A 57,671-nucleotide genomic window follows, 5' to 3' on the forward strand; every position below is an offset into this window, starting at 1 on the left:
GAATACTGACGAAGACAAGATAGAAATATTGTAATCCTGTGATTTTAAAATCATGGGATATGATAATTCGATAATCCTAAAAGGTTGAAATCCCCGGATGCAAACTTTATAGTAGTCATCTAATCCTGTGATTCATGGATTTAAAAATCTCATAATCCTATGATTACATCATTATAAGATTACAAAATCTTAGGGTTTCAGAATCTTATAATCTTCATTGAACGCTTCATCAGAGGTTGTCATGGCAGCGAAAATTATTTCTTTCCTGAACGGGAAGGGCGGAGTAGGGAAAACCACAACGTCTATAAACATAGCGACCTGTCTTGCCCGGCAAGGACATAAAGTCGTAATGGTAGATACCGACCCGCAGGGAAGTATCAGTAACTGGTATGACGAAAGCAAATGCCAGTTCGACCTTGCAGAGGCGGCTTCAGAAAAAGAAGTCTATACCGTTCGCAAACAATTAAAAGAATACGATTACGTGGTAATAGATGGCGCTGCTGCCATATCAGCAATTTCTTCCGCTGCTGTGATGGTGAGTGATCTGGTGTTGATTCCTGTGACACCGTCACCTTTAGATTTTGCTGCCTGTGGCGCTATTCTGGCCGTCGTGGAAGCTCGCGAAAATTTGCAGCCGGTGATTGCCCGTTTTCTAATCACCAAAAAAGTCGCTTCAGCTAAAATGCTTGAAGTGCTGAAAGAATCCATTGCCGATACCGGTGTTCCCGCATTGCGTACTGGTACGACGCAGCGCCAGGTTTACATCCGCACAATGATGGATGGCGGTACTGTTTTCGATACGACAGACGGAAACGCGAAAGGGGAAATTGAAATTATGACTAAAGAAATCACGGAGTTGCTGAAATGAAAATGAAACTTGGCCAGCACAGACAACTGACGACAGCACTGGAAGCAGTCTCTAAACCACCTGCATCAGTAAAAAAATTGCAGACCAACATCGATGAAGAGCTGCATCGTCGTTTTAAAACCAGCTGCTTCCTGCAAGATCGCGAAATGAAAGACGTCCTGACCGAGTTGATCGAGGCCTGGCTTATCACCAACGAACGCACGTAATGCACTGAACACTGGCTGGACCGGGTCTTTCAGGGCCCGTTTCCGACGACCACCTGCTTACATTCCTGACTCTGTCTGCTTTCAGTGCGAACTTATCCCTTCGTCAACTCTCTTCTTCTGTGTGATCAGATCTTAAGATCAAATAATGTTTTGTTTATTTTCTAAGTTTAGATCTTTCTCTTTAGAGAGGTATTTTACTTTTTATTATCAGCAGCTTATGAAGGGTATTGTGGAGATATTTCCTGCGTCAGGTGGAGATCCTTCCTGTTGGATGTGGATCCTTTTCATGGCGAATGTAGACGTTTTTTCTGTGGATAATTTCTTTATGGATCAAACCATTACCTATGTGGAGTAATTTTCTGTGGATATCTCATTTACAGGTCATTCAGTAATCGCCCTAAGCTTAGCATCTCTCTAACAGGCTGTCACAACAGGCATTTTTAATAAGTGGAAGAATTTCCTGATCCATCGATAACACCAATACGTGGAACAATTTCCTGTTACAGCGTCACGTTATGTCACATAGTCAGTTAACGGATCCCTGCCATCCACAGGTAGAGCAGTTTGACCTTCTTTGGGCCGCTGATAGAGGTATATGTGGAAACTTTTCCTGATCCTGAAACAGCCTATGTGGAAACATTATCTGATCCCTGAAAGTCATCTTTCCACAATCCTGCCTAAATAATAACTATAAATCAGTTGGTTGCAATTTATGTGACGCTGTCACAACTTTATATGTGGAATGTTTTCCTGTTCTAAAACGATGATATTCATGAAGCCTGCCGTTTGAATACACATATGGAGCGAATTAAAGTGGAGATATTTCCTGATCCTGTTGGTGCCGTTATGTGGAAAGATTTTCTGTGCATACGGCTGTACCGATTATGTGGAGTAATTTCCTGTCAATACGGCCAATGTGTTCTTAATGTGGAAACATTTTCTGATCCCATGCTTCGCAATACGTGGAGAGTTTTCCTGTGGGTCGTCTCTGAGCGATAAACCACGGCCCGGAACGAAGTGAGAAGGGGATCACAAAGCTGATTCTGGTATTTTAGTTTGCGGTAGCGCCTCATATGTGGAGTGATTTTCTGATCGAGAAGAGATTCTGGTTATGAATGGCTGATAGTGTTTTGCGAAGATCCTCTTCTGCATATGTGGAATAATTTCCTGTAAAAGTTCAGACGATCCAAGGTGTTAAAAAAAGGATCCCTGGTGCTGCCGAAAATCATATGTGGAGGTTTTTCCTGATCAGACTTTTTCGATCCTTTTCTAACATGCTGATTATAAAAGGATAAATAACCCTTATTTTTGCTTTACGCCGGCATTTTTTATGTGGAATAATTTAGCTACTTTCCACTTATGGATCCTGCTACATGGAACTGAATAAACTCACCGTAGTTCAGGGGAATGATCTTCTTGAAGGCGCTTACAGCGTCACTCTGGATGAAATGCGCTTGCTAAACCTGGCACTGGCACAAATTGATAGCAGGAAACCTCAGCCAGATACGCTTTATCGACTTTTCCCTCAGGATTATCAGCGGATCTACGGGGTAAACCCGACAAGCAGCCACCGCCAGTTGCGCGAAGCAGCTGAAAGCCTGATGAAAAAGCCGGTCACCATTTACAAGCCGGATGTTAAAACCGGCAAGGTCCGTACTGTGCAACTCTCCTGGTTTTCACGTCTCGAATATGTGAGCAGCGACGATCACAGCGCGGTGGTTCTGCGTTTCGGGCAGGATGTCGCCCCGTATCTTTATGAACTTAAAGAATCTTTTACCAAATTGAATTTTGCCAACATTGCAAAACTTGATACGCCTTTTTCCGTACGACTCTATGGCTGGCTCATCAAAGCTAAGAACCTTTACGGGCGCCGCAGCGGCAAAGCCATAGAAGTAACGTTGGATCTCAACTGGATGCGTGAGAAGGCCGGTTTGGCGGGCAAATACGAGGATTATCGTGACTTCCGCCAGAAACTTCTTGAGCCGACGATCAACCGGATTAATGCCAATACCGATATTTCAGTGGTCTGGGAGCCGGTAAAGCAGGGGAGAACTGTCGTCTCCATCAAGTTTGCCTATGTGGATGAATCCGCGCCAGAAGCCAGCAAACCGCTGCGCCCGCGCTTACCGCGCCGTCCGCGTGCTGTCGCCGGATCGGCGCTGGAAGGCGAATGGGCACGCCGTTGCATCGCGATCTTCGAAGAGTATCGTGAAAAGCTAAGCGCTTACGATGCGGATGAAAAGGCCACATTGCCGGATCTGCGCAAGCTGTCAGGCTGGTATAAGCTGATCGGTGAGAAGAATAAACAAAAAGAGATCCTTGCGGAAGTCAGTTCCCGCAGCAAAAAAACCGCTGCCTGAGGGCTATGATCCGAAAATAAAAGTAAACGGCGTATCTTGTGAAAGATACGCCGTTTTTCTTAGGGTAAAGACCCAACTGTTAACGTCTTTACGCCTCTGAATAAGCGTTAATGGGTTAGTAAGTACTTACTGGGTTGTATCAGAAAATCTTTCCACATTAGCCGTTTTGGCGGCTTTTCCAGCGTACTGTTTAAAAGCTATAAGCCATATTTTTTCGTTGTTAGACAAGGCCTAATGGCATCCTTACTCTTTGTCATGTTTTGTAAATCGTTTGCACACTTTTGATGAGGATGTCTTTTGGCTACGTTATTACGCTCTGCATTCGCGCCAGTCGCACAACGCGCGCGACGTACTGCTTCTTTCAAAATTGCATTACTGGCCAGTGCCGTGATGCTGTCTTCTTTTGCATTCGCTGATGATGTTTTAAGAGAAGGCATTACACCGGCCACTGATGCCAGCCAGATCCCTGCTGCTGCGAAACTGCGCACTGATACTGTGATTGCCGGGATCTCCGAACCACAGGGGATCTTTAACCCATACTTCTTCGTCAACGGCTGGGATGAAAACGTCACTAACGTGATTTTCGCGCGCCTGATTGACTGGGACAGCCAGGGAAAACTGGTTCCCGGTCTGGCCCAAAGCTGGACAGTCAGCCCTGACGGCAAAACCTATACCATCACATTACGCCCTGACCTGAAGTTCAGCGACGGCTCACCCCTGACCGCCGAAGACGTCGCATTTACGCTGACAGTGCTCTATGACCCAAAATATGACGGGGATACCGATATTACGCTGGCGCATATTGCAGGTGGTGATGAATACAAGCAAGGCAAAGCAGAAAGCATCAGCGGTCTGAAGGTGATTGACCCGCTGACATTGCAGGTCACCACCACACAACCGGGAGCCACAACGCTGCAAAAAATCGGCGGACCTGTACTGTCGAAAGCTTATTACGGTAAAGGTTACCAACGCGGAAATCTCGATTATCTGCGCACGCTTCATGGTAAACCGCTGGGGAATGGCCCTTATGTATACGATAAGTACATCCCGGGGCAGGAGATCCGTTTTCACGCCAATGCAAACTACTACCGCGGTGTCCCTCCGACACCGCGCTTCATTTATCGGGTGACCAATCCGTCGACTAACTTCCAGTTATTCCAGACGGGCGATACAGATTACGATGCCTTCACTTCCCGCCCGGATGACATTGAGCAGTTGAAAATGCTCGGCTTTGCCAACATTAACCTGTACGGATCCAGTGATTACAGCAAAATTGAATTTAACGTTCATCGTCCGGCGTTGCAGGATGTGAAAGTGCGTCAGGCGCTGATCTACGGGCTGGATCGCCAGAAGCTGATTGACGTGGTGTACCAGGGGTACGGCACCGTGGCGATTGAGCCGATCGCGCCTATTTCCTGGGCGTACAACACTGACGGCGTGAATCCGTACAAATTTGATCCGGCGCAGGCCAATAAATTACTGGATGAAGCCGGGTGGAAAGTGGGCGGTGACGGTATTCGTGTGAAAGACGGTAAACGTCTCGAACTGACGCTGCTGGTCAGCAAAAAAGTGCTCAACGATGCACTGATCCCGATTGCAAAAGAAGATTATCAGAAAATCGGCGTACTGCTGAAACCACAGGTTGTGGACTTCAACGCCCTGATGTCACAACGTAAAGCGGGCAATTACGATCTGGCCTCCTTCAGCACCAGCACGCTTAACGATCCGCACGATGGCGTGTGGGATTATTACAGCACCGAAGCTACTGAATCCGGCTACAACAATCCTGAAGTCGATAAGCTGATCAACGAAGGGAACGCTACGCTGGACATCGAAAAGCGTAAGCCGATTTACCATGAGCTGTATAAAGTGCTGGCTAACGATCCGCCGGTGATCCTGCTCGGTAACCGCAAAATCCTTTCGGCCAGCAGTGCCCGAGTGACCGGTTTTAAACCGGATATCTATAACGGCCTGACCGGCAGCCTGCCGGACGTCAAAATTGTAAAATAATCAGAAATAACGCAGCTGCCGGACGCTTCCGGCAGCTTCAATGAGAAAGTCATGAGAAATTTCATTCTGCGTCGTTTGCTTCAAACCATTCCGATGTTGTTCCTCGCTTCGCTGCTCATCTTTATGCTGTTTGCCAAAACGCCGGGCGACTTTATCGATGGCAATATTACACTGACCGCACAACGCGCTGCTGAACTGAAAGCTTTATACGGCCTGGATCAACCGCTGCTCAGCCGTTATCTGCACTGGCTGGGTAATCTGTTGCGGGGGGATCTGGGTTTCTCGCTGCAATATCAGATCCCGGTCAGCCAGTTGCTGAATCAGTACATCTGGAATTCCTTCCTGCTCGCGACTATTGCGATGGTGCTGTACTGGGGGATCGCGCTGGCGGTTGGCATTGTCTCCGCGATGAAGCCTTATTCCCTGTTTGATCACGCAGTCAGTGTGGTCATCTTCGCCGCAATGTCCTTCCCGACGTTTTTCCTTTGTTTGCTGTTGATTAAATGGTTTGCCGTTGATTTGCACTGGCTGCCCGTGGGGGGCATGACCAACACCGGCAGTGACGCCACAGGATGGGCATGGGTGATGCAGGTCGCCGCACATCTGGTATTGCCGGTGGTGGCGCTGGTGATGCTACAGGCAGGCAGCCTGACACGTTATTTCCGCGCCAGTATGCTCGACGTCGTGCGTATGGATTTCATTCGTACCGCGCGTGCCAAAGGGTTACGTGAACGTACAGTTATCCTGAAACATGCGTTGCGAAATGCACTGCTGCCCATTATCACGCTGCTGGGTTTTGAGTTGCCTGGGCTGTTTTCCGGGGCGCTGATCACCGAAAAGGTCTTCAACTGGCCAGGTGCCGGGCATATACATATTGATTCGCTGGCAGCGCGTGATTACCCGGTTCTGATGGGATTCACGTTGTTCCTGGCGGTATTGACCATTCTTGGCAATCTGATTGCCGACGTGCTGTATGCGTGGGCTGACCCGCGTATTCGTGTGAGGTCATAATGTTTGGCTCTTTATTTTCGACTAACCGCCGTCTGCGCGAAGCACAAATTCCGGCGCTTGCTCAGGTGACACCGTCACCCTGGCGGCAGGCGTGGCGGGCGCTACGTCAGAACAGACTGGCGATGTTTTGCTTAGTCTTGCTGCTGGTAATGGCCGTCTGGTGCATAGCAGGTCCTTACTTTTCTCCCTGGCGCGATGATGCCACCGATGCGCTGATGATCAACAAAGCGCCAAATGCGGAACATTGGCTGGGCACCGATTTTCTCGGGCGTGATGTGTATACGCGGCTGCTGCTGGCGGGACGCATCTCGCTGATTATCGGCATGCTGACCATGTTGTTATCTGTGACGTTCGGATATCTCATGGGTGCGGTGTCCGGCTATCTGGGCGGCGTAACCGATAAAATCATCATGCGTTTTGCCGATCTGGTGATGACTATTCCGAGCCTGCCGCTGCTGATCGTTATGGGTGCGATGCTTTCGGAACTGGATTTTTCGCCGGATTCCCGTGTGTATATGGTGATCGTAATGCTCAGCTTGCTGGAATGGCCGAAGCTGGCGCGTCTGGTTCGCGGGCAAATCCTCTCCCTGCGTGAGCGTGATTTTATGCTGGCGACGCAGGTGCTCGGCTTGTCTTCGCGTCGTCGGCTGTTTGGCCATTTACTGCCCAATACCGTGCCAATTCTGGTGGTGATGGCAACAATGGCTGTGGCGAATGCCATTCTCAGCGAATCCGCGCTCAGTTATCTCGGGCTCGGGGTTGTGCCACCGACACCGTCATGGGGAAATATGATGGATGCGGCGAACAGTCTCATCGATTTCCAGCGTCGCCCGTGGTTGTGGATGCCGCCCGGCGTGGCGATCTTTATTACGGTGATTGCAATTAACGTACTGGGCGATGGCCTGCGTGATGCGCTTGATCCCAAACTGAAACGGAGCAAAAAATGACGCAACCGTTGATCCGTTTTAATCAGCTTTCTCTGTCGTTCTCCAGTGAGCAGGGCCGTGTGCGTGCCGTACAAGATGTCACCTTTGACGTTCAGGCCGGTCAAACCGTGGGTATTGTCGGTGAATCCGGCTGCGGGAAAAGTGTCACGGCGATGTCGCTGATGGGGTTGTTACCGCCACAGGCTGCGCGTATTGATAGCGGTGAAATCCTGTTTCAGGGAAGGGATTTACTCAGGCTGCGGTCCTCTCAGATGGCGGACTTGCGCGGCAACCAGCTGGCGATGATCTTTCAGGAGCCGATGACCGCGCTGAACCCGGTGCTGACTCTGGGGGAACAGCTGGTCGAGCCGCTGATCCGCCATCTCGGTGAATCACCGAAACTGGCGTGGTCACATGCGACGAATATGATCACCGAAGTCGGTCTGGCGCGGGCGGAAAGCCTGATGAGCAGTTATCCGCACCAACTTTCGGGCGGCATGTTGCAGCGCATCATGATTGCGATGGCACTGAGTTGTAAGCCGCAGTTACTGATTGCTGACGAACCCACCACCGCGCTGGATGTCACCGTACAGGCGCAAATCCTGCGTTTGCTGCGTGAACAGGCTCAGCAGAATCACATGGCGCTGATGCTGATCACCCACGATTTAGGTGTGATCGCACAAATGGCCGATCACGTTGTGGTGATGTACGCCGGTAAAATTGTGGAGCAGGGCGCGACAGCTGAAGTGCTGCGCAATCCGCTGCACCCTTATACACAGGGGCTGATTGCCTCCAGACCCACGCCGGGCGAACGCCGCCGCCGCTTGTATTCTATTCCCGGCCAGGTGCCGGATCTGGCCGCACTGCCCCCTTACTGTGCATTCACCGAACGCTGCGCCCGCGCAACTGACAGATGTCGCCAGGGCATTCCTGCGCTGGAAGGCCGGCACCGGCAGGTGGCGTGTTTTTACGGCGGACTGAGCACCGTAAGTGACATCGAAAACAGGGAATTACAGCCATGAATGCTGAATATCTGATTGAAGTGGATGGCCTGAAAAAGTATTTCCCGATCCGTGACGGCGTATTCGGGCAGGAAACCGGCCAGTTGCGCGCCGTGGATGGCGTCAGTTTTAACATTCGTAAAGGCACGATTTTCGGGCTGGTGGGTGAATCCGGCAGCGGCAAAACCACCGTGGGCCGTACGCTGCTTGGGTTGTATGACAAAACAGCGGGCAGCGTGAAGTTCCGTGGTGAAGACCTGCACGGCCTGAAGCCCAAACAACTGAAAGCACTGCGCCCGAAAATCCAGCTGGTTTTTCAGGATCCGTACAGTTCGCTTAACCCGCGGATCCGCATTGGTGATGCCATCGGTGAAGCGATGCTGGAACATAAACGGTGTTCACGGGCGCAACTGCATGAAAAGGTGCTGGATGTGATGAAGATCTGCGGTCTGTCACCGCTGCATTACAACCGCTTCCCGCATGAGTTCTCCGGTGGACAGCGCCAGCGTATCGGCATTGCCCGCGCGCTTATCCTGCAACCGGACTTTATTATCGCCGATGAACCCATTTCCGCGCTGGACGTGTCGATTCAGGCGCAAATCATCAATCTGTTCGCTGATTTACGTGACGATCATGGCGTGACGTTTCTGTTTATCTCCCACGATCTGGGGGTGGTGGAGCACCTTTGTGATGACGTGGCGGTGATGTATCTCGGCCAGTTAGTGGAAACGGCCAGCCGCGATGCGTTGTTCCAGCAGCCCCTGCATCCCTATACACAGGCGCTGCTGGCAGCAGTGCCGACGCTTGACCCGGACAGTGAGCCGGTGGCGATGGTCAGTGGGGAAATTCCGGATCCGTCAAAACCGCCTGCCGGCTGTCGTTTCCATACCCGCTGCCCGCGTGCAACCGACCACTGTCGTAAAGAAATCCCGTTACTGCGTGAAATAGAAAGGGGCCATCGCGTGGCCTGCCATCTGGTGTAAAAAAGCTTGCCGGATTTCAGTCTTCTAAAATCCGGCGGGCTTCCGTCTGCATTTTTTGCCCGACACTTTTGGTGACGTCGATCACTTTCTGTGTGGCCGGTGAGAGAAATGCGCCTTCCAGCCAGGTGATCCCGACGCGACGCTCCATCACTAACTGATCGTTATCAATACGGATCAGTCGCGAAAGAAATTCTTCTTCCACCAAAATATTCTCCGACAAAAAACTCAGTAATCCGCTTTTCGCAATCAGCCCCGGCACCGAGGCCAGCGAGCTGATTTCCACTTTCACATCCGGTGGCGGACAGTGGTTTTCATAGAACATTTTATCCAGCCACTGGCGCATCGACACGGTTTTCGCTGGCAAAATCCACCCGTAACGGCTGAGTTCGCGCAGGCTGGCGGGTTTACCGGCCAACGGATGATCACGGGACGCGGCGACGATCACCCGGTCGGCAGTCACGGGCAACTGCACCACCGGACTGTCGTAATTGACCAGCGGGCCGATGATGACATCGATCGCATGACGTTCCAGCAGGGTAAAAAGCACGTCATTCATGCCTATCTGGATTTCCAGTTTCATATTCGGTACCTGAGATTGCAGCATTTTGCAGATCTCAGGTAACAGGAATTGCGTGGCTGAACCGGACACGCCCACGCGAACGATCCCGCCCGCGCCGCTGCTCAGTTCATTCATGATTTCGCCAATCTCAAGATACGCACTTTGCAGCGCGATACCACGTTGATAAAGAATGCGTCCTGCTTCGGTCAGTTCAAGCCCGCGACCTGCCCGTTTGAACAGTTTGATGTTCAGTTCGCGCTCAAGACGGGTGATCGATTTTGAAAGAGCAGGCTGAGTTATATTTAAATTTTGTGACGCAAGTCTCAAATTCATCATCTGCGCAGCAGTGACGAAATAATCTAAGTCTCTGTTATTTAACATTGATTCCTGAAATTCATCGATTAGGTAATAAAATATAGTAGAAGGCATGAAACGCAGGGTCAATAATCTCGCGATCTTCACAGTGGCGCGGACGTCATCACGAAGACAACACCAGCAAATCCACCTGTTTTAAGTAAAATAAGACTCTAAGTGCATCTATGAAAATTGTTAATTTCATCATCAGTAAAGACCACACCAAAAGCTTCGGCATCTTCCAGGCAGAGGGGATTGTCGATGTCGGTGCCCGCTCGGGATGCCGGGACATTAACGAATTCATGGCACATTATCAGCTGGAAGACTTGCAGCGTTACGTGCAGTTGCCTGCGGATCTTGATCTAAACGCCATCAGTTTCCTGCCGGTTATCGACAGGCCAGGAAAAATTTTTGGTGTGGGCATGAACTACGCAGAAAAACGCAAAGAATTCAATGAAACCAGCGACGCGCCAACATTGTTTGTCCGCTTTGCGGATTCGCAGATCGGTCATAATGGTGTGATCATCAAACCGGCTTCTTCCGAGCAGTTTGATTATGAAGGTGAGCTGGCGATTATTATCGGACGTACCGGTCGCAATATTTCCGCTGATGATGCGCTGGACTATATTGCCGGTTACAGTTGCTATATGGATGGTTCGGTGCGTGACTGGCAGCATAAGTGGTATACGGCAGGTAAAAACTGGCCGTCGACAGGCGCGTTTGGCCCGTGGATGGTGACGCCGGATGAAGTGGGTGACCCGCAAAATCTGAGCATCAAAACCTGGCTGAATGACCGGCTGGTGCAGGATGACACCACCGCCAATATGGTGCACACCATCCCACAAATTATCGCGTATATCAGTACCTTTACCCGGCTCTCTCCCGGCGATGTGATCATGACCGGTTCCCCGGGTGGCGTTGGAAAAACCCGCGTGCCGCCGTTGTTCCTGCATGAGAATGATAAGATTGAAGTTGAAATTGAAAATATCGGCCGGCTGACCAATCTTATCCAGAATGCACCGCTGTCTGAGATGACAAATTCAAAAACAGCGGCCTGATAAACCTCAGCGCGTTTGATTAACCAAAGGCACCGTTTGTCCGGTGCTTTTGTGTTTGACGACCATCAGATAAGTCAGCGTAAATGACAGCCCCAGCGAAAGCGCTACGCCCATCAGGATGTAAATAAAATACGGACCGATGTAAGCGGGCAGACTGAAAATGCTCGACAGAATATAGCCGTACAGCCGCACGCCGAAGAAAGCGATAAAGGCCGACGCCACGGAGCTGCTGATGGTGGTAGCGATAAACGCTTTTTTGTAGCGCGTCAGCACGCCAAACAATGCCGGTTCGGTGATCCCCAGTAAGCCGGAAATCGCGGCTGACAGCACGACGGATTTTTGTTCGCGGGTTTTGACGTGGAAATAAATGGCAAACGTCGATCCTGCAATTGCCATGTTGGCCATGAACATCATCGGCATCAGCATATCCCAGCCCTGATCGGTGAAGTTCTGCAAGGCAACCGGTGTCATCGCATGGTGCATGCCTGTGAGGATCGCCACAGGACGGATCGCGCCGACAATAAAGCCTGCAAACACCGCTGATACTCCGAACAACCCCTGAATGCCAAATGCCAGCAATTTACCGAGATAAATCCCCGCCGGGCCAATCAGTGTCAGCGACACCAGCGCAGCAATAAACAGTGTGAGCGTCGGGGTAAAGACGGTTTTCAACACGTCCGGCATGATTTTATCAACCCAGCGATGGATATAACTCAGCGCCAGCACGGAGAAAATCACCGGAATGACACTGGCCGAATAATTGAAAATGGACACCGGCAGTATATCCATAAAATACAGCGCAGTTGGAGCACCGGCTGTATGACTGGCGAGCGATTTCGCAGCATCTGTCAGCGTCGGGTACATCAGGCAGGCGGCCACGGCAGCAGCCAGATATTCATTGGTTTTAAAGATCTTCGCCGCAGAAACGGCGAGGAAAAACGGCAGGAAGTAAAACACGCCGCTGGCGATCAAATCGATAATCATCACCGTTTCGCTTTTGGCTGAAATCACTTTTAAAGCAATCAGTCCGGCCAGCAAACCCTTAATCATCCCTGCGCCCGCAATGGCCGGAACGATCGGGCCGAAGACGCCGGAGACGGTATCCATGAACATCGACACCAGGCTTTTCCGCCCTTTTGTGGAAACATTTCCTGTTGTTTTTTCGGCGTTGCCGGTCACAGGATCCAGTTGTGACACGATGGCGTCGTACCAGACATTCACTTTCGGCCCGATGATGATCTGCACCTGATCACTCTGGCTTTGTGCGCCGAGCACGCCGGGCAGATTTTTAATCTCATCCCAGGCCACTTTATTTTCGTCGTGTAAATCAAAGCGCAAACGGGTCATGCAATGCCAGACTTTATTGATATTTCCCGCTCCGCCTACCAGCTTAATAACCGAATGCATTATTTCTGTATTCACCCTGAACCCCGCGACGAAAAATTAATTATTCATTGTCAGATGGAAGGGGAGTGTAATGACGGCCTTTTTATAAAACAAACCAATAAAACAGGATCTTCATCACAAAACTTCACGCAGATGGGGCTTGTTCGCACATAATGAATGAATTGGTCCGTTTTCTATCGATATTCAGGTGTACTTTTAAACCAAAATAAAAGCCTGAATTTAAGGTTTACAAGCAGGATAAAAATACGTTGAAATAACGGTAATACAAATATCACCGCCGATTTTTTAATTAAAAAATAACGGCTTTTATGAAGGATTAATCATGCAGCCTGTGCTGATGACGAATATCGAATGTCAGATAACGCGCCCCGATCGTCATAATTTAGTGGTGGTCCGTATTGAAACGGATCGTGGCGTTTTCGGCCTTGGCTGCGCGACATTCCAGCAGCGCCCGCTGGCGGTCAAACTGATGGTGGATGAGTATCTCAAACCGTTGCTGATAGGGCGTGATGCGAATCATATCGAAGATTTATGGCAGATGATGATGGTGAACGCGTACTGGCGTAACGGGCCGGTGATCAATAACGCTATTGCGGGTATTGATATGGCACTGTGGGATATCAAAGGTAAGCTGGCAAATATGCCGCTCTACCACTTGTTTGGCGGCAAGTCTAAAGATGCCGTAACGGCGTACAGCCATGCGACCGGTGAAACGCTGGAAGAATTATACGGCGAAGTGGATCGTTTACTGGCTGAAGGCTATCGTCACATCCGCTGTCAGTTGGGTTTTTACGGTGGCAATGCGCGTGAACTCCACAGTACCCGCGAACCGACAGCAGGCGCTTATTACGATCAGGATCAGTACATTGATAACACACTGACGATGTTTAAAGCGTTGCGTGAAAAATACGGCAATCAGTTCCATATCTTGCATGACGTTCACGAAAGGCTGTTCCCGCAACAGGCAGTGCAGTTCGCCAAAGCGGTGGAACAATACCGGCCTTACTTTATCGAAGATATTCTGCCACCGGATCAGAACGAATGGCTGGCGCAGATCCGCAGCCAGACAGCTGTGCCGCTGGCGACCGGCGAGTTATTCAATAATCCGGCGGAATGGAAGGATCTGATCATTAACCGCCGGATCGACTTTATCCGCTGCCACGTTTCTCAAATCGGGGGGATCACACCGGCGCTGAAACTGGCGCATTTCTGCCAGAGCTTTGGCGTGCGGCTGGCGTGGCATTGTCCGCCGGATATGACACCGGTTGGCGCAGCGGTGAATACGCACCTCAATATTCATCTGCATAATGCGGCGATCCAGGAGTTTGTTGCCTATCCCGCCAACACACAACAGGTGTTTCCGGGCGCACAGGCACCGGTGAAGGGGTATTTCTATCCGGGAGAAGGCGCGGGGATCGGCGTGGGCTTTAACCCGCAGGCGGCGGCAGAGTTTCCGGTGGTATATCGTCCGCATGAATGGACGCAAAGCCGCCTGCCGGACGGCGTGATCCACACGCCCTGACACGCTTACTTCTGGCGGAAAGCCAAATTGTCCTGATTAAACGGGATAACGTAGGTGCAGGAATAATCGATGTCGATAATGTCGCTGAATGCGTAAACCTTGCCGCCCTGCAAAATGCCTCTGTTGGTAATGTGCATGGCGGCCATGCCTTTTTTACATCCCAGAATATATGCCTGTTCTTTACTCACCGTCACCGCCTGATAGCGGGTGAGGGAATGTGAAATCACATAGCCTTTGCTAAGAACATATTGCTGAATGGAATGCTCAATAGTCTTCTGATTCAGATCGCCAAATTCTCTGGCGGGCATGCGGGAATATTCAATCTGTACGTTGCGCTGACTGACGCGCCGCAAGCGGGTGAACGCCCAGATAAAATCATCGGTATTCAGATCGAATACCTGTTGTTCTTCTTTATCCGGACGCCGCTTATGCAGGTCCAGCATTTTAAAGCTGATTTCGGTGAATTTCTTTTCAGTGATCGAGTTGTATACCAGCGGATTACTGCTCACGCCGGGGTTAATGTAAATTCCTGAGCCCTGCACAATGTGTACCGCCCCGATACTTACCAGTTTTTCTAATGCCTTACGCACCGTAAAGCGCGACACCCCATATTCTTCCGCCAGCTGGCGCTCGGGCGGTAACTTGTCCGGTAACGAACCACTGTTCTGATAAATCTTGCTCAATAAATCCTGAGCGATAAATTCACTTTTTTTCATGGAGCTTTATCTGTGCGGAAAACAGGTATTTGAGCATGAGGTGGCCCCGGGGGGCAAATTACAGCTTATAAGGTGTATTTATTTTTAACAGTTTACAGGCTGTATTTTACTTTTACAGATACCTCATCTCTTGGGTAAGCGCTCCAGTTTATCCTCCCTGAAGGATATTTTAGATTCATCTGCCACAGCGGATAAAAATTGATTTATCCCTTATGGCGGATATAATGAAAAAATCCGCTTGGGAGGATAAAATGAACATTACCTCAACAAAAATGCTGGCAAATGCACTGCGTAATGAGCGTAAAAAGCGCAAACTCAGCCAGAGTAAAACGGCTGAGACAATCGGCCTGAAGCAGTCAACGGTTTCAGAGTTTGAAAATTATCCGGATGGTACCCGTCTGGAGACTCTGTTCAAGTTATTGGCGGCGCTGGATTTAGAGCTACAGATCACGCCAAGGGATATCAATCCCCAGGAAAAGAGTTCCTGGGATCAGGAGTGGTAATACATGGATAAGTTAACGCTCGCATTAAATGGCATTACTGTCGGTACGCTGGAAAAAGGCGGCAGTGGTGAAATGTCATTTATTTATCATCAAAGCTGGCTCACTCGCCCCGGAGCCCGTGCCATCTCGTTATCATTACCTCTTCAGGCAGATAAATTCCGTGGCGCGGTGGTATACAACTTTTTCGACAATCTTCTGCCCGATAACGAACAAATACGCAGCCGTATTCAGGCGCGTTTCCAGATCCCGACTAAACAACCTTTCGATTTGCTGTCGCGAATAGGCGGTGATTGCGTCGGTGCGATCCAGCTCTATCCTGAAGGTGCTCCGGTTACGCCTGTCACTGAAATTCATGCCCAACCGCTTGGCGAAAAGGATATCGAGCAGCTTTTGCAGGGATATAAGGATGCGCCCTTGGGCATGGAGGCTGACATTGAAGATTTTCGCATTTCTCTGGCCGGTGCGCAGGAAAAAACGGCACTGCTCTGGTATCGCGACCAGTGGCATCGCCCGCAGGGAAGTACGCCCACCAGCCATATTCTTAAACTCCCCATCGGTTACATTGCCAACAATGGCATCGATTTAAGTGAGAGTGTGGAGAATGAATGGCTGTGTCTGAAAATAGCGGAGCAATTCGGATTTCCGGTCGCACAGTGCGACATTGCCTGCTTCGGTACGCAAAAAGTCCTGGTTGTCGAACGTTTCGATCGTCGCTGGTCGAAGGATGGCTCCTGGCTGATGAGGCTGCCACAGGAGGATTTTTGTCAGGCGTTAGGCGTCGCCCCGGCATTGAAATATGAGGCTGACGGCGGCCCCGGGATTGCGCGCTCAATGAAGCTCTTGTTAGGTTCTCAACGCGCAGGAGGGGATCGGGACATGTTTTTTAAGAGCCAGATCCTCTTCTGGATGCTGGCTGCTATCGACGGTCATGCTAAGAATTTCAGTGTTTATATCGAGCCGGGTAGCGCATACCGTATGACACCGTTTTATGACGTGATGTCAGCATTTCCTCTGATGCATCCAACAGGTATTCCGGCGAAGAAAGCCAAAATGGCGATGGCGGTACTCGGCAATAACCGGCATTTTCACTGGGACAGGATCCTGCCCCGTCATTTTGTCTCAACGGCGCAACGGGTCAGTTACTCGCGAGAAAACGTGTCGAATATGATGATGGAAATGAAGGATAAAACTGAACAAGTGATTACAGAAGTGGAATCCATGTTGCCCGCTGATTTTCCAGCAAAAATCAGTCATGCAATTTTTGAAGGCCTTCGGCGTCAGGCTGCGCGATTACCTTAATCCCCTAACAAAAAAGCCCGCCGGTCTGTGCGGGCCCGGCGGTTTTATTTTGTAAATTCAATTACTTCCTCCCTGAATATGTAAAATGAAACACTCACTTTCTATTTCATCGATAGCAGTTTTCCGTAATTAGGATAAATATACGGAATTTTTTCGGTACTCCCATCAGGATAAATCGCCGAAAAATCCCTATCCTCTGTTTGGTCAGGCGGAATGAGTGTAACAACTTTAGTTAAATGAACATTTGGTTCAATAAATATTTTCTGCGTATCATGGAGCTTATATCGCCTTCTCCATTTTTCATATCCTGTTTCACCGCCAAAAAACTCCAGGCTAATATCATTCTCATCCAGATGAGTTACCATCGGAAAGAAATCCGTTTTTATATGAAGATCACCCCTGGATTCCTTCGCTTTACCGGTACCATAACCATCGCTAAATCCATAATCATCAAAATCGAAGATATAATTAGTAGCGAAAACCTCTTTTCCCTTTACTAGGGGATTGCCATCAGCGATCTTAAAACTGACTTTAATGGAGTTAAGCTGCCACTGGCATTTTCCGCCGCCATCAATGGCAATCCGCTGCTGCCTGATATCGCTGTTTGTAATCAGGCTAAATGCCTGCATGAAACCGTTATATCCGCGAATTTCATAGGCTTCATTACTAGAGTTATAGCTTTTAGTCTTGCACCGTTCTGAACGATAAAGCATTTGCAATGGCAACAGTGTAATGCCCTCAGGAACCCGGACGGCTATGGTCACGCGCCGTGCATTTTCCGGCGGTGACAGCGTCTGATCTGTTTTGCCATAGCATGCGGAAAGCAAAAATACTGTCGGCAGCAACAGGCCTTTTTTATTTAGAGAATTCAATTACTTCCTCCCTGAATATGTAAAATGAAACATTTACTTTCTATTTCATCGATAGCAGTTTTTCGTAATCGGGTTCCATAGGTTGTGTTTTTTCAACGCTTCCATCGGGATAGGTTAACGTAATCATTCCAGGTGGTGGATTTGGACTCTCAAGAATTATAATTTTATTCATATGCATAATAGGTTCGATAAGTATTTTCTCAGTATCCTGGAGTTTGTAACGCCGGCTCCATTTTTCGTAATCGGTATCTCCACCAAAGAATCTCAATGAGGTTTTCTCGAACATGTGATTTATAAAAATCCTCGGAAAGAAATCCGTTTTTATATGAAGATCACCCCTGGATTCCTTCGCTTTACCGGTACCATAACCATCGCTAAATCCATAATCATCAAAATCGAAGATATAATTAGTAGCGAAAACCTCTTTTCCCTTTACCAGGGGATTGCCATCAGCGATCTTAAAACTGACTTTAATGGAATTAAGCTGCCACAAGCATGGCCCACCACCATCAATGGCGATATGTGTCCGCCAGATATTGCTGCTTCCTTGCTGACCGAATGGCTTCTCGAAATCGTTATAACCGGGAATATTATGAGGCTCATTGCTCGAGTTATAGCGCACTGTTTTGCATTTATCTGAACGGTACAGAACTTCCATTGGTAAAAGAACGGTATCTGCCGGAAGCGTGAAGACCACGTCGACCCACTTTGCGTTCTGAGGTGGAGACAAAGTGCGGTCGGGAGTGTTATCACAGCCATAAAGCAGCACGATAAAGGGTAAAAGCGCATAATTATTATTTAGAAAATTCAACTTCTTCCTCCCTGAAGGTAACTTCATAATGACTTCGTTATTTCATGGATAGCAGCTTTTCATAATCAGGTTTTGTATGTATAGCTTTTCCAGTACTGCCATCAGGATAAGTTACGGCCGTGTTTCCTGGCGGTGGGTTTGGAGTTTCGAGAATTACAGGTTCATTCATATGGATTATTGGTTCAATATAAACCCTATTGGTGTGAGATAATTTGTAACGGCGTGTCCATTGCTCGTAATCTGTATCACCACCGAAAAACTGTAATGACGTACTTTTGAATAAATTATTTATAAATATCATCGGAAAAAAGTTGGTTTTTAAATCAAGGTCGCCACTAACCTCTTTTGCTTTTCCTGTTCCATAACCATCGCTAAATCCATAATCATCAAAATCGAAGATATAATTAGTAGCGAAAACCTCTTTTCCCTTTACCAGGGGATTGCCATCAGCGATCTTAAAACTGACTTTAATGGAATTAAGCTGCCACTGGCATTTTCCGCCGCCATCAATGGCGATATGGGTCCGCCAGATATTGCTGCTTCCTTGCTGACCGAATGGCTTCTCGAAATCGTTATAACCGGGAATATTATGAGGCTCATTGCTCGAGTTATAGCGCACTGTTTTGCATTTATCCGAACGGTACAGAACTTCCATTGGTAAAAGCACGGTATCTGCCGGAAGCGTGAAGACCACGTCTACCCACTTTGCATTCTGAGGTGGAGACAGAATGCGGTCGGGAGTGTTATCACAGCCATAAAGCAGCACGATAAAGGGTAAAAACGCATAATTCTTATTTAGAAAATTCAAGTTCTTCCTCCCTGAAGATAACTTAGTAATGACTTCGTTATTTCATGGATAACAGTTTTTCGTAATCGGGTTTTATCTTGCGTACATGCTCAATGCTTCCATTGGGATAAGTGATCATCATCCCGATTCCACGCTCTTCATCACCCTGTAGTAATACTTCTTTCTGAGAGTGTAATATCGGTTCAATGACTATTTTCTGAGTATCTTGAAGTTTGTAACGTCGGCTCCATCTGTCATAATTCGTATCACCACCAAACATCTCAATAGATGTTTGATTGAACATTTGATTTATAATAACCATAGGAAAAAAATCTGTTTTCAATTCAAGATTGCCACTGGCCATGATTGCCCTACCTGTACCGTAGCCATCACTGAATCCATAATCATCAAAATCGAAGATATAATTAGTAGCGAAAACCTCTTTTCCCTTTACCAGGGGATTGCCATCAGCGATCTTAAAACTGACTTTAATGGAATTAAGCTGCCACTGGCATTTTCCGCCGCCATCAATGGCGATATGTGTCCGCCAGATATTGCTGCTTCCTTGCTGACCGAATGGCTTCTCGAAATCGTTATAACCGGGAATATCATGAGGCTCATTACTCGAGTTATAACGCACTGTTTTACACTTGTCTGAACGGTAAAGAACTTCCATTGGTAAAAGAACGGTATCTGCCGGAAGCGTGAAGACCACGTCGACCCACTTTGCGTTCGAGGTGGAGACAAAGTGCGGTCGGGAGTGTTATCACAGCCATAAAGCAGCACGATAAAGGATATAACCGCATAATTCTTATTTAGAAAATTCAACTTCTTCCTCCTTGAGTATGTGAAACGAAAGAATCCCTTTCTATTTCATCGATAGCAGCTTTTCATAATCAGGTTTTGTATACAAAGCTTTTTGCTTACTACTATCAGGATAAGTCACAATTATATTTCCTGGAGATTTATTTGGTCCCTCAAGTATAACTACTCGATTAAAATGTACGACAGGGTTTATAACGATAGTTTTAATATCATGAACCCTGTAACGTTGACTCCATTTTTCATGTCGGGTATCCCCACCAAATAACTCCAGTGTCGTTTTTTTGAATTTGTGGCTAATAAATATTTCTGGGAAAAAATCTGTTCTGATATCTAGATCGCCACTGACTTTTTTCGCTCTTCCTGTTCCATAACCATCACTGAATCCATAATCATCAAAATCAAAGATATAATTAGTAGCGAAAACCTCTTTTCCTTTAACGAGAGGATTTTCATCAGCGATCTTAAAACTGACTTTAATGGAATTAAGCTGCCACTGGCATTTCCCGCCACCATCAATGGCAATCCGTTGCTGCCTGATATCGCTGTTTGCAATCGGGCTAAATGCCTGCATGAAACCGTTATATCCGCGAATTTCATAGGCTTCATTACTCGAGTTATAGCTTTTAGTCTTGCACCGTTCAGAACGATAAAGCATTTGCAATGGCAACAGTGTAATGCCCTCAGGAACCCTGACGGCTATGGTTACGCGCCGTGCATTTTCCGGCGGTGACAGCGTCTGGTCTGTTTTGCCATAACAGGCGGAAAGCAAGAACACAGTCGGCAGCAACAGGGCTGTTTTATTTAGAAAATTCAACTTCTTCCTCCGTAACTGCAGCAAAACGGATCAGGGAATTTTTGCCCACATCTTCTGACCGGGTGCGGGTTAGCGCCACCGGCAACATATCCTGAAGCGCTATAAATTCCCGGTTTCGCTGGATTTCATCCTGGTTGGCACTGCCTTTGGCCGTTGCTTCAATCTCCTGCCTGAACTCAGCCCGCTTCTCCTTCCGGTTCATCTCAAGATCGGGATTTGCCAGCTCAAGCACCTGATTATGGATATAAGGCAGGTAACGGTGTGCCATAGAATGGCTGGAAGGGTTGCTGAAAAGCCCGTCCAGTTCGGGATTGGTATTCCGGGGGAAGGTTTTTCTCAGACTGACAGTATCCAGACACCCGATAAACTTCGCCTGATGCTTGCCCGTTGCATCAAGGCATTCTTCATTCATTGATGGCACCAGAAAGAGTTTAACCGACTGCTTAATACAGTTGCTCACCACGCCGGGTACCGGATTATTGCTGCCTCCGCCGCCTATCCACGGCACATTCTGATGACGGGATTGCATCACGCACTGCTGAGCCTGAAAAAATATCACCGTATTGCCGTGATGCCAGTAAGGATCTTTTTTATCGGAAATTCCTGCCGACTGAAAAGCCAGGTCGCGAACAGCCACCCCCAACCCGGCTACCGTTGTTAACGACCAGTCAAAGCCGAGTTTGTCGCCCAGTGGTCCCCATTTCTCATAGAAAATATTGTCTACATCGGCGTCCGGTGGAATTTGGGTGACTGAATCATTATCATTGATGTGGCGGTAGTGAGTTACAGTGTCCAGTCCAAGCACTGCTGCACGGGTGAAGGTGCGTGGCATGCCGTAGGTATACAGAATAGGGTGGCTGTTCTTCATCTCCACGGCATAGGTTAATGCTAACGCACCACCCAAACTGTGGCCGCAGATGAAGAGTTGTTTAACACGTTCTTCAAGCGATTGATTAACCGCATTCAATTCTTTGTTAAATTTCAGCTTCGCCAAATCATAAGCCTCCAGAAAACCGCCGTGAATATTACCCACGCCACCAAGCTCTGGTAGACATTTTTTGGGCGCAAAGGAGATATCTGTCAAAGCGTTAAGCAGGCTGTCCGTACCGCACCACGCGACGATAATGTGCTTGCCGCATTCCACCGTGAATAACCGGGTATCGCCTTTTGGCTGTTCACCTTCGGTCGTATTTAAATAAACGGCTTTAAGATAACGTTCCCGGAAGGGTACATCCACGGCCAGCGTGTGGTAATAAGACGGGAACTCGGCAAACTGAGGGATTGCAGACAGATCCAGACATTTTTGCCCGAAAAAGTATGCCACGGTTTTATTCTCTTTTTCAGCCGAATAGGCGAGGTCAGCCATAATGCCGAGATTAAGGCTGTTGGCAAGATCATATGCGGGGGTGTCATGCAGTGCCAGTACCCACGCCCGGAACGGGCAGATTTCAATGACGTGCCGCTGCTTCAGCGCCTGACACGCAATCTCTGTGCCTTTCAGCGAACGCCCTTGCTGAAAATGAAACTCCGGTGGCTCCGTCTCCTCCCAGCCTTCAATGTGAGGCAACTGATCGCAAAGTTCTCCGATGGTCACGTAATGATGGGTATATCCTGCGGCCTCGGCTTTTTCCTGTACGTCAGATCGCCAGCTTTTATCTCGCGTTTCCCGACGAAAGGCATTTTTGCTCACCGGCTGGCTGTTCGGATTACGCCGAAGCCCCAGCGGGCGCTGCTCCATTTCGTCGGCCAGTTGTTGCGCGTCTGCTTTTACGTCGACCGTTATCCAGTACAGATCGTCGAAACTGACCAGTCCCTGACTGTCGGTGACGCCGGCAGGGGGATTGGGTGGTGGCGTGGGATCGTAGTGGTAATTGCTATATTTTTTCCACATCGCGACGTCTTGCGCGGATGCCAGCGGATGGTATTCCAGTGTGACCTTCAGCCCGGCAACGGGGAGATTATTCTCATCGACAAATTGCAATTCCAGCCAGTATCTGGGGGTTTCACCACGGCAGTAAACAACCTTACCTTTGGGTGCAACACTGGTGATAACGCTGTTGTCTCCGATGATTTCCATGCCAATTCCTTTTGGTTAATAAGGGTAATGGTTGCATCATACTCGTCACTCTCCTTAACCCAAATTTTTTGTTTAGTATGTTTTAACATTGCTATCGTGGCGACAGAGGCATCAATAAGAATATCAGTGGGTTACGTTGAATAAAAAAAGCCCGCCGGTCTGCACCAGCGGGCTTTGTCATGGACTGCGAAATCTTACTTCTCGTCAGGCAGTGCGTAGGCGATCACGTAGTCGCCGCGTTCTGCGGACTGACGTGCGCCACCGGCGCTGATGATGATGTACTGTTTACCGGTTTTCGGTGAAACGTAGGTCATCGGGCCGGACTGGCTGCCGACCGGCAGACGGGATTTCCAGATCTCTTTACCGTTTGCGGTATCAAACGCGCGCAGATAGAAATCCTGCGTACCGGCGAAGAACAGCAGGCCGGATTGCGTTGACAGGCTCGCGCCCAGTGTTGGCATACCGACTTCCATTGGCATACGCATTTTGATGCCCAGCGGGCCGGTGTCTTTTACGGTACCGACCGGCACCTGCCAGACGATTTTGCCGGTTTTCAGGTTCACCGCAGACATCGTACCGAACGGGGGTTTCTGGCAAGGAATGCCCAGCGGTGACAGGAAACGCTCGCGGACTGCGCCGTAAGGCGTACCGTCCATCGGCACCATCCCCATCTCGATGCCGCTCGCGCCGGTCGGAACCTGTGCACGCGGAACCATGTAGTTCGCCAGACCCAGACGCATATCATTCACGAACATGATGGCGTTGTTCGGGTCAACCGAGACGCTGCCCCAGTTCATGCCGCCCAGTGAACCCGGGAATTGCAGTGATCGATCCAGGCCCGGAGGTGTATAAACGCCTTCGTGACGCATACCTTTAAACTCGATGCGGCACAGCAGCTGATCCATCGGCGTTGCGCCCCACATATCGGATTCTTTCAGCGTCTGGTTGCCGATGTTTGGCATGCCGACAGAGAAAGGCTGCGTTTTGGCGTAGCGTTCGCCAGGGACGTTACCCTGCGGCACTTCGCGGTTTTCCACTTTCGCGACCGGCTGGCCGGTTTCGCGGTTCAGCATGAAGATCATGCCTTGTTTGGAGGTCTGCACCAGCACCGGCGTGCTGCCACCTTTACCGTCCGGCAGGTCATACAGCAGCGGCTGCGACGGCAGATCGAAGTCCCACAGATCATGATGAGTGGTCTGGAAGGTCCAGCGGACTTTACCGGTGGCCACGTCTACCGCGACGACGGAGGAACTGTATTTGTCATCCTGCTCAGTACGCGTGCCGCCGAAGAAGTCTGGCGTCGCGTTGCCGGTTGGCATGTAAATCAGACCCAGTTTGGGATCGTATGACATCGCCGACCAGACGTTTGGCGTACCCCGGGTATAAGTCTGACCCGCCGGTGGCAGTTTGGTAATGTTCGGATTACCCGGATCCCAGGCCCATACCAGTGCGCCGGTATGTACGTCGAAAGCACGGACCACGCCCGGAGGTTCGCCGGTGGAGAAATTATCCGCGACGCGACCGCCGACAACCACCACATTGCCCGCGACCAGCGGGGTAGAAGTTTGCTGGTAGTAGCCCGGTTTGACTTCACCCATGCCGACTTTCAGGTCAACCACACCGTTGTCACCGAAATCAGCACAGGGTTTGCCGTTATCGGCGTTAATGGCAATCAGACGCGCATCAATGGTTGGCAGGAACAGACGACGCTCGCAGGTTCCGCTGACAGTGCCACCGGTCGCCGCTGGCGCTTGCGGCGCATTCGTAGCAGGCGTAGCCGCTTCAGAAGCCGCAACCGGACTTGCCGGTTCAGCCGCAGGAACCGCAGCGGGTTGGGCTGCCGGGGCTTGTGGCGCCGCGCTGTTTTCAAAATAACCCAGGCCACGACAACGCTGCCAGTTAGGCGCGGTGGAGTTGGAATCGTAGGACCAGAGCTTTTTACCGTCATCAACAGACAAGGCGATCACTTTGCTGTAGGCCGTACAGACAAACAGTTTGTCGCCGATTTGCAACGGGGTGTTCTGGTCTTCAGCGCCGGAGCCATTGCTCTGCGGGATATCACCGGTATGAGCAATCCATGCAACCTGAAGTTTATCCACGTTGGTTTTGTTAATCTGATCCAGGGCTGCGAAACGGTCACCCGCAGTGGTGTTACCCCAGCTTTCCCAGTTCTTTTGCTCTGCACCTTTTTCTACCGGTTTCACCGGCACCTGATCGTCGGCGGTACTGATGATAGGTGTTGGCACAAAGGTATTAGCGAAAGCGGCAATCAGCGCGACAGCCAAAACCGCCGCCACTGAAAAGGCTGGCGCTTTACGCGTCACCAGACCCGTGCGTGCTTTAAGCAGCGGATAGATCAGCGCGACCAGAAATGCCAGAACGCCAAACGTGAACAGACGGGAGAACAATGGCCAGAATGTGAAACCTGCGTCCCGGACAGCCCAGATAACAGAAAGCACAAAGGCCAGGGCGTAAAGCCATGCGCCCGATGGCTTACCTTTGAAAATCAAAACGGCGGAAACGATGAGCGCCAGACCCATCAGCAGAAAGTAAATACTTCCCCCCAATGTGGCCAGATACGCGCCACCGATACCGAGTATCAGACCGATGACGAGCATCAGTGCACTCAGCAGCCAGAGGAGCCAGGTCCACTTGCTATTTGTTGTTGGCATGATTTATCTCACTGCATAGTTGTAGATAACTGTTGATAGAAAACAGGTAACACTTAATGACCACTCGTTATTAAATGAACCAAATAGAACAATTTCGCGCAAATAATAATACTTCTCATCGAGGTTGTGAATGTGTAACGAAGAGTTTGAAATTAGGTAAAATTTTATTGAAAGGATGATTATTTATGCGAATGGGGTTTGTAATTGATTTTAAAGAATAAAATAAAAACACTTATTCATAATTTTGATTGATAAGTGATTTTATATGCATTATTCATCTAGTTGGCCGCACATATTATCAGCGAATTGCTTATCGCTATGGGGGGATACCACTTTGGACTGACGGGTACGATTTTAGCGAACCTGTCGGGTCGTTTTACAAATAGCCCTCGATTAAGGTCTTCATTTCCTGAGTGATGTGTTCCACCAGGCGACTTTTTGGGATCTGCGGCGGGAAAACGGCGAGATAGGCAATACTGATATCGGGCGTAAACGGTTTGAGAACGATATCGCTTTTGTGGCTGCGTGCGGTGATGAAATCGACCACACCTATGCCCAGGTTATTCCCCGCCATCACACAACAATTGTTCAGCGACGTTTCAATCGGGTTATTCATATATAAATCGAGGCGGCTCATCACCTGATCCAGCTGTTCACGCAGCGGCGTTTTTCGCCCCGGAATAATAGGGCGGTAACGCGTCAGGTCCATCGCGGTGACCACGTCCTGTTGGGCCAGCGGATGACGCGGCGACATCACGGCGACCGCATTCGCCCGTGCCAGCATCTCCGCTTCCAGTCCTTTCACGTCAGGCTTACCAAAAATGAACCCGACGTCGTACTGATTACTGGTCACCACATCAGTGATGTGCGTAGTACTTTCGATATCCAGAAACAGCGAGATGTCGTCAATACTCTCAATCAGTGGCGGCAGAATGTGTTCGGCGCAAAGCGCAGAAAGCGCCGCAACCGTACCGATGCGTAAAACACTGCCTTTTGAATGACGGATTTCATCAGCAATACGTGAAATATGTTCAAGCCCGAGGTACAAACGCTCGACTTCACGATACAACTTGATGGCATCGTCCCGTGGGATCAAGCCGCGTCCGTCCCGGTCAAACAGCTTCAGATCAACCGCATATTCGAAGTCGCGGATCAGGCGGCTCACCGCTGGCTGGGTGATGTTCATCATATTTGCGGCAGCGGTAATGCCGCCGGTAAGGATCACCTTGTGAAAAGCTTCAACCTGTCTGGGATTAATTTTCATAATACATCCTCAAGATCCATAACATTTGTTTATGGATGTAACACAAAATACAATTTTCAATTCAGAAGTCCACCCCCTAGACTCGGATTTAGGATCTGACACACATTGCCTGAAAATCTAAAATAATTAAGGGTTAAATGCATGAGAACGTCCGTTTTGGCAGGAGTGCTTTTCCCGGCACTGGCCACGCTTTTTGTTTCACAGACCGTACACGCGGCTGATCTTACTCTCGGTCTGGCTGCTTCTACCACTTCCATGGATCCACAATTTTACGTCGGCGGTGCCAACAGCGCGATGGCGCGTAATATTTTTGATGGTTTGGTGAATCAGGACGAAAAACAACAGATTACCCCTGCGCTTGCGGTGTCATGGAAAGTGATTAATGACACCACCTGGGAATTTGCCCTGCGTCCCGGCGTGAAATTCCACGATGGCAGTGAGTTCACGGCTAAAGATGTGATTGCCAGCGTGAAACGCGTGGCGCTGGCGTCAAAGAACAGCCCGAGCGCCTATACGCCGTACGTTAACGATATCGCTGAGGTCACCGAGATCAATCCTTTAACGGTGAGAATTACCACTAAAGCGCCGACACCGTTATTACTGAACAACTTAAGCCGTGTCGCCATCTTACCGGCGCGTCTGGAAACGGTCGGGTCACAAACCCTCAACGAAGGGAAAGACGTCACCGGTACCGGTCCGTTCAAATTTGTCAGCTGGACGCCGGACGATAACGTGGTGCTGGTGCGTAATGACCAGTACTGGGGCGGAAAAGCTCAGTGGGATAAAGTGACGTTACGCGTATTCAAAAACCCGAGCGCCCGCGTGGCTGCGTTGCGTTCCGGTGATGTTGACATGATCGAAAGTGTACCGACGGCAGACGGACGAAATCTGGGCAAACAAGCCAGCCTGCAGCTGGAATCCGTGGCCGGTAACCGTATTTTGTATTTACACCCGGATCAGGATCGTGATGTGTCGCCGTTTGCTAAAGGGCCGGACGGCAGCAATCCGCTGAAAAAGCGGGAAGTGCGCGAGGCGATGTCGCTGGCGATAAACCGTCAGGCGATAGTTGACCGTATCATGGACGGGCAGGGCGTACCCGCATCGCAGCTGGTGCCCAAAGGCTACTTAGGTTACACCCCGGCGATTGCCGCACCGGTCTATGACCCGGCGAAAGCGAAGCAATTGCTGACGCAGGCCGGTTATCCGGATGGCTTCACCCTGACCTTCCATGCGTCGAACGACCGTTATCCGAACGATTCTAAAATCGCGCAGGCGCTCGGCCAGATGTTCAGCCGTATCGGTATTAAAACTGACGTTGTCACTATGCCGGGCAGCGTATATTTCTCCCGCGCATCCAAACGCGATTTCAGCCTGATCATGGGCGGTGCAGCGATTGAAACCGGTGAAGCCTCCGGTGTGCTGGGACCGTTGCTCGAAACCTTCGGGCCGAACGGCGGACAGGGTAACCGCGGACGTTACTCGAACCCTGAGTTTGATAAAACACTGGTGCAGGCGCGGGAAACCCTCGACGACGGCCAGCGTGAAAAGTTACTGCAACATGCCACAGAGATTGCGATGAAGGACGAAGGCGTCATTCCGCTGCTGTTCCTCTCCTACACCTGGGCGATGAAAACACCTTATACCTACGTCGGCCGCTCCGACGGCTATACGTTGCCGTACTTTGTGCATGAGAAACACTAAATAAGCGCAAAGTACATACCAGACCAAGGCGGGAATAGAGCACCAACACCAGGGTTGTTCTAAGAAAAGAGAGAGAAGCTATGACTTCTTTTAGCGGTGTGTATCCCTATCTGGTTTCGCCGGTCACTGACGGCGGCCAGATAGATAAACCGGTGCTGACTGCGCTGGTTGAACATCTGATTACCAGTGGCGTGCAGGGTCTGACGCCACTTGGCAGTACAGGTGAGTTTGCCTATCTCAATGCAGAACAGCGCACTGAGATAGTGAAAACCGTTGTGGAAGCCGCCCGGGGGCGCGTTCCGGTCATTGCCGGTGTCGCCGCTACCACCATTCAGGACGCCGTAGCGCAAACCGCTCGCTACGTCGCTCTGGGTGTGGACGGTATTCTGGCGATCCTTGAGGCGTATTTCCCGGTGCCCGAACAGGGCGTCGAAAATTACTTTCGTGCCATCGCGACCGCAGCCGGAAAGCTGCCGGTCGTGCTGTACACCAATCCGCAGTTCCAGCGTTCTGATCTCAGCCTGCCGTTGATTGAGCGGCTGAGTCATGTGGAAAATATCAACTATATTAAAGATGCCTCGGCCAACACTGGTCGTTTGCTGTCGATTATTGAACGCACACAGGGGCGGATGCAGGTTTTTGCCGCCTCGGCACATATCCCGGCCTGCGTGATGCTGATTGGCGGCGTGGGCTGGATGGCAGGCCCGGCCTGTATTGTACCGAAACAAAGTCTGGCACTGTATGAAGCTGCGAAGCAGGGTGACTGGACAAAAGCGATGGCATTGCAGCGTCCGCTGTGGCGCATCAATGAAATCTTCGCCAAATACTCCCTCGCGGGGTGTATCAAAGCGGCGCTGCAATTACAGGGATTTGAGGTAGGCGATCCGTTGCCGCCACAGGTGCCGTTAAACGAGGCTGCGCGTCAGGAAATCGCGGATGTTTTGCGCTCTGTGGGGGCACTGTGAAAACCTTACCGGTGATCATTGACTGCGATCCGGGTATTGACGATGCTATCGCGCTGCTCAGTGCATTCGTCGCACCCCAGCTGGATATCCTCGGCATTTGCACCGTGTGTGGCAATCAGCCACTGGTGAATACTACCCGGAATGCGCTGCAAATTACCGAACTGGGTTACCGGGTGGATATCCCGGTGTTTGCCGGTTGTCATCAGCCGCTGCTGCGTGCGCCGATCCATGGCCAGTTTCACGGTGAAAATGGTCTGGGTAACACCGCCTTTCCCGCGCCGCAAAAACAGGCCGAATCCCTTCATGCTGTTAACTTTCTGATCAACCGTTGCGAACAGGCCATTGAAAATAATCAGCCACTGACACTGTGCGTGCTCGGGCCGCTGACCAACCTGGCAACAGCGCTGCGTATGAAACCTGAGATCACTGCCGGTATTAGCCGCGTGGTGCTGATGGGTGGGGCCTATCGCGAAGCCGGTAACCGTACCATGACCTCCGAATTCAATATGTTCGCCGATCCCCATGCTGCGTATATTGTGTTTTCCGCCGGGCTCAGCATCACCGTTTTACCGCTCGACGCCACGCACCAGGTGATTCTCACACCGGAACATGTGGCGAAGTTTATCAAAGTCTCCGGACGTCTCTCCGCTCCGTTGGGCGAACTGATGGCGTTCTGGGATCGCAACGACGTGCGCCGTTACGGGTCACGGGGCGGGCCGCTGCATGACCCGCTGGTGATTGCTTACGTTCTGGCGCCGGAACTGTTCGGTACCGAAAAAGCACGGGTGTTTGTCGAACACGAGAGCGAGTTGTGTATGGGGCAAACCGTCGCCGACTGGTACGGCAAGTCGGGGCTGACCCCCAATGTCGATATCGTCACGCGCGTGGACGCGACCAAAATCTTCGCGCTGTTTTACGAACTGCTTTCACGTTATGCCGGGAAATAAAATTATGAGCCAGCGCATCATTATAGATACCGATCCTGGCGTGGATGACGCCATCGCGTTGTGGCTGGCATTGGCCTCGCCGGAGCTGGACGTGCTCGGCGTGACCGTTGTCGCAGGTAATGTGGCGCTGAAAGACACCGTGCGTAACGCCTGCAAAATTGTCGCCTTGTCCGGCAAAACTGCTACGCCCGTTTTCGCCGGTGCGCCCGGTCCGCTGGTACGCGAACAGGTTTACGGCAAGTACGCGCATATCGGCGCGTTTAACGATGAACTGGTGCCGGACACCGGCCTGCAACCGCGGGCTGAACACGCCGTGGATTTTCTGGTGCGTACCTTAAGACAGGCTGCCGAAGATAATGACCCGATTTCGTTGTGCGTGATTGGCCCGATGACTAATATCGCGCTGGCGCTCGGCATGCATCCGGATGTCGCACGCGGCATCAAACAGATCGTCACCATGAGTTGTGCCTTTACCGCCCTCGGCCATCGCGTGCCATGGGCCGAATTTAACGTCTATGCCGATCCGCATGCGGCTGAAAAAGTATTTAACAGCGGCGTACCGCTGATCATCATGCCACTCGATATGACCTTTCAGGCGCTGATCGGTGCAGAGGATATCGGGGCATTAAAACAGGATGGCGGCCTGCCGGGAGAATCCGTTGCTGCGTTACTGAATGCGTTTGACCGTAGTGATCTCAATCGTTTTGGTCGCGAAGGCGGGCCGGTGCATGACGCCACCACTGTCGCGTGGTTATTGCAACCCGGCTTGTTTGAAGGCCAGCCCGCCCGCGTGGGTGTGGCGGTTTCCGGTCATACTGCCGGCTATACTTACGCGGATTTCTGGAACAAACTGGCGACGCCTGCGAATGCGGTGGTCATGCAGACGGTCGATGAGTCCGGTTTCTTTAGCCTGATACGCCGAGTATTTTCCCGTTACGGCGATTCATCCGGCGAAATGTGCGCATGAACCGTTACCTGCTCGGGCGTTTCGGACAAACGTTGCTGACGCTGTTCGTGATGTCATTGCTGGTTTTCTGGGGTGTGTATCTGGTGGGTAACCCGGTCGATTTGTTGATCAGTACCACGGCCACGCCCGCTGAACGCCTCAGTGTGATCCAGTCTTTTGGCCTCGATAAACCGGTGTGGGAGCAATATGGCCTGTTTGTGGTCAATGCCCTGCATGGCGACATGGGTAACTCATTCATTTACAACCAGCCGGCGCTGCACCTGATTTTTCAGCGTATGCCCGCAACACTCGAACTGGCGCTGGTGGCCTTTGTTCTGGCGCTGGTGATTGGCATTCCGCTCGGCGTCTACGCCGGTTTGCATCCTGACGGAGGGTTATCGAAATCAGTCATGACTGTCTCGATTTTAGGTTTCAGCCTGCCGACGTTCTGGATTGGTCTGATGATGATCATGTTGTTCAGCGTCAAACTTGGCGTACTTCCCGCCTCCGGGCGCGGTGCGACGGTGGATGTTTTCGGCGTTCCTGTCAGCCTCTTTACCGCCGACGGTCTGGCACATCTGATTCTGCCCGCCTTCAATCTGGCACTGTTTAAAATTTCGCTGGTTATTCGTCTGACCCGCGCGGGGGTGCTTGAGTGCCTGCAACAGGACTTCATCCGTTTTGCCCGCGCCAAAGGCTTATCGGAAAGCCGCATTGTGTTGGTTCATGTGTTGAAAAATACGCTGATCCCGCTGATTACCGTCATCGGACTGGAGCTGGGGTCGCTGATTGCTTTTGCCGTGGTCACCGAAACCATTTATGCCTGGCCGGGCATGGGTAAACTGATTATTGATTCTATTGCCGTGCTCGACAGGCCTGTGATCCTGGCGTATCTGATGATCACCGTGGTGATGTTCAGCCTGATCAACCTGCTGGTGGATGTGCTGTATGTGCTGGTGGATCCGCGTGTGCGGCTGGGGGGCGGCAACTGATGGTGTCTGATTCCGTACATTCTCGCTCAGCCGTTCAGGGCAAAACGTCCCCGGCATTTTACAACACCGTGCGTGCGTTGCTGCGCAATAAATTCTCCTTATGTGGCCTGATCATTTTAGGTATCGCCATTCTGCTGGCGGTGCTGGCACCCTGGTTCTCGCCACAAAATCCGTATGATCTGTCGCAGCTTGATATCATGGATGGCCGCCTGAGCCCGGGTTCATCCAGCCTGAATGGCATGATCTACTGGCTCGGTACCGACGATCAGGGGCGCGATTTGCTGAGCGCCATTTTGTACGGCACGCGAACCAGCCTGCTGGTGGGGGTCTCCAGTGCGGTAATTGCGCTGACCATTGGCGCAACATTGGGACTTATCAGCGCTTACGCTGGCGGCAAAACGGATGCACTGATCATGCGTATTGTTGATATCCAGCTGAGCTTTCCGCCGATCCTGATTGCGTTGATTTTGCTGGCAGTGCTTGGGCAGGGCGTCGATAAAATTATTCTTGCGCTGGTGGTCACGCAATGGGCCTATTACGCACGTACCCTTCGCGGTTCGGCACTGCTGGAACGTCGCCGCAGTTACGTGGATGCCGCGCGCAGTATGGCGCTTTCCCGTCCGCGCATTCTGTTTCGCCATATTTTACCTAACTGCCTGCCGCCGCTGATTGTCGTGGCAACCATGCGGATTGCTTACGCCATCATGCTTGAGGCCACATTGTCGTTTCTTGGCATTGGTTTGCCCGTTACCGAGCCTTCGCTCGGTCTGCTGATTGCCAACGGTTTTGATTACCTGATGTCCGGCGATTACTGGATAAGTTTTTTCCCCGGCATCACGTTGCTGGTGCTGATTGTCGCCATCAACTTAATCGGTGACGCCTTACGCGATATCCTCAACCCACGGAATAAGGATTGATGATGCAGACCCCGGTTTTACAGGTCGATAATCTTAATACCGCATTTTCCGTGCGTGGCGAATGGCTGAATGTGGTGCGTGACCTTTCGTTCTCCATTGGCCCGAAAGAAACACTGGCGCTGGTGGGAGAATCCGGTTCTGGTAAAAGCGTGACGGCGATGTCAGTTATGCGCTTACTGGACGAAAAACAGACCCGTTATTCCGGCAGTATTCAGTTTGATGGTCGGGAATTGCTCAGCCTTAACCGTGCGCAGATGCAAAGCATCCGCGGCAACCACATTGGTATGATTTTTCAGGAGCCGATGACCAGCCTGAATCCGGTACTGAAAATCGGTGTGCAAATTACCGAAGTGCTGAAGCGACATCGCGGTATGGACGATGCTGCCGCGCGTGCCGAAGCTGTCCGTTTGCTTGAGAAAGTGCGCATCCCGGCAGCCGCCTCGCGGATGAATGAATATCCGCTGAGTTTTTCCGGTGGCATGCGTCAGCGCGTGGTCATCGCCATCGCGCTGGCCTGCAATCCGCGTTTGCTGATTGCGGATGAACCCACGACCGCACTGGATGTGACCATTCAGGCGCAAATTCTGGCGCTGATCAAATCCTTGCAGGAGGAAGAGGGCATGTCTGTTCTGTTCATCACCCACGATATGGGCGTGGTGGCGGAAGTGGCGGATCGCACGCTGGTGATGCACCGTGGCGAAGCCGCAGAACAGGGAACCACGCGGGAAATCTTCCATCACTCCAAACATCCTTACACGCGTGCGCTGCTGTCGGCGGTGCCACGGCTGGGGGCGATGCATGGCATAGCGTTGCCGAAACGCTTCCCGCTGACTGACATGCAGACCGGCGAACCGCTGCCGGTGGCGGTGTCTGTCGATACGCTGCGCCGCGGTCAGCCAGTGCTGGAGGTTAAAAACCTCGTGACACGTTTTGATGTGAAATCCGGTCTGTTGCGCCGCGTATCTGCCCGCATACATGCGGTGGAAGATATCTCATTCAGTCTGCAACCGGGCGAAACTCTCTCACTGGTCGGTGAATCCGGCTGCGGCAAATCCACCACCGGACGCACAATTTTACGTCTCACCGAAGCGACTTCCGGTGATGTGCTGATCTGCGGACAGGATATCCGCCGGGCAGACAACGCGCGGCTGGCTGAAATCCGTACCCAGGCGCAGATGATTTTTCAGGATCCGTACGAAAGCCTTAACCCGAGAATGCGCATTGGCCAGGCGATTGCCGAACCGATGATAAGCCTCGGTTTGCACGATGCCGCCAGCGCTAAACACCGCGTGGCGCAACTGCTGGAGCAGGTCGGATTACAAAGCAATATGGCGATGCGTTTTCCTCATCAGTTTTCGGGCGGACAGCGCCAGCGTATCTGCATTGCACGCGCGCTGGCGCTCGAGCCGAAAATGATTATCGCCGATGAAGCGGTGTCCGCGCTGGATGTGTCAGTTAAAGCGCAGGTCATTAACCTGATGCTCGATCTGCAACAGGCGCTCGGGCTGGCGTATGTGTTTATCTCGCATGACATGGCGGTGGTCGAGCGGATCAGCCATCGCGTGGCGGTGATGTATCTGGGTGAAATCGTTGAAATCGGTTCGCGGGCGGATATTTTCGAAAATCCGCAGCATCTTTATACCCGCAAACTACTGGCCGCCGTACCGGTGCCCGACCCGGATGTTCACCACACACGCACCGTGGTACCGGAAGAAATTGCCAGCCCTCTGCGCGCTGCTACTTATCAGCCGCCGGTGCGCCATTACCGCGAAGTCAGCAACGGACATTTCGTGCAGCTTTAACGGTGCCTTTCACCTGGATTTTCCTTTCTCTTCCCTCCTGACCCTCCCGACATTCCATTAGTGGGATTTAAAAATGGGAATCGATGCCACTTTAAGCAATTGCAGGCAAAAAATGCGTTTTTTTTCTGGGATTATGGACTGCGCTTATAAAAAATCTAAAAATAAATTCCTGTGAGAATATATGTTGCCACTTAATGATTTATGCTGGTTACCTGATCGCATCTCTTTAAGACCATTAAGTACACTTGAATCATCTCATAATTTAAAAACAGGTGCGCGTAAGGTTCTTGAACGTTATTACTCATTGAACAGCGTGGGGATGTTTACGGGTAACCATACACAAATGTTGCAGGAAACCCTTTCCGCGCTGGTGGGTGCAAATAAAAATATAACGCACATGCAGGGATATTTGATATATGCCAAAACCCAGACGCACAATACTTTTTTTGAAACCTCCTGGCTCGATGAGATCGCCATCGGTTGCGGAATAGGCCATTGGGAAACATTAACGGTGAGTCTTAATCATTGCGCGTCGGCACTGTCTGCGATCCATTTATTAAAAAGCCGGATCATAAAAAGCCAGCAACCGATGATACTCCTGACGGGGGAAAAAGCGTTTCATAGTGATATTAATAAGCTTGATAATAGTGTCATGGCGGAAGTCCCTGCGGCAATGCTACTGAACGCGGGGCACTCACGGTGGCAAATCAATCACACCGCCGTGCGGCATTTATCTTCATTTTATAACAATCATCGTGAGTCTACGGCTGCCCGGAGGCGGGAACTATTTTCATCGCTTGAGCAGGATTATTATGATTTTTATACCTATGTATTGGATAAGTTTCATCTCTCCATCGGCGATATAGATGCTATTGTTCCTGGCAATATAGATATGCCCATGCTTAAACGTATAGCTGATAAATTGAAGTTCAGAGGCGAGCTTTTTACAGAACATATATCAGGTTATGGCCATGCATATTGTTCTGATATTTTATTTAACGTGTCTTCATTATTAGAGCGCTTCGACGGCAAAAGAATTCTCTGCGTTGCAATGGGAATGGGGATAACGATGTCTTGTATCCTGATTGAAAAAAACGAAATTAATGAGGTAAAGCATGTCAGCACTACTTTCGGCAGTTAATGATGCATTAAACGATGTTATGTCTGCAAAAATCTCCATTACGTCAGACACTGATTTCAATGAAGATCTGGATCTGGATTCGGTATTATTTGTTCAGTTCTTACTCACGCTGGAGGAAAAAATCCCCGGCCTGATGTTTGAACCTGATCAAATCAATCAGGATGCATTTACCACGGTCGGAAAACTTATCCAGTGGATTGAGCAACACCTGCAGCTGGAGAGCTCTGATGTCTGAAGAGGAGTTTACCCGGCTTTATTTTTTGTTCAGAGACCTTAAGCCAGCAGATGCCCTCCGGCAGATGCGTCAGAAGTGGGCAGATCCTGCGAGTGGCGTATTTTGTCGCGGGTATCAGTTGGTGGGTCAACACAGCGAAGCGGATAGGGATGAGCACACGGAGTCTGACCGTATTTTGGCTTCACTGGGTATCTCTTTGCACTACAACGCTGGAGAAGCGACAGGTACAGACCCGATCCCGCTGGTTGCCTCTTTTGCGGCCCGGTTAGGGCTTCTGAGCCAGATCCTGACAATCAGCTGGGAGCACTTATCCGCGCGCAAGAGTTTTGGTGTTAAAACCACCCGACATCAGTTGGTGAAGGCCGATTTCGCCGATCTCAGCAATCAGACAGAATTGTTGCTGATCCAATGGCAAAGGCGCGTTGCAGCACAGGATTTTGCCGGGGCGCAGGCAGATCACTGGCAGATCACGGTGTTAACCAACAGAGCAGAAAAACTGATGGGCGGGCACGGCTACCTATCAGGCTCAACTCACAGCTTTTCTTATCTGTCGGTAATGATTTATAGCCTGTATGGAAAAACGGCATTCGGGGCTGTAACTTTGTTGCCTGGCTATCAGGAGCATGCAATATGAACTCCCCATCTGAAATGACGATGCCGCGACGCCAAAGCCTGGGCAAAGATATCACCGACCTGATGAAGTTAGCCTGGCCGATGATTATTGTGGCGATTGCCGTATCCTTTTCCCAAAATATTCAGACCGCCATTTTGGGTCACGGAAGCGAAACCGGATCAATTTATTTGCTCTCCATGCTTCAGCCTTTCAGTTTTTTATTCCTGGCTATTCTGGAATGTCTGGCTATCACTAATCAGGTTTTCAGTGCCCGTTCGTTGAATCTGTGGTCCCGGCAAAAGGTGCTGAAGGCAACGTCACTGCTGGCGACGCTGGGTATCCTGATTGTGGCGCTGCTCAGTGGCGCGACGGCCCTGTGTTCCCCACTATTGCAGGCAATGCTGCCGGTCGCCGGCAATGAATTCTATGCTTCTGCATTACCGCTCTATTTCCTCTCCATGCTGCCTTTTATACAACTCGAGATGTGTAACAGTGCACTTCGGGGACAAGGGAAAAGCGCATTGAGCATGGTATTAGTTATCGCCTATATCGTTCTGAATGCGCTTCTCTGTTACGCCTGCTATCAGTTCTACGGGTTAGGTTTTTACTCCATTATTGTGGCAAATTCTCTGGCTTCAGCCCTGCTTATCCCCGTCGCGCTTTGGCTGGTATGGCGCATAGGCCGTAACGTGAAAGATGACCGGCCGGGGGCTTTCATTGCGCGCCTCAGCGGGCTTCTGTTTCAGGTGGGAATGCCAATATTTGCCTCGCTGGTGGTACTATTTTTCAGTTCGCTACTGATATTCCCGTTAATAGGTACGTTGGGTGAGCAATATGTTGCCGGCTTTCTGATCGTCACCAAAATCAGAATGTTTATCGTTATTCCCGCTGTGGCCTGCGGATCTGCTCTGGCGATATTAATTAACCAGCGTCTGGCGATCAGTACAGGGGAAGAATTAAAACGTTTACTGCATCGGGGACTCACTTTTATTGGCATCTTTTATCTTCTGCTGACATCAGGGGTCTATTTTACCGAGGCCAGTCTGATTAAAATATTATCGGGCGACAAAACAATACAAGATGTCAGCAGTCAGATGTTATTAATATTATTACCGACTTTCTTCCTGACATCTTTTGTTGCCTCTCTTCAGGCGTTACTCGAACAACTTGATCAGGCCAGACGGGTACTGGTATTAACCGTTATCATTGAATTACTGACAGTCATCACCCTGTTGGTGGGGTGGGGCAATTTTTCCCAGCTTAAAAGCATCATGAATATTATTATTATATTCAATGTCATCTACTTTATCGCATTCGGCAGGGAGTACTGGCGTCTGGCAAATAAAATAGGGAGCGACAATGTTTTATAGCTTCTTTTACCCCGTTCTTTTGTTCTTTTCACTGGTGCACCAAAATTATCTTCGGGTGCTGGTTCTGATGAGATTACGCCCCTCTTTATTGATGAAAGCGAAAATCAGACCTGCGACACATTATAGCAGGGCATGCAGACTAATAAGTTTATTCGATTTATATTCATTGCATGTTATGTCTTCTTACCTTTCTGCTTTATACGCGTTGCGTCTGTTCGAAAAGACCCGGCCCTTACCCTATAAACAGGGTGAAATCATGCTGCTCAGCCGCTGCCTGCAGGAGGAGCTTTTCTGGCGCAAATCATTTGTTAAGGTTTTTATTTACCCGCAAGCGGACCCGCAGGCAGAGAAAGTTTTACTGCTTCATGGATGGGATGGCAGAAGTATTATGTTGCGGCAAATGGCGCAGCGGTTACAGGAAAAAGGTTACAGTGTTTATGCACCGGATCTTCCGGCACATGGAATTTCTCCCGGCAAAAAAGTGTCCTTCTATGATCTTTCACGGGCAGTGATGGATATGGAAAAACACTATGGCCATTTTTCTGTCGTCATTGGCCATTCGACGGGGGGATTAATTGGCTGTATGGCGGCATTACAGGGGCTGTTTTTTAAGCGCATGATTTTAATCAGCAGTCCGTGCAGTTATGGAAAGATGATGGACAGATATGTCTGCAATAATAAGCTTCCAAAGCGTATTGCCGGTTCCATGAAAAAGCTTTATCAACTCCGCTATGGCGTTCATCCTGATGCTATTGGTCCGGAACTCATCGGAGCAATAACGCAGCCTGTGATGATATTACATGATAAAAATGATCTTAGTATCGGACTGGATGAAGCCCTAATTCTGAGCCGTTCTCTGGAGAAAAGTAAATTAATTGTGACAGAAGGCCAGGGTCACAATGGCGCATTACGTGACCCTGCTGTCTTTAAACACATTTCAGATTTTGTGAGTCAGACTGTGCATGAAGATTATTCATCATTTTCTGAACCAAAGTTGATATTGCGCGTAGCGAATAATATAAAAAGGCATAAGTGATCTTGTGATAATTATAAACTGTGCAGATTATTAATTAACATGCTTCTCGAAAAGTTATTTCTTTGAATGCCAAAAATAAAATCATAATCTGAGGTTTCTTTTTTACTTTCAGGCCGTGTTGTCCTGAGGACATTTTGTTTAAATTTAAGGGGAGACTCATTATAGGTTTTGCTGAAACTTCTGGAAAAATGCGGTAATGATGAAAATCCGCAAGCATAACTGATATCCGTCAGGGACCATTCGGGTGCTAAATGAATAAACTCCCTTGCTAAGGCGAGCCGGACTTTCCACATCCATTTTATCGGTGTGACATCATAGAAATGTTTGAATACCCGGCAAATATCAAATCGTGTTTTACCACATATCTTTTCCAAATCCTCAAGCGTTATTTCGTCAGAAATATTCTCAAGCATAAAATTAATGATCCTGACAACACATAATGCTTTTTCGGTATGTGCATGTTTTCCATACACAGTTAAATGACGATGATTCAGATCCTCGATTATTTTCTGAGTGAAAAGTGTTTTTTCAGCGTTCGACAGTTTGCGTTGCCACATACCCACCCCTTCTGTGCAAGCCATTAATGATGAACTTTTTAAAAGCGTAACTCCGTACATGAAAGGCTTAAGCAATTGCTATGCCATATTTTTATTGGTTTTAACTGTCTGTTTTTTAATACAATTATTATAAATTTCTGTTAACGGAACGCGAAATTCCCATTTTCGAAACGTGGTCATTAATGTGAATGAGCCAATATCCCATTAATGGGAATCCTTGCTATAAGCGGGATTGTGCCGGGTAAAAAGAGGGGACAGGTCTTGCCGTCCCGGTTGCTGTTCCATTAATGAGATAGAAATGGAACAAAGGGAAAGGGGGGATTTATTTGATATTAAAAATTCTTTCAAAATCATTAAGTTAATTTGATTTCTGCTATTGGCATGCTTTGTGCTTAAAGCTAAGGAGTTATCAGAAAAGGTATTATCATGGATATTTCAATCCCGCAGACCGGGAATAAATTTGTACTGAAGCGATACCGCAAATCTATTGTTATGGGTGCGTTATTTTTGGCCGCGCTGGTGGCAATCTACAGTTACCGTTTTTCTCCCTATCAGATCTCCCGTGGAAGTATTGCTGTCGGGCAGGTTCAGTATGGAAATTTCTCGGTTGAAGTGCGGGGTAACGGGGTATTGTTGCCGCGTGATATTAACTGGGTTGCTGCGAATGTGGATGCGCGCGTGGAAGAAGTCATCTACAAACCCGGTATGAAGGTAAGTAAAGGGCAATTGCTGGTCAGAATGAGTAACCCGACGCTGGAGCAGAAACTACAAGAAAACCGGCTCGAACTGGATGCCCGCCGGGCTGAGACCGACGCGACTAATGCAGAATTACAAAATAAGATACTGAGTCAGGAAGCACTGGTTCTTGATGCCAGAAGCCGGTTACTCAGCTCTACGATGCGACTTGCCGCGCAAAAGAAATATATTGCGGCAGTGCCGGTGCTGGAATATGAAACAACCCGTATTAATACGGAACAATATCGTCAGCAACTGGTTCTTGAGGAAAAACGGCTGAGCACCCTCAGACTCAGTGTGGATGCGGATATCAAAGCCAGCGCGATGCGCCTTAACAAGCTGGAATCGTTGGTGCAACTGAGCCAGCAGGATGTTGATTCACTTAATGTCACCTCGCCGATAGAGGGAATTTTGCAGGATGTGAAAGTACAGGTGGGGCAGAGGATCACCACAGGGACCAGTATTGCCCGTCTGGCGAAAGAAAAGGAGCTTTATGCTGAACTCAAAGTGCCGGAATTACAGTCCCGCGATCTGGCTGTGGGACAACAGGTGACGATCAATACCGGACGCAGCCAGTTCACAGGCGTGCTGTCACGGGTTGACCCGGCAGTGACGAATGGCACGGTTAAGGTGGATGTGACATTCAACCAGCCACTGCCGCAGGAAGCCCGTCCTGATCTGAGCGTTGATGGCCTGATTGCAGTGACGAAAATTAATGATTCTCTGTACGTCGAGCGGCCACCGTTCGCGCAAAATAATTTACCGTCGATGCTCTATAAGCTCGATGAAAACGAACATTCAGCCACCAAAATGAAGGTCAACTTCGGGCAAGGATCTGCAGATTATATTCAGGTGACCAGTGGCCTGCGTGCGGGAGACAAAATTATTCTCAGTGACAGCACGGCCTGGCAAGGGGCTGATCAAATTGAGATGACTAAATGATGCCGGCTCACCTGCAAAAGACGCCAGCTAATCGTATAAAGCTATGGAGATGAAAATGACGGAATCACTGGTAGAACTCACTGATGTGAACAAGATATTTTTAACAGATGAAATCGAAACTCACGCCCTGAGCAAGATTACGCTCAGTATTTCTAAAGGTGAATATGTGGCGATTTCCGGACCTTCAGGGTGCGGGAAATCGACGCTGTTATCGATTTTGGGGCTGTTAGATGTGGCCTCAACCGGTACCTATCAGCTGGCCGGGCACAACGTAGAAAATATTTCTAAAAAGCAACGTGCGTTGGTGAGAAATCGCGATATCGGTTTCATCTTTCAGTCTTTCAATCTCATCAGTGATCTGACCATTGAGGAAAACGTCTCACTGCCCCTGACTTACCGCAAAGATATTTCTAAAACCGAACGGCAGCAGAGGGTGGCTGAAGCATTAGACAAGGTCAATATGTCTCACCGGGGACGCCATTATCCTTCCCAGCTCTCAGGCGGACAGCAACAACGCGTGGCCGTCGCGCGGGCAATTGTGGGCAATCCCTCCATTATTCTGGCGGATGAACCGACCGGTAACCTGGACTCCCACAATGCCGAGGCGGTGCTGAATATTCTCGATAAGCTGCATCAGGAAGGCGCCACCATCTGCATTGTTACCCATGATCCCCGTTCAGCTGAGCGGGCGCAGCGCAGCATTGTGCTCTCTGACGGACAGGTAGTCGGAGACGGACATGTGTCACGGGAACTGACCCTGATAAAGGAAGCGTAACATGCTTTTTGACATCCGATATGCCTTACGCCTGTTACTGAAAAGCCCGTCATTTACCTTCATCACGGTGCTGATAATGTCCTGTGGCCTGGCGCTGACGCTTTATATGTTTTCAGTGATTAATACCATCATGTTTACGCCGCTTCCTTACCCGGACGGGAAAAATATGGTTTTGCTTAATCCGACAGTTAATGGTGTCAGTCTGAGTGATTCAGGGGTTAACTTTCTGGATTATAAGGAAATTAAAGCGCGTAATACCACCCTCGATGAAGTGGGCTATTTCTATGCTGAGCGCGCAGATATCAGTGACGGCACGAAAGCGGTTTCCTACATGGCAATCCGCAATACACCGGAGATGTTTTCTTATGCAGGTGTCCAGCCCTATCGCGGCAGGGTGCTTAACAGTGAAGATGTCCAGCCCGGCGCGACGCCGGTTGCCGTCATCAGCTACAGCATGTGGCAAAATTACTTTGCTGGCGATGAACAGCTTATTGGCAGGGATGTGCTGATTAATGGCATACACACGCGAATTGTAGGCATCATGCCCGCCAGTTTTGCCTTTCCCTTCTTTCATGATCTCTGGCTCCCCTCCAGACTGGATCCATCACAGTATCTGATGCGGACCGGTGCGCCTGAGGTTTCTGTTTATGCGCGTCTCAAACCTGGTATCGCCCTGGATGAGGCAGACCGTGACCTCAGTCGGGTGATGCAATCGCTGGCCTCTGAGTACCCTGAAAGCAATAAAGGGCTTTCTGCTCAGGTGCTGACATTCCAGGAAAACTTCATGGGTGAGGAGACCATGCCGATATTTATCGTCATGCTTTTCGCGGTGGGTTTTGTGCTGGTGCTGGCATGTTGCAATGTCGGAAACTTATTGCTGGCGAGGACAACAGAACGTTCAAAAGAAATTGCCATCCGCGTCGCGCTGGGTTCACCTTCCGGCCGTTTAGTGATGCAAATGATGTGGGAAAGCTTATTTATTTGCGCCTTCTCGGGTGTGATCGCCGTTCTGCTTGCCGCCTGGGGGCTGGAGATCACCAATGCATTACTCCCCACTTTTGTGCCCAACAAAATTCCCTTCTGGTGGCATTTGTCACTCGATAACATCATGATCTTCAATGCATTGGCTCTGGTTATTATTACCGCTGTCGTGACCAGCGCTCTGCCGGCCTGGAAAATCACGCATGGTAATTTTAACGATGTTCTGCGTGACGGTACACGGGGGGCGCAAAGTCGCGGGGCGGGCAGGATTTCCCGGATTCTGGTGACCTTTGAAGTCGGGTTATCCTGCTCCATTTTGTGTATCAGTGCGCTGCTGGCCCTGTTGGTCTATCAGGCTACACGGGCGGATTACGGCGTGGATACGCAGGGCTATCTCACCGGGCAGATAAACCTGAATGCCAGTCAATATCCTGATGATGCGAGCCGGATCCAGTTCTATCAGCGTCTGCAATCTTCTCTCAGCACCATTCCTGGCGTAGAAAAAACCGCTATCACCACCAGTGCGGTCGGGCAATTTACAGTACCACATCAGGTGGATATCGATTCCTCCACCAATAACAGTAAAGATCGCTGGTCTTATCCTCTGGTTAATGACGTGCAAGTCATGCCGGGTAGCCTCGTGGCAATGGGGATCACGCCGGTGGCAGGCAGAGAGTTTGCCAGCAGTGATACACAGGACTCGCAGCCCGTTGTGGTCGTCAGTCAGTCCTTTGCAGGGCAGTTCTGGCCGGGTGAGCGGGATGTTGTCGGTAAACGTCTGCGCTTTCGTGACACAAACGACCAGCGCTGGTTCACCGTTATCGGTGTGGTGCCTAACGTCATTCATGGCAGGCCTTTCAGTGCATTTCGCCAGCGGGTCACGGTTTACCGTTCCCTTGAACAAATACCTGCGGCCTCATTAACGCTGGTGCTCAGGGCGCAGAATCCTGATACGTTAGGGCCTGCGCTGGTTAATGCGGTACGACAAATTGACAGTACACTGTCGGTTAATCAGGTACAGACGTTAAATCAACGACTTGCCAGGAATACCGCCGGGCTGCATTTCATTGCCAATCTGTTCATGTTGTTTGGGCTGGTCGCGGTAATACTGGCTGCCACCGGCATTTATGCCGTGATGCGCAATGTGATAAATCAACGTATTCAGGAAATCGGGGTGCGTATGGCGATGGGGGCAACGGAAGGGGTTCTGTTGCGCATGCTGATGCTCCAGGGCAGCAAACAATTACTTATTGGCCTGATTATCGGGCTGCCTTTGGCTTTCTTTGTCGCGCCAAAGCTGACGCGCATATTGGGTAACGGTCATACGTCCTTTGCGCTACTCTTTTGGGCGGTGGCGGTAATGATTTCTTTAATTGTGGCGTTAGCCGTCTGGCTGCCTTCCAGACGTGCCATCCGGATGTCGCCTGCGGACGCCATTCGCTATGAATAACCTGTCGCCGCGCCTGCGGGGTGCGGCGGCACAAGCCGGATGCTTTAATGAACGAAAAAAAACGTATTCTTGTGATTGATGATGATGCGGGCATTCTGACCAGCCTCGACATGTTGCTGCGTATGGAAGGGTATGACGTGACTCTGGAAACACAGGCTAACCGGTTATTGCCACATTTGTCTGACAAAGCCTTTGATCTTGTGTTGATGGACATGAATTTTCAGAAAGACACCACCTCAGGTCTTGAGGGTTTGCAACTGCTGGATGAGTTAAAGAAATTTGATGACTGTCTTCCCGCTGTGGCGATGACGGGGTGGGGAAGTGTGGACATTATCGTAAGCGCAATGCGTGCCGGTGCGGCGGATTTTATTCAAAAACCGTGGGATAACGAACGCCTGTTAAGCATTGTTCAGCAACAGATTGCACTGAGCCAGGCGAGACGCTCCGGGAATTGCCTGCGGGAAGAAAATAAGCTGCTGAAACGGGCACTTGAAGATGACATGGACAGCGAATGGGTGGTTCGTTCACCGGCCATGCAACACTTAATCAACGTTGTTGAAACTGTGGCTGCCACCGATACCAGCATTCTTATACTGGGTGAAAATGGCACCGGCAAAAGTCTGCTGGCCCGCTTCATCCATCAATTGTCCTCCCGTTCTGAGCACAGTATTGTTGAAGTTAACATGGGGTGTATCAATGAGCAGCTGTTTGAAAGCGAGATGTTCGGTCATGTAAAAGGCGCCTTTACCGACGCGCGGGAAAACCGGATTGGCCGTTTTGAACTGGCGGATAAAGGCACACTATTCCTGGATGAAATTGGTAATTTGCCGCTGTCACAACAGGTGAAATTATTGCGTGTCCTGGAAGAGCGGCAGTTTGAACGTGTGGGCTCCTCGCGGACACAAACCACCGGGTGCCGGATAATTGCTGCAACCAACACGGATCTTAAAAACGCCGTGGCCGACGGGCGTTTCCGCCAGGATTTACTCTATCGCCTGAATGTCATCCAGATACAGTTACCGCCGCTGCGCGAAAGGCAGGAGGATATTGAGCCGTTGGCTGAACGTTTCCTGCAACGCTTTGCCCGCAAATATAATAAGCCTAAACCGGTATTATCAGCGCTGGCGAGACAGGGATTGCATGAATATTCGTGGCCGGGAAACATCCGCGAACTGAGCCATTTGCTTGAGCGGGGTGTTTTGCTGTGCCGCAATAATACTATTGACCTGGCTGATCTGTGTCTGCCGCTGCCTGTCAGGGCCGGGGCCGCCGGACATGAGCAAAGTCATAACCCTGTTAACCCGCCTGAAACGGGCACATTGGCGGAAATGGAAGAAACGTTACTCTTACAGCGTCTGCGTCAATATGACGGGAATGCTGTCAAAGCAGCGGAATCGCTGGGGCTGAGTCGCAGTGCTTTTTACCGCAGACTGGATAAACTAAAAATCTGTCATGAGTAAACTTTTTCGGTCATTTGAGTCGCGTCATTTATTACTGTGCAGTTTGTCCCCGCTGGGGGGGGTTATTGCCTATCTTCTGTTGTGGCTCTTCCCGCATCAGTCGGTTTATCTCAAATCGCTTACCCTGGTTATCCTGTGTGCCACGCTGGTGTATTTTTCTTATCACTTCTTCCAGCAACTTCTCTATAAAATCAACGTTATTTCCAACTTGCTGGAAGCCGTTGAGCAGGAAGATTTTAGCCTTCGCGGCGTGACCAGCGGGCAGGGCGTATTTGAAGGCGTCATTGAACAGATCAATGACATTTCAGGTCAGTTATCCCGCCACCGTCAGCAGCAGAAAGAGATGGATTTTCTGCTGCAAAAAGTCATCTCTAATATCAACGTGGCCATTTTTGCGCTGGATGATAACCACCGGCTGATCTGGTGTAATGAGGCAGCATCACGCATGCTCGGGACCTCGCTTGAACAGCTGATCGGGGAAAAATCCAGCCACTGGCAACTGGATGCCCTGTTGCAAAATGCTAACCGGGAGCATCCGGTTGAATCCCACCACGAAGGGCGTCCGGGACGTTATAACGTCTCCAGTGATACCTATATGATTGACGGGATCCGGAATATCTTGCTGTTTGTCAGTGACGTAGACGACATGCTGCGCAAGGAAGAACAAAAAGCCTGGCAAAACCTGCTGCGCGTTATCAGTCACGAAATTAATAACTCCCTCAGCCCGATTGCTTCTATCAGTCAGATGCTGCAACAACATTACCGCCGCCATTCAGAAAATCTGCCCGAAGGCTTTGCGGAAGGTATTGATCTGATAAACCGCCGGGCGAAAGAGCTTATTGCTTTTATCAGCAGTTACCGACAACTGAGCAAACTCGCGCCGCCCGTTAAGGCACCGCTGGATTTCGCGGCCCTGATTTCAGAATTGCCTCTGTTGTTCGCGCATCGCAATATTTGCCTGAAAGGCCCCGCGCCGCTGATGGTGGCTATGGACAGGGTGCAGATCCATCAGCTACTCATCAACCTTATCAAGAATGCGGATGAAGCGATGAGTGATTCCACCACGCCGGTCTGCATTGAATGGTCGCAGGAAAAAGGGCGTTTGTGTGTGACGATCCTTGATCAGGGCGTAGGACTGACCAACCCCAAAAATCTGTTTGTCCCCTTCTATACCACTAAACCTAATGGCAGCGGCATCGGACTGATTTTGTGCCGGCAAATCGCTGAAAGTCATGGCGGTTATCTGTCTCTGGAGAATCGACATGATCGAACCGGTTGCCGGGTTACCCTCAATTTACCGCTGTGATCCTCTTCCTGAACTCCGGGCAGGTGAAGGGCTGTGTTTGCTCCATCATTTTGAGTATTCGCGGCCTGAGCAATCCCTGCGTGAGCGGGCACAATGCTGGCTGCGTCAGGTGCTGGCGAACTGTTTATCGGTGACAGATGAGCAACTCATTATCGCAAGGACGCCTCAGGGTAAACCCTGGCTGCCCGGGGCACCATGGTTGCATTTCAACCTATCGCACAGCGGGGCATCGGCTGCGATAGTGCTTTGTTCCGGGACAGAGGTTGGCGTGGATCTGGAAAGGGTAAGCGGTAAAGTTGAGGTAAAAAAAGCGATTGCCCGCCGGTTTTTCCACCCGGATGAGCAGCGCTGGCTGGCAGAAGATGAAGAACATTACCTGGTCCGTTTTACCCGGCTCTGGAGTATTAAGGAAGCCTGGCTGAAGGCGCGTGGAACCGGGCTGACACAGTCGCTCGCCAGTTTTTGTGCCCTCCCTCAGAATAATGCAACAGCTGACGTATTGGATGAACATACGGGGGAGAGGGGGGTGTTACACCACGCTGTCATTGAGAATGACGGCTTTTATTGTCTGGCGTATGGTGCCTGTCAGACGCGAAAAGACCTGCCCGTCAGATGGCAGGTCTGTCTTCACCGGACCGGGAATTAAGCGCAGCCGGAAGTTGAAATCTCGCTGGCGAAAGCACTGGCGGCACCGGTATCCACCTGCGCAGAGGTGCTGACGGAAATACGCGCGCCCGCTGCCAGAGTGCCCTGGATTTTGGGGATATGGCACAGGGAGGATTCGGCACCCATGCTCATGCGCACGTTCGCTGATTCTGCCGTAAACTCGCGGGGCTTCTTGTTAAACGTCCCGCCCATCGCCAGATCCAGATTTAATTCAGCCGTTTTACCTTCAGCCTGAATATCTGCGCCCATACTGCCTGAAACGGCCAGTTTAGACGGGTCAACCGCGCACGCCGGTGCTGTAATTTTAACGCCGGCCTTGCCCGCCAGGCTGTTCAGCGGAGCACTGGTATACAGCGTGATATCCAGCGTGTGCGAGACAAAGCGATCATTTTCAGCAGCATCGTTGATCAGCAGTAATGCGTGACTGGCATTCGTCACTTTTAATTTGTTCAGCGTATCCTCAGAACCGGTGACAACCATCGAAGGCGTTGCGGCACATTTGATGGTGAGATTGATGCCCTGTCGGACCTCGACGCTGTTAAAGGCTTCGAGAGGAAACGTTTTTTCTGCGGCGAAGGCTGAGGTGCTGGTGATACCGCCAAGCAGGGCGAGCGCTAACGTGATCTTTTTCATCATAATTCCTTGATTTCGTCATAATGTAGCAAGCGTCAGAAACGTTTCTTCCACACTTGATTGAGGCATACAAAATCCTTCCGGCACACAATTTCACCGATACCTTTCTGCCTGCTTCTCATCATTGTGCTTACTTTTGCTTGCCGGTGATTGACTGAGATTGTCAGAAACAGAACCGGCTGAGTGCAGGCAGATCACCGGATGCAGTCATTCAGCTCAGCGCTGTGTATTGACCCGAGAATAAAGGAAATATCTCCACGGGGGACGACGTTAAGCTCAAAAAGCGGGGTGAGGGCCGCAGGAGATGTTGAGGGTGAGAGCGAAATTTGGAAATTTTCACACAGCGTCACAACAGCCGTCGTCAGTTGATCAAGTGCAAGAGTCATGCCCACACAGTTTCGCTTCCCGACGCTAAACGGTAAGAAAATCTCCGGTGCAATTTTATCTTCGCTCAGAAAGCGCTCCGGCCTGAAGCAAAGCGGTTCTGCCCAACAGGCTGGATTGCGGTGTACCAGCCACGGAGAAAATAGCACGCGCGTGCCCGCCGTAATAACATGACCATCTACAACAAGGTTTTCGGCCACACGGCGTTCAAAAAATGCGGTGACCGGCGTGAGCCTGAGCGATTCCCGGACAATGGCTGACGCCATATTTCGTTTGCCGTGCGCCGTTTCCTCACGCACGGCTTGCTGATAGTGCGGGTGTTGCGAAAGATGTGTCAGACTCCATAACAAAGCAATACCTGTGTTATCTACGCTGGCGGCAAGATTTCCAAGCAGGAGATTGATGACCCTTTCCCGTGCTTCGGGATTGGCTTCGGGACTGAGTGCCTGACAAAGACGTTCCAGCATGGTGGTATTGCCGGGCTTTGCATCATTGAGCAACGGGCCGAGCAGTGATTCCGCTTCCTGTCGGAAGGCGACCAGTGCCGGATGGCGGCACAGTTCCTCATAATCTGAGGTCGGCGCAGCGATAATCAGTTGCAGATAGATGCGACGGAAATGGTCAATCAGCGTATTCAGTTGTGACAGACTGATCCCCTGACCAAAAAATCCTTCAGCTACACACATCAGCGCCCAGTGCAGGCAGATTTCACGCAATGAGATCTGCGCAGGGTTCTGTAAAACGTTGAGCAGCCAGCGGGCAGAGAGTTCGGTGCCTTGTTTGAGTAAGGCAGTCTTCGGATTTACCAGGGGTGTCGTGAGTTTTCTCGCCAGGCGCCATTCCTCACCTTCTTTTGATGTCGTCAGGGACTGACCCAGTAAGATGCGTCCGATGGTTGAGGCAGAAGAGAGATGATCAAACTCCTTCACGAACTGACTTTCCTGCTCAATCAGTAAACGTATATGCCGGGCACCGGCAAGCAACAACACGGCATCTTCTTTTTCACCTATCCAAACCTTATCTCCCTTCTGACGGCACGCCAGTTCAGCGATTTTAAGAAAACCCAGTTGCGCATACTGAATGGACGGCGGGGTAAAAAAGGGGATGGCTTGCGCGTTATTGGACATACTGATGCTCCGCAAGAGTATCTGAGGTGATCATGGCGCTGCCCACCCAGCCGCCGAGCCCGACAGAAAGCAATAATGCCGGCCGGCCGGTCTCTGCCGGTGAGTAGTCATTGAGCAATAAAAGAGGATCTGTGGTGTAACAATGACCACATTCCCCGATGAGATCGGTCGCAATGCGCTGTTGTGCGTGTTCTGAATGTCGCCGCCAGGTTTGCCAGCTGAGGCGGTTAATGTTGTGAGGCAGCAACCAGGCTTCCCGGCGCACTGCGGGTGAATATTTCCCGAGCGCCTGACCGGCCAGCGCATCATGAGCCTGGTAGAAACCCCTGATATCATCCCGGCTGCCGTCAAGGCCCTGCCAGAATTGAGGATGATGAAAACAATGAATGCCCGTGACTCTCCGCTCACCGCCCCCCGGCCTGAGCAGTGCGCAAATGAAGGCATCTCCGATCAATGTGCAGCCGGGCACATAGCGTTCAGCCAGATCGAAATCTGCCAAAGTATCGCCGGCCAGCAGTGCCACACACCGGTATTTACCCTGTTCGAGCATACGTTGTGCCATCAGCAGTCCCCAGAATAACGTGGCGCAATTTTGCTGATTAAGGGTGATGAGATGAGCGTCAGGAGCAATAAAGTCGAAACGTTGCCGTATCAGTGTTAAATCAACATGTTGCCGCTGTGAACGGGCAGGCAATCCCTGAACTAAAATAATGGCATCGATTTTTTCCGCCTGATTCAGCTGTCCGGCACCTTGCTGTAAAAGTGAGGCAAAACTCGTGGCTGCACTTTCCTCCGCTGTCAGGACTGATGCTGCCTGAAAGCCGAAAAGATGCCGGAATGTCCGGGCTTCACCGGGATGTGCGCCGCGTCGGCTGAGAATGTCCTCAAGCGATAAACGCGCAGGCGGAATAAAGGTTTTCAGCGCAAAAATATTCATGTCATTTTCTCTGCGGCGGCCAGGCCGCACAGGCTAATCTGTCCGTCGTGTTCACTCATTAACAGATAGTCACGCCCGGGCTGAAAGATTTCACCCAGCGCGACGAAGGGTGCTGCGCAAAGTAAATGCGGGTTGACGGCGAAGGACGTGCAGCCAGCAGGCAAAGCCGCCAGACACCGGGCCGGGCCGATAAGCGTTAACTGTTCAAGGCTCAGCCCGAAGTGAGCAACAGATTTCAGGATGTCTGTATTAAGATCCGCTGACGGTGTCAGGCGCTGATATCCCAGATAACGTAAACCCCGTTGTTGTGTGTTGACCAGGCAGATGCAGGCATTATTTTCCGGTTTCAGGCGCGCCATCAGCGGTGAAAAATACATCAGGTTTTTTTGTTCGGCGATGAGCAACAGTCCGTCTTCATCTTTCCCGCGCAGGCAGTCGCTGAGGCCATCAAGTGCAAACAAACCGGCATCCGGCCCGCGATCGCTGATAGCCAGCGCCAGACAGTGAGCCAGGCCAAGCTGATGAATGGCAAAATTCACCACGGAACTGCCCATGTGCAGGTCAGGTGTCCAGTGCGCCATCAGCACCGTTTTCACCCGCTGCGGCTGTACCACCGGTGCAAGGTCTGGCAGCAGTGCAGCGACCATATCACTGAAGGCTGCCCGTTCATTGCTGCTGATCCAGGCATTAACCTGTTCATCCTCTGCGCTGAGCGTCTCACCGCTGGCGGCGAAAAAGTGCTGAACATACGAACGCCAGTGAGGAATATCTTCCTCCCATTCGGGCTGAGGAACCTCAGTATGGTGGAACGACCGGCTGACAATATCGGCGGGATCAAGGTACAGCATGGTATTGATCCCCCCGGGTTTCAGGCGGACGGACGCTGTTAAGCAAGTGAATATTGCTGGTCCCTTCCATGTATTCAAAAGCGAAACTGTCCCGGTAGCGTTTGCGCAGGAAGGTGTCTTCCAGCCAGTCTTGCGTTGCCAGCCAGTCGGGCAGGTGACGTGCAGTCTCCTCAACCAGACGGGTGGCACTTAATTTGAGGCGGCTGGTTTGGGCATACTGCTGCTGACCCGAATGATATCCCTGTGCCAGTGTGAGCATCTGCTGAAAGAGGGCATGATATTTACGCCACTGACCGGCGAGCCAGTTTTTTGCCGCGACCGGCAACGGCCGCGTTTCCAGCGCCTTCAGCAGCCCGTAAGTGGTGCCCAGCGCCATGGCGGCGACCATCGGACGGTGTCTCTCAAAGACCTTACTCAGTGCGTTAAGTCCCTGCTGCAATCCCCGGCGACCGAGTCCTAAAATATCGTCTTCTTTGATATGCAAATTCGTCATCGTCAGACGTGTCAGCGAAGCGCCGGCTAATCCGAATGTATCGAGCAGTTCACGCTGCAAGGCCCCGGTTTTCCCCTGAGGAAATACCATCACTAACCGGTGGGTCTGTTCATAACGTGCAAATACCAAACCTGCACTGGCACGCATTGCGCCGCCGACCAGCATCTTTTGTCCGTTAAGCCACCATCCCTGGCTATTTTGCGTGAGTTCGCAGGAAACCGCTGTGGCGTCAGAGCCGACTCCGGGCTCGGTAACCGCAAAAAATGTCCAGGCAGGACTGTGTTCAAAACAGGAGAAAAAACGCGCCTGTTGTTGTTCAGTGCCGAGCGTCAAAATGGCGCGTGTGCTGAGGGAAGCGCCGGGCAGCATCATCATGGCGCTGGCATCTGTCCGGCTTAAATATTCGATGATTTGTAAGTGATGTGAATAATCAACGTCAGAGAATGCTGCGGTTTCCCAGGGATTAAAACGGGAAGGAATACCGATACAGGCAATGCTCATCAGTTCGGGATGATCAAAACCAGTCACCGCGTGGTCCGGATTATATTCTGACAATTTGCCAGCGGCAGTGAGCACGGCATTAAGTTCATTCAGCTGCGGGTAGAGTTTTGTAATATCAGCCATGAGGAGTTAATACATCACATAAAGAAACACGTGAGCGTTAACTTAATCCTGCTTAATATCGGGAAATTGCTCCAAATTGCAAAACACCGGAATTTCATTACCGTCAGATAAGCCTAACAGTAATGAAGAGAACGTTGCGCCCATGCCCACACTCACCATCATCACATTCGTCTCGGGTGATAACTTTTTCTGACGGATCAATGTGGCTAAATTCAGATAAGGATCAGCGCCAAAACAATGACCATAACGCGGCACATTTTCGAGGAATATTTTTTGACGCGTAATATTAAGTTCATCAGCAAGCCTCTGCCACGACGATAAATTGACATTATGCGGCGCAATCCAGGCGAGCGAACTGGCGGTATGACCAAAATGTCCAAGGGCATTGCGCATCGCAGTGACGATAAAAGAAATATAAACGCTGGCAAAGCGGGATTCTTCTTCTGTTGCGTTTCCGCGATGCTGACTAAATTCGCCTGCCTGCATGCTGTATCTGGCGGTCACTCTGCAACGTTCACCCGAACGGCTGAGCAAAACGGCGCAGGCGGCCTCGCCCATGATAGTGGTGTCGTCAATAAGTTCTACTTTGGGATGAAATGCTTTCTCGCCAACCAGCAGTAAGGCATATTCTCCCGCGTTAAGCCGCCTGCAGACATAGTCGACGGCGGATAATGACGTTGAACAATGTCCCATCGTCAGAGACATGTAATGGGTATCGTCAGAAAATCCGGCTTCATCAAGCAACGCTTTACCATGCAGGTCAAAAGGGCGGATACAGGGCAGCGTATGGGCATGGACGACATGTTTTATCCGGGAAATACAGTGCGCATGATTTTCGGTGAATTGTTTTAACAGCGGGCGCAACAGATCATTAAGGGAACCTGGCTGGCGCGGAAAGTTTGCCAATCCGTAAAAGCGGGAAAACATTCTGACATCAAGCGGGCTCAGATTCAGGGCCGGGGCCACCTCAGCCAGCGATTTACGCTGCTCAGGGATGTATACCGTAATGGATTCAATATGACCCAACATGATGACTCCTTTTTTCATCACCAGCGCCTGCCGCGCGAAGAAAAGAGGCCAGGGCGTGGTGTGTCCTGACATGGGTCAGCACGCCCAGATGGCCGGTATCTTCTATTAATTCCAGCCGGCTGTTGGGTAACTGATGATGAATCTTCCGCGCATCGGCATGATTGATTTTATTGTCCTGCTGACCATGCACTATTAAGGCCGGTATCTCACCCAGGCCAAAAAGTGCGTCTGTTTCGGGCATGCCGGCGGCCGGAAAACGGGACCGGTACTCCGCGCACAGCGGGGCCAGATACTGAACAGGAAGACGGTTTTGCCGTAAAAAGTGCCGAAGCAGGCTGGTAAAAGAGGCCGGTACCGACATCAGCACCAGCTTCCTGAAACGAAACCCAAGAGATGCCGACAAGGCGGTGATAAGTCCGCCAGCGGAATGCGCCACGACGGTATCGAAAGTGCCAAATGTCGTTTGCAGGGTGAGCAGTAACTGAGTTTGCACAGGTAAATCAGCCGGTGCCGGAGTTTGCGGATCATGTCCGAGCAAAAATGGCAAATACACCTCATACCCCTGCGCCTGCAGGATATCCTTAGCCTGGGCCAGCATCAGCGGATGGCCTCCCCATCCGTGCAATAAAAGTGCTTTTTTTGCCCCGTACCCCGGATTTCCACTGATCAGGATCCTGCTGCGATGTGACCCGCAATGCAGGGTCTGTGTTCTCATCAGTGCAAGCTGTTGAGCCTCTGAGGCACGCATAGGAAAAACAGCGGGCGAGGACAGCTTTTCTATCAGCGAATCCAGCCTATTATTCATGACGGTCTCAACGTCCGCGCCGAAAAAATCAGATAATGCAATTCTGACTCCTGAGGCGTCGGGCACTGACTGAGTCTTTGCATCGGATCGAAAACGTAAAGCAAACGACATTCCTCCGTCATCAGAACCCGGGCAAGGGCACTGGCGGCATCGGGATCAAAACAACCGCTGCAAATTCCCCAGGCTTCGGAAAACCCCGGACAGTGACAAAGTAAACTTTGGAGCAATGGGGTTGCTCCGCGTGCGGCCGGATAAAGCGAATCATAGACCAGCAGGCTCTTCGCAGAAGGGTGGGAATGGTGATGGCAAAGTGTGAGAAGAATTTTTGCATGCAGGCGGTTTCCGCAATCTTCTTCCGGCCAGTGATGATACCAGCAATCTTCTGTCCCAGATGTTGCCCCGGTCTCCGGTAACCCAGCGGCAATAAAATGCCGGCTGTCAGGCGTCACCGCTTCACAGCAACTGCGAACTTTTATCGCGCCCTGGCCGAGCAGGGTAATGGTTAAAGGCATGTGCTCATCCTTTGCCTGCGTGAAAATCCCTGATTTAAACGATGGATCTGCCGTGTGCCCTCGGTATATTCAAAGGCTTTCACGTCACGGAATGCTTGCCACAGTTTGTTCAGCAGGGGCATATTCCCGGCTGGCGTATCATGAATAAGCCAGCTGATTATCTCATCGGCAAGTATTACGCAGCTGGTTTTCACCATGCCGGGATGACTGTCAGGTGGTTGTTTATCGTCGGTTTGCTGGCAACTTCGCAGGGCATGGTGATATACCGCCAGCCAGCGACGTTCCGTTTGCGATAACCACACAGACTGCGACACGGTAAGCTGAAGATGGGATTGCCATTCATGTAACGCACGTCGTGCCACACCCAGCGCCAGCGCGCCGACGCAGGGGCGCAGGGCATCAAATGTGGCGATGGCTGATTTTGCAAATCGTTCGGTAGGCTTCAGGTGCCGGCCCAACATATTTTCTTCAGGAATGAATACGTCATTAAACTCTATATGGGCAAGATTGGTGCCTTTTAAGCCGTTTAATTCCAGTGCGTAGCGCGAGATTTCTGCAACCTGAGGATTAAATATAAAGGCATTAATACCCAGCGGCCCAGGTGCTGTGCGGGCAAATACGACACCGGTATCAGCAATCATGCCATTGCCGATGAACATTTTTCTGCCCGAGATCAGATAGCCGTTCCTGACCGGCGACGCCCTGGTTTCCATGGCGCCTGCATCGCTTCCCTGCTCCGGTTCAGTCATCGCAAAACATGACCAGCCTAAAGTTTCCTGAAAGCGGCTAAAAAAAGCATCCTGTTGTTGCTCTGTGCCGAGCCCGGAAACCGCAAATGCCGCCATACCGGGGCCGGGCGCAGAAAACATAAGGATCGGGGAAATAAAACCCACTTTTTCATACAGCCGGTAGCGTGCTGCCAGGCTGATATCCTGATAATTCTGTATATTTTGTTGTAATACATATTTAGCGGGCAGGCCAAGGTAGTTAAATGCTGCGGACTGTGACCATTCGCGCATGACGATACGTGTTTGGTCCGGGGAGACTATCTGACGAAGCTGGTCGGCAATATCCTGCGCATCTGAACCGGGGGTTAAAAAGTCCATGTCTGACGCCTGATCGGAAAATGATTTCATAAGGCCCCCGACATGATTTCGATTATTCCGGCATCCGGATGATAAAGATGGCTGGCGCGATGATCACTTTTGAAAGCATTAAACGGGCGCGTTAATACAATCCAGCCTGCGGACTTCATCTCCTGGTATTGTTCGTCAAAATTATTTACAACAAAACAAATATGATAGGGAAGGGAGGATTTTCCTGATTTTTCCAGCATGCTTTGCAGGTGAATATTACTTTTTAATGGTTCAACCAGTTCAACCTGATTATTTCCATCTGCCGTGGCCAGCAATGTAATTAACACTTGCTGGGCATTAATCTGTTCTTTATATCTGATGATCACGGGGAAGAAAATTTTAATAGCCGCCGCAGTTGCATCTGTATCTGACACGACATAACCGGTATGATCAAAACGCATTATGACCCCGTTCACATTTCATAAAATCAGCTATTCTTCAATACGATGAAGATAACTCCATGCCGGAGATTGTCTCACCCTTCACATTGAGTTTTTTATATGTGCTTGCAGGTGAGCCGTTAAAAAATATCAGATAAGAGATGTTGTCGGACGAGTTCCTGCCGGTCTATTTTTCCATGCAACGTGATCGGGAAGGACTGGCAAAAAACCAGTTGCCTGGGGATCATGTATCCCGGTAACTGCTCAGACAAAAAACGGCGTAAGCTTTGCCGGTGGTGCAGATTGTCCTCATGCAACTGT

Annotated in this window: 53 protein-coding genes (1 of these 53 only partly in view); 30 read left to right on the top strand and 23 right to left on the bottom strand. The window is 50.4% G+C overall.

Annotated features, from left to right (window positions below):
* Nucleotides 1–241 precede the first annotated feature (241 nt).
* From parA to ACOZIO_RS12095, 8 genes are all read left to right on the top strand, one after another.
* Nucleotides 242–868, top strand: a complete 627-nt coding sequence (parA, locus tag ACOZIO_RS12060) for a ParA family partition ATPase (protein ID WP_014341720.1) — start codon at nt 242–244, stop codon at nt 866–868.
* Nucleotides 865–1,074, top strand: a complete 210-nt coding sequence (locus ACOZIO_RS12065) for a plasmid partition protein ParG (RefSeq protein WP_014341719.1) — start codon at nt 865–867, stop codon at nt 1,072–1,074. Before parA ends, ACOZIO_RS12065 begins: the two co-directional genes overlap by 4 nt.
* Nucleotides 1,075–2,447: 1,373 nt before the next feature.
* Nucleotides 2,448–3,434 (top strand): replication initiation protein, encoded by a 987-nt coding sequence (locus ACOZIO_RS12070; protein ID WP_217138784.1) that lies wholly within the window; start codon nt 2,448–2,450, stop codon nt 3,432–3,434.
* A gap of 390 nt (nt 3,435–3,824) precedes the next feature.
* Nucleotides 3,825–5,444 (top strand): ABC transporter substrate-binding protein, encoded by a 1,620-nt coding sequence (locus ACOZIO_RS12075; RefSeq protein WP_238485857.1) that lies wholly within the window; start codon nt 3,825–3,827, stop codon nt 5,442–5,444.
* A 51-nt stretch (nt 5,445–5,495) separates the two neighbouring features.
* Entirely contained in the window at nt 5,496–6,455 is a 960-nt protein-coding gene (locus ACOZIO_RS12080) for an ABC transporter permease (protein WP_129953378.1), read from the top strand.
* Nucleotides 6,455–7,402 carry an oligopeptide ABC transporter permease gene (opp4C, locus tag ACOZIO_RS12085; RefSeq protein ID WP_165383736.1) on the top strand — a complete coding sequence of 316 codons (948 nt, stop codon included), beginning with the start codon at nt 6,455–6,457 and terminating at the stop codon, nt 7,400–7,402. Before ACOZIO_RS12080 ends, opp4C begins: the two co-directional genes overlap by 1 nt.
* Nucleotides 7,399–8,403 carry an ABC transporter ATP-binding protein gene (locus ACOZIO_RS12090; RefSeq protein ID WP_129991101.1) on the top strand — a complete coding sequence of 335 codons (1,005 nt, stop codon included), beginning with the start codon at nt 7,399–7,401 and terminating at the stop codon, nt 8,401–8,403. Before opp4C ends, ACOZIO_RS12090 begins: the two co-directional genes overlap by 4 nt.
* The gene (locus ACOZIO_RS12095) at nt 8,400–9,365 is read left to right on the top strand and encodes an ABC transporter ATP-binding protein (RefSeq protein ID WP_129953381.1); all 966 of its coding nucleotides are present in this window, start codon (nt 8,400–8,402) and stop codon (nt 9,363–9,365) included. The genes ACOZIO_RS12090 and ACOZIO_RS12095 overlap by 4 nt, the downstream gene beginning before the upstream one ends.
* 16 nt (nt 9,366–9,381) lie before the next feature.
* Here ACOZIO_RS12095 and ACOZIO_RS12100 read toward each other — a convergent pair whose 3' ends face one another.
* Nucleotides 9,382–10,305 (bottom strand): LysR family transcriptional regulator, encoded by a 924-nt coding sequence (locus ACOZIO_RS12100; protein ID WP_129991100.1) that lies wholly within the window; start codon nt 10,303–10,305, stop codon nt 9,382–9,384.
* A gap of 158 nt (nt 10,306–10,463) precedes the next feature.
* On the opposite strand from ACOZIO_RS12100, the gene ACOZIO_RS12105 reads away from it, so the two are divergent.
* Complete coding sequence (locus ACOZIO_RS12105) at nt 10,464–11,336, top strand: fumarylacetoacetate hydrolase family protein (RefSeq protein ID WP_129991099.1); 873 nt, start codon at nt 10,464–10,466, stop codon at nt 11,334–11,336.
* Between the two features lie 6 nt (nt 11,337–11,342).
* Here the strand turns inward: ACOZIO_RS12105 and ACOZIO_RS12110 are convergent, their stop codons facing one another.
* A complete protein-coding gene (locus ACOZIO_RS12110) occupies nt 11,343–12,743 on the bottom strand; it encodes a PTS transporter subunit EIIC (RefSeq protein WP_129991098.1) in 1,401 nt (466 codons plus the stop codon).
* Nucleotides 12,744–13,065: 322 nt separating this feature from the next.
* Between ACOZIO_RS12110 and ACOZIO_RS12115 the strand changes: the two genes are divergently transcribed.
* Nucleotides 13,066–14,265 carry an enolase C-terminal domain-like protein gene (locus ACOZIO_RS12115; RefSeq protein WP_129953385.1) on the top strand — a complete coding sequence of 400 codons (1,200 nt, stop codon included), beginning with the start codon at nt 13,066–13,068 and terminating at the stop codon, nt 14,263–14,265.
* 5 nt (nt 14,266–14,270) lie between these two features.
* On the opposite strand, the gene ACOZIO_RS12120 is transcribed toward ACOZIO_RS12115, so the two are convergent.
* Nucleotides 14,271–14,981, bottom strand: a complete 711-nt coding sequence (locus ACOZIO_RS12120) for a GntR family transcriptional regulator (RefSeq protein ID WP_129953386.1) — start codon at nt 14,979–14,981, stop codon at nt 14,271–14,273.
* Between the two features lie 251 nt (nt 14,982–15,232).
* Here ACOZIO_RS12120 and ACOZIO_RS12125 point away from each other — a divergent pair, with 251 nt between their 5' ends.
* Complete coding sequence (locus ACOZIO_RS12125; RefSeq protein ID WP_129953732.1) at nt 15,233–15,484, top strand: helix-turn-helix domain-containing protein; 252 nt, start codon at nt 15,233–15,235, stop codon at nt 15,482–15,484.
* A gap of 3 nt (nt 15,485–15,487) precedes the next feature.
* A complete protein-coding gene (locus tag ACOZIO_RS12130; RefSeq protein ID WP_129991097.1) occupies nt 15,488–16,783 on the top strand; it encodes a type II toxin-antitoxin system HipA family toxin in 1,296 nt (431 codons plus the stop codon).
* Nucleotides 16,784–16,884: 101 nt separating this feature from the next.
* Here the strand turns inward: ACOZIO_RS12130 and ACOZIO_RS12135 are convergent, their stop codons facing one another.
* The 8 genes from ACOZIO_RS12135 to ACOZIO_RS12170 form a co-directional block, all read right to left on the bottom strand.
* A complete protein-coding gene (locus tag ACOZIO_RS12135; RefSeq protein WP_421595315.1) occupies nt 16,885–17,655 on the bottom strand; it encodes a hypothetical protein in 771 nt (256 codons plus the stop codon).
* Nucleotides 17,656–17,695: 40 nt separating this feature from the next.
* Nucleotides 17,696–18,493, bottom strand: a complete 798-nt coding sequence (locus ACOZIO_RS12140; RefSeq protein ID WP_421595316.1) for a hypothetical protein — start codon at nt 18,491–18,493, stop codon at nt 17,696–17,698.
* 10 nt (nt 18,494–18,503) lie between these two features.
* The gene (locus tag ACOZIO_RS12145; protein WP_421595317.1) at nt 18,504–19,274 is read right to left on the bottom strand and encodes a hypothetical protein; all 771 of its coding nucleotides are present in this window, start codon (nt 19,272–19,274) and stop codon (nt 18,504–18,506) included.
* Between the two features lie 37 nt (nt 19,275–19,311).
* Nucleotides 19,312–19,968 carry a hypothetical protein gene (locus ACOZIO_RS12150; protein ID WP_421595318.1) on the bottom strand — a complete coding sequence of 219 codons (657 nt, stop codon included), beginning with the start codon at nt 19,966–19,968 and terminating at the stop codon, nt 19,312–19,314.
* Between the two features lie 153 nt (nt 19,969–20,121).
* The gene (locus ACOZIO_RS12155; protein ID WP_240783446.1) at nt 20,122–20,892 is read right to left on the bottom strand and encodes a hypothetical protein; all 771 of its coding nucleotides are present in this window, start codon (nt 20,890–20,892) and stop codon (nt 20,122–20,124) included.
* Nucleotides 20,876–22,969, bottom strand: a complete 2,094-nt coding sequence (locus tag ACOZIO_RS12160) for a lipase family protein (protein ID WP_421595319.1) — start codon at nt 22,967–22,969, stop codon at nt 20,876–20,878. Before ACOZIO_RS12160 ends, ACOZIO_RS12155 begins: the two co-directional genes overlap by 17 nt.
* Before the next feature lie 194 nt (nt 22,970–23,163).
* The gene (locus ACOZIO_RS12165; protein ID WP_129953390.1) at nt 23,164–25,641 is read right to left on the bottom strand and encodes a membrane-bound PQQ-dependent dehydrogenase, glucose/quinate/shikimate family; all 2,478 of its coding nucleotides are present in this window, start codon (nt 25,639–25,641) and stop codon (nt 23,164–23,166) included.
* 376 nt (nt 25,642–26,017) lie between these two features.
* A complete protein-coding gene (locus ACOZIO_RS12170) occupies nt 26,018–26,905 on the bottom strand; it encodes a LysR family transcriptional regulator (RefSeq protein ID WP_129953391.1) in 888 nt (295 codons plus the stop codon).
* A gap of 141 nt (nt 26,906–27,046) precedes the next feature.
* On the opposite strand from ACOZIO_RS12170, the gene ACOZIO_RS12175 reads away from it, so the two are divergent.
* The 12 genes from ACOZIO_RS12175 to ACOZIO_RS12230 all read left to right on the top strand — a co-directional run bounded on the left by ACOZIO_RS12175 (nt 27,047) and on the right by ACOZIO_RS12230 (nt 39,570).
* A complete protein-coding gene (locus tag ACOZIO_RS12175) occupies nt 27,047–28,606 on the top strand; it encodes an ABC transporter substrate-binding protein (RefSeq protein ID WP_129953392.1) in 1,560 nt (519 codons plus the stop codon).
* An 80-nt stretch (nt 28,607–28,686) separates the two neighbouring features.
* Nucleotides 28,687–29,571: a dihydrodipicolinate synthase family protein gene (locus ACOZIO_RS12180; protein ID WP_129953393.1), complete on the top strand. Its 885-nt coding sequence runs from the start codon at nt 28,687–28,689 to the stop codon at nt 29,569–29,571.
* Nucleotides 29,568–30,518, top strand: a complete 951-nt coding sequence (locus ACOZIO_RS12185; RefSeq protein WP_129991094.1) for a nucleoside hydrolase — start codon at nt 29,568–29,570, stop codon at nt 30,516–30,518. The genes ACOZIO_RS12180 and ACOZIO_RS12185 overlap by 4 nt, the downstream gene beginning before the upstream one ends.
* 4 nt (nt 30,519–30,522) lie before the next feature.
* Nucleotides 30,523–31,485, top strand: a complete 963-nt coding sequence (locus tag ACOZIO_RS12190; RefSeq protein ID WP_421595320.1) for a nucleoside hydrolase — start codon at nt 30,523–30,525, stop codon at nt 31,483–31,485.
* On the top strand, nt 31,482–32,456 hold the full coding sequence (locus ACOZIO_RS12195) for an ABC transporter permease (RefSeq protein ID WP_421595321.1): 975 nt from the start codon (nt 31,482–31,484) through the stop codon (nt 32,454–32,456). The genes ACOZIO_RS12190 and ACOZIO_RS12195 overlap by 4 nt, the downstream gene beginning before the upstream one ends.
* Entirely contained in the window at nt 32,456–33,373 is a 918-nt protein-coding gene (locus ACOZIO_RS12200; RefSeq protein ID WP_129953397.1) for an ABC transporter permease, read from the top strand. The genes ACOZIO_RS12195 and ACOZIO_RS12200 overlap by 1 nt, the downstream gene beginning before the upstream one ends.
* 2 nt (nt 33,374–33,375) lie before the next feature.
* The gene (locus ACOZIO_RS12205) at nt 33,376–35,175 is read left to right on the top strand and encodes an ABC transporter ATP-binding protein (protein WP_421595419.1); all 1,800 of its coding nucleotides are present in this window, start codon (nt 33,376–33,378) and stop codon (nt 35,173–35,175) included.
* Between the two features lie 181 nt (nt 35,176–35,356).
* Complete coding sequence (locus ACOZIO_RS12210) at nt 35,357–36,316, top strand: 3-oxoacyl-[acyl-carrier-protein] synthase III C-terminal domain-containing protein (protein ID WP_129953398.1); 960 nt, start codon at nt 35,357–35,359, stop codon at nt 36,314–36,316.
* Nucleotides 36,291–36,551, top strand: a complete 261-nt coding sequence (locus ACOZIO_RS12215; protein WP_129953399.1) for an acyl carrier protein — start codon at nt 36,291–36,293, stop codon at nt 36,549–36,551. The genes ACOZIO_RS12210 and ACOZIO_RS12215 overlap by 26 nt, the downstream gene beginning before the upstream one ends.
* Complete coding sequence (locus ACOZIO_RS12220) at nt 36,544–37,185, top strand: hypothetical protein (RefSeq protein ID WP_421595322.1); 642 nt, start codon at nt 36,544–36,546, stop codon at nt 37,183–37,185. The genes ACOZIO_RS12215 and ACOZIO_RS12220 overlap by 8 nt, the downstream gene beginning before the upstream one ends.
* The gene (locus tag ACOZIO_RS12225; RefSeq protein WP_217156621.1) at nt 37,182–38,534 is read left to right on the top strand and encodes an MATE family efflux transporter; all 1,353 of its coding nucleotides are present in this window, start codon (nt 37,182–37,184) and stop codon (nt 38,532–38,534) included. The genes ACOZIO_RS12220 and ACOZIO_RS12225 overlap by 4 nt, the downstream gene beginning before the upstream one ends.
* Entirely contained in the window at nt 38,524–39,570 is a 1,047-nt protein-coding gene (locus ACOZIO_RS12230) for an alpha/beta fold hydrolase (protein ID WP_129953402.1), read from the top strand. The genes ACOZIO_RS12225 and ACOZIO_RS12230 overlap by 11 nt, the downstream gene beginning before the upstream one ends.
* Before the next feature lie 11 nt (nt 39,571–39,581).
* Here ACOZIO_RS12230 and ACOZIO_RS12235 read toward each other — a convergent pair whose 3' ends face one another.
* Complete coding sequence (locus ACOZIO_RS12235) at nt 39,582–40,127, bottom strand: helix-turn-helix transcriptional regulator (RefSeq protein ID WP_129953403.1); 546 nt, start codon at nt 40,125–40,127, stop codon at nt 39,582–39,584.
* Nucleotides 40,128–40,553: 426 nt separating this feature from the next.
* Between ACOZIO_RS12235 and ACOZIO_RS12240 the strand changes: the two genes are divergently transcribed.
* The 6 genes from ACOZIO_RS12240 to ACOZIO_RS12265 are packed head-to-tail and all read left to right on the top strand — an operon-like array spanning nt 40,554 to nt 48,422.
* On the top strand, nt 40,554–41,804 hold the full coding sequence (locus ACOZIO_RS12240) for an HlyD family secretion protein (protein ID WP_129953404.1): 1,251 nt from the start codon (nt 40,554–40,556) through the stop codon (nt 41,802–41,804).
* A gap of 55 nt (nt 41,805–41,859) precedes the next feature.
* Complete coding sequence (locus ACOZIO_RS12245; RefSeq protein WP_129953405.1) at nt 41,860–42,579, top strand: ABC transporter ATP-binding protein; 720 nt, start codon at nt 41,860–41,862, stop codon at nt 42,577–42,579.
* Between the two features lies 1 nt (nt 42,580).
* Nucleotides 42,581–45,010 carry an ABC transporter permease gene (locus ACOZIO_RS12250; RefSeq protein WP_129953406.1) on the top strand — a complete coding sequence of 810 codons (2,430 nt, stop codon included), beginning with the start codon at nt 42,581–42,583 and terminating at the stop codon, nt 45,008–45,010.
* 47 nt (nt 45,011–45,057) lie between these two features.
* Nucleotides 45,058–46,470 carry a sigma-54-dependent transcriptional regulator gene (locus ACOZIO_RS12255; protein WP_266058605.1) on the top strand — a complete coding sequence of 471 codons (1,413 nt, stop codon included), beginning with the start codon at nt 45,058–45,060 and terminating at the stop codon, nt 46,468–46,470.
* Entirely contained in the window at nt 46,463–47,776 is a 1,314-nt protein-coding gene (locus ACOZIO_RS12260) for a sensor histidine kinase (protein ID WP_129953408.1), read from the top strand. Before ACOZIO_RS12255 ends, ACOZIO_RS12260 begins: the two co-directional genes overlap by 8 nt.
* Nucleotides 47,733–48,422, top strand: coding sequence for a 4'-phosphopantetheinyl transferase family protein (locus ACOZIO_RS12265; protein WP_377426018.1), 690 nt, complete (start codon nt 47,733–47,735; stop codon nt 48,420–48,422). The genes ACOZIO_RS12260 and ACOZIO_RS12265 overlap by 44 nt, the downstream gene beginning before the upstream one ends.
* Here the strand turns inward: ACOZIO_RS12265 and ACOZIO_RS12270 are convergent.
* From ACOZIO_RS12270 to ACOZIO_RS12320, 11 genes are all read right to left on the bottom strand, one after another.
* Nucleotides 48,419–49,075 (bottom strand): GIN domain-containing protein, encoded by a 657-nt coding sequence (locus ACOZIO_RS12270; RefSeq protein ID WP_129953410.1) that lies wholly within the window; start codon nt 49,073–49,075, stop codon nt 48,419–48,421. The two genes, ACOZIO_RS12265 and ACOZIO_RS12270, sit on opposite strands and share 4 nt — an antisense overlap.
* 194 nt (nt 49,076–49,269) lie before the next feature.
* Complete coding sequence (locus ACOZIO_RS12275) at nt 49,270–50,586, bottom strand: cytochrome P450 (protein ID WP_129953411.1); 1,317 nt, start codon at nt 50,584–50,586, stop codon at nt 49,270–49,272.
* A complete protein-coding gene (locus ACOZIO_RS12280) occupies nt 50,576–51,523 on the bottom strand; it encodes a 3-oxoacyl-ACP synthase (protein WP_129953412.1) in 948 nt (315 codons plus the stop codon). Before ACOZIO_RS12280 ends, ACOZIO_RS12275 begins: the two co-directional genes overlap by 11 nt.
* A complete protein-coding gene (locus ACOZIO_RS12285; RefSeq protein WP_129953413.1) occupies nt 51,520–52,371 on the bottom strand; it encodes a hypothetical protein in 852 nt (283 codons plus the stop codon). The genes ACOZIO_RS12280 and ACOZIO_RS12285 overlap by 4 nt, the downstream gene beginning before the upstream one ends.
* Complete coding sequence (locus ACOZIO_RS12290) at nt 52,358–53,488, bottom strand: acyl-CoA dehydrogenase family protein (protein WP_129991086.1); 1,131 nt, start codon at nt 53,486–53,488, stop codon at nt 52,358–52,360. Before ACOZIO_RS12290 ends, ACOZIO_RS12285 begins: the two co-directional genes overlap by 14 nt.
* 42 nt (nt 53,489–53,530) lie before the next feature.
* Nucleotides 53,531–54,517, bottom strand: a complete 987-nt coding sequence (locus tag ACOZIO_RS12295) for a 3-oxoacyl-[acyl-carrier-protein] synthase III C-terminal domain-containing protein (RefSeq protein ID WP_129953415.1) — start codon at nt 54,515–54,517, stop codon at nt 53,531–53,533.
* The gene (locus ACOZIO_RS12300; protein WP_129991126.1) at nt 54,501–55,322 is read right to left on the bottom strand and encodes an alpha/beta fold hydrolase; all 822 of its coding nucleotides are present in this window, start codon (nt 55,320–55,322) and stop codon (nt 54,501–54,503) included. The genes ACOZIO_RS12295 and ACOZIO_RS12300 overlap by 17 nt, the downstream gene beginning before the upstream one ends.
* Complete coding sequence (locus ACOZIO_RS12305) at nt 55,319–55,834, bottom strand: hypothetical protein (protein ID WP_129991085.1); 516 nt, start codon at nt 55,832–55,834, stop codon at nt 55,319–55,321. The genes ACOZIO_RS12300 and ACOZIO_RS12305 overlap by 4 nt, the downstream gene beginning before the upstream one ends.
* Nucleotides 55,825–56,940: an acyl-CoA dehydrogenase family protein gene (locus ACOZIO_RS12310; protein ID WP_240783444.1), complete on the bottom strand. Its 1,116-nt coding sequence runs from the start codon at nt 56,938–56,940 to the stop codon at nt 55,825–55,827. The genes ACOZIO_RS12305 and ACOZIO_RS12310 overlap by 10 nt, the downstream gene beginning before the upstream one ends.
* 26 nt (nt 56,941–56,966) lie before the next feature.
* Entirely contained in the window at nt 56,967–57,371 is a 405-nt protein-coding gene (locus ACOZIO_RS12315; RefSeq protein WP_129953419.1) for a VOC family protein, read from the bottom strand.
* Between the two features lie 119 nt (nt 57,372–57,490).
* On the bottom strand, nt 57,491–57,671 hold the end of the coding sequence (locus ACOZIO_RS12320) for an AMP-binding protein (protein WP_129991083.1). Its footprint extends 1,334 nt past the window's final position; the window shows 181 of its 1,515 coding nt (coding positions 1,335–1,515); its start codon lies off the right edge, out of view; it ends in the stop codon at nt 57,491–57,493.

Source organism: Rahnella sp. PD4, assembly GCF_049199325.1.
In the GTDB taxonomy this organism is placed as follows: Bacteria; Pseudomonadota; Gammaproteobacteria; order Enterobacterales; family Enterobacteriaceae; genus Rahnella; species Rahnella perminowiae.

Coding starts and splice junctions, on each gene's coding strand:
- ACOZIO_RS12230 (WP_129953402.1), top strand. CDS start 38,524: ATGTTTTATAGCTTCTTTTACCCCGTTCTTTTGTTCTTTTCACTGGTG.
- ACOZIO_RS12305 (WP_129991085.1), bottom strand. CDS start 55,834: ATGCCTTTAACCATTACCCTGCTCGGCCAGGGCGCGATAAAAGTTCGC.
- ACOZIO_RS12315 (WP_129953419.1), bottom strand. CDS start 57,371: ATGCGTTTTGATCATACCGGTTATGTCGTGTCAGATACAGATGCAACT.
- ACOZIO_RS12175 (WP_129953392.1), top strand. CDS start 27,047: ATGAGAACGTCCGTTTTGGCAGGAGTGCTTTTCCCGGCACTGGCCACG.
- ACOZIO_RS12295 (WP_129953415.1), bottom strand. CDS start 54,517: ATGTTGGGTCATATTGAATCCATTACGGTATACATCCCTGAGCAGCGT.
- ACOZIO_RS12075 (WP_238485857.1), top strand. CDS start 3,825: ATGCTGTCTTCTTTTGCATTCGCTGATGATGTTTTAAGAGAAGGCATT.
- ACOZIO_RS12245 (WP_129953405.1), top strand. CDS start 41,860: ATGACGGAATCACTGGTAGAACTCACTGATGTGAACAAGATATTTTTA.
- ACOZIO_RS12205 (WP_421595419.1), top strand. CDS start 33,376: ATGCAGACCCCGGTTTTACAGGTCGATAATCTTAATACCGCATTTTCC.
- ACOZIO_RS12280 (WP_129953412.1), bottom strand. CDS start 51,523: ATGAATATTTTTGCGCTGAAAACCTTTATTCCGCCTGCGCGTTTATCG.
- ACOZIO_RS12115 (WP_129953385.1), top strand. CDS start 13,066: ATGCAGCCTGTGCTGATGACGAATATCGAATGTCAGATAACGCGCCCC.
- ACOZIO_RS12310 (WP_240783444.1), bottom strand. CDS start 56,940: ATGGACTTTTTAACCCCCGGTTCAGATGCGCAGGATATTGCCGACCAG.
- ACOZIO_RS12110 (WP_129991098.1), bottom strand. CDS start 12,743: ATGCATTCGGTTATTAAGCTGGTAGGCGGAGCGGGAAATATCAATAAA.
- ACOZIO_RS12250 (WP_129953406.1), top strand. CDS start 42,581: ATGCTTTTTGACATCCGATATGCCTTACGCCTGTTACTGAAAAGCCCG.
- ACOZIO_RS12120 (WP_129953386.1), bottom strand. CDS start 14,981: ATGAAAAAAAGTGAATTTATCGCTCAGGATTTATTGAGCAAGATTTAT.
- ACOZIO_RS12165 (WP_129953390.1), bottom strand. CDS start 25,641: ATGCCAACAACAAATAGCAAGTGGACCTGGCTCCTCTGGCTGCTGAGT.
- ACOZIO_RS12200 (WP_129953397.1), top strand. CDS start 32,456: ATGGTGTCTGATTCCGTACATTCTCGCTCAGCCGTTCAGGGCAAAACG.
- ACOZIO_RS12180 (WP_129953393.1), top strand. CDS start 28,687: ATGACTTCTTTTAGCGGTGTGTATCCCTATCTGGTTTCGCCGGTCACT.
- ACOZIO_RS12070 (WP_217138784.1), top strand. CDS start 2,448: ATGGAACTGAATAAACTCACCGTAGTTCAGGGGAATGATCTTCTTGAA.
- opp4C (WP_165383736.1), top strand. CDS start 6,455: ATGTTTGGCTCTTTATTTTCGACTAACCGCCGTCTGCGCGAAGCACAA.
- ACOZIO_RS12105 (WP_129991099.1), top strand. CDS start 10,464: ATGAAAATTGTTAATTTCATCATCAGTAAAGACCACACCAAAAGCTTC.
- ACOZIO_RS12270 (WP_129953410.1), bottom strand. CDS start 49,075: ATGAAAAAGATCACGTTAGCGCTCGCCCTGCTTGGCGGTATCACCAGC.
- ACOZIO_RS12090 (WP_129991101.1), top strand. CDS start 7,399: ATGACGCAACCGTTGATCCGTTTTAATCAGCTTTCTCTGTCGTTCTCC.
- ACOZIO_RS12080 (WP_129953378.1), top strand. CDS start 5,496: ATGAGAAATTTCATTCTGCGTCGTTTGCTTCAAACCATTCCGATGTTG.
- ACOZIO_RS12195 (WP_421595321.1), top strand. CDS start 31,482: ATGAACCGTTACCTGCTCGGGCGTTTCGGACAAACGTTGCTGACGCTG.
- ACOZIO_RS12220 (WP_421595322.1), top strand. CDS start 36,544: ATGTCTGAAGAGGAGTTTACCCGGCTTTATTTTTTGTTCAGAGACCTT.
- ACOZIO_RS12065 (WP_014341719.1), top strand. CDS start 865: ATGAAAATGAAACTTGGCCAGCACAGACAACTGACGACAGCACTGGAA.
- ACOZIO_RS12235 (WP_129953403.1), bottom strand. CDS start 40,127: ATGTGGCAACGCAAACTGTCGAACGCTGAAAAAACACTTTTCACTCAG.
- ACOZIO_RS12260 (WP_129953408.1), top strand. CDS start 46,463: ATGAGTAAACTTTTTCGGTCATTTGAGTCGCGTCATTTATTACTGTGC.
- ACOZIO_RS12160 (WP_421595319.1), bottom strand. CDS start 22,969: ATGGAAATCATCGGAGACAACAGCGTTATCACCAGTGTTGCACCCAAA.
- ACOZIO_RS12285 (WP_129953413.1), bottom strand. CDS start 52,371: ATGCTGTACCTTGATCCCGCCGATATTGTCAGCCGGTCGTTCCACCAT.
- ACOZIO_RS12095 (WP_129953381.1), top strand. CDS start 8,400: ATGAATGCTGAATATCTGATTGAAGTGGATGGCCTGAAAAAGTATTTC.
- parA (WP_014341720.1), top strand. CDS start 242: ATGGCAGCGAAAATTATTTCTTTCCTGAACGGGAAGGGCGGAGTAGGG.
- ACOZIO_RS12275 (WP_129953411.1), bottom strand. CDS start 50,586: ATGTCCAATAACGCGCAAGCCATCCCCTTTTTTACCCCGCCGTCCATT.
- ACOZIO_RS12225 (WP_217156621.1), top strand. CDS start 37,182: ATGAACTCCCCATCTGAAATGACGATGCCGCGACGCCAAAGCCTGGGC.
- ACOZIO_RS12140 (WP_421595316.1), bottom strand. CDS start 18,493: ATGAAGTTACCTTCAGGGAGGAAGAAGTTGAATTTTCTAAATAATAAT.
- ACOZIO_RS12130 (WP_129991097.1), top strand. CDS start 15,488: ATGGATAAGTTAACGCTCGCATTAAATGGCATTACTGTCGGTACGCTG.
- ACOZIO_RS12210 (WP_129953398.1), top strand. CDS start 35,357: ATGTTGCCACTTAATGATTTATGCTGGTTACCTGATCGCATCTCTTTA.
- ACOZIO_RS12265 (WP_377426018.1), top strand. CDS start 47,733: ATGATCGAACCGGTTGCCGGGTTACCCTCAATTTACCGCTGTGATCCT.
- ACOZIO_RS12240 (WP_129953404.1), top strand. CDS start 40,554: ATGGATATTTCAATCCCGCAGACCGGGAATAAATTTGTACTGAAGCGA.
- ACOZIO_RS12255 (WP_266058605.1), top strand. CDS start 45,058: ATGAACGAAAAAAAACGTATTCTTGTGATTGATGATGATGCGGGCATT.
- ACOZIO_RS12125 (WP_129953732.1), top strand. CDS start 15,233: ATGAACATTACCTCAACAAAAATGCTGGCAAATGCACTGCGTAATGAG.
- ACOZIO_RS12190 (WP_421595320.1), top strand. CDS start 30,523: ATGAGCCAGCGCATCATTATAGATACCGATCCTGGCGTGGATGACGCC.
- ACOZIO_RS12290 (WP_129991086.1), bottom strand. CDS start 53,488: ATGGCTGATATTACAAAACTCTACCCGCAGCTGAATGAACTTAATGCC.
- ACOZIO_RS12215 (WP_129953399.1), top strand. CDS start 36,291: ATGTCAGCACTACTTTCGGCAGTTAATGATGCATTAAACGATGTTATG.
- ACOZIO_RS12300 (WP_129991126.1), bottom strand. CDS start 55,322: ATGAATAATAGGCTGGATTCGCTGATAGAAAAGCTGTCCTCGCCCGCT.
- ACOZIO_RS12100 (WP_129991100.1), bottom strand. CDS start 10,305: ATGTTAAATAACAGAGACTTAGATTATTTCGTCACTGCTGCGCAGATG.
- ACOZIO_RS12170 (WP_129953391.1), bottom strand. CDS start 26,905: ATGAAAATTAATCCCAGACAGGTTGAAGCTTTTCACAAGGTGATCCTT.